Source organism: Bradyrhizobium sp. AUGA SZCCT0182 (assembly GCF_018130185.1).
Lineage (GTDB): Bacteria > Pseudomonadota > Alphaproteobacteria > Rhizobiales > Xanthobacteraceae > Bradyrhizobium.
In genome coordinates, this window is the sequence record NZ_JAFCLY010000060.1 from 1 (window position 1) to 52,256 (window position 52,256).

40 protein-coding genes are annotated in these 52,256 nt (G+C 63.9%); 14 read left to right on the forward strand and 26 right to left on the reverse strand.

Features of this window, described 5'->3' with window-relative positions; translation table 11 throughout:
* Together JQ611_RS42235 and JQ611_RS37600 are read right to left on the reverse strand one after the other, a co-directional pair.
* Positions 1–1,006: hypothetical protein (locus JQ611_RS42235; RefSeq protein WP_249133776.1), on the reverse strand; the 1,006-nt coding region annotated here is incomplete at its 3' end.
* Between the two features lie 131 nt (positions 1,007–1,137).
* Positions 1,138–2,322, reverse strand: a complete 1,185-nt coding sequence (locus JQ611_RS37600; protein ID WP_212264265.1) for a flagellin — start codon at positions 2,320–2,322, stop codon at positions 1,138–1,140.
* Between the two features lie 356 nt (positions 2,323–2,678).
* Here JQ611_RS37600 and flbT point away from each other — a divergent pair, with 356 nt between their 5' ends.
* The gene (gene flbT / locus JQ611_RS37605; protein ID WP_212264264.1) at positions 2,679–3,116 is read left to right on the forward strand and encodes a flagellar biosynthesis repressor FlbT; all 438 of its coding nucleotides are present in this window, start codon (positions 2,679–2,681) and stop codon (positions 3,114–3,116) included.
* A gap of 85 nt (positions 3,117–3,201) precedes the next feature.
* Here flbT and JQ611_RS37610 read toward each other — a convergent pair whose 3' ends face one another.
* The 5 genes from JQ611_RS37610 to JQ611_RS37630 all read right to left on the reverse strand — a co-directional run bounded on the left by JQ611_RS37610 (position 3,202) and on the right by JQ611_RS37630 (position 10,729).
* Complete coding sequence (locus JQ611_RS37610) at positions 3,202–4,695, reverse strand: flagellar biosynthesis protein FlgL (RefSeq protein ID WP_212264263.1); 1,494 nt, start codon at positions 4,693–4,695, stop codon at positions 3,202–3,204.
* A 7-nt stretch (positions 4,696–4,702) separates the two neighbouring features.
* On the reverse strand, positions 4,703–6,574 hold the full coding sequence (flgK, locus tag JQ611_RS37615; RefSeq protein ID WP_212468308.1) for a flagellar hook-associated protein FlgK: 1,872 nt from the start codon (positions 6,572–6,574) through the stop codon (positions 4,703–4,705).
* 44 nt (positions 6,575–6,618) lie between these two features.
* Positions 6,619–8,469, reverse strand: coding sequence for a flagellar hook protein FlgE (locus JQ611_RS37620; protein ID WP_212038767.1), 1,851 nt, complete (start codon positions 8,467–8,469; stop codon positions 6,619–6,621).
* A 201-nt stretch (positions 8,470–8,670) separates the two neighbouring features.
* A complete protein-coding gene (msrB, locus tag JQ611_RS37625) occupies positions 8,671–9,171 on the reverse strand; it encodes a peptide-methionine (R)-S-oxide reductase MsrB (protein ID WP_212264261.1) in 501 nt (166 codons plus the stop codon).
* Between the two features lie 64 nt (positions 9,172–9,235).
* Entirely contained in the window at positions 9,236–10,729 is a 1,494-nt protein-coding gene (locus tag JQ611_RS37630; RefSeq protein ID WP_212468309.1) for an FAD-binding oxidoreductase, read from the reverse strand.
* Between the two features lie 95 nt (positions 10,730–10,824).
* Between JQ611_RS37630 and JQ611_RS37635 the strand changes: the two genes are divergently transcribed.
* Positions 10,825–11,376: a histidine phosphatase family protein gene (locus tag JQ611_RS37635; RefSeq protein WP_212468310.1), complete on the forward strand. Its 552-nt coding sequence runs from the start codon at positions 10,825–10,827 to the stop codon at positions 11,374–11,376.
* A 96-nt stretch (positions 11,377–11,472) separates the two neighbouring features.
* Positions 11,473–11,898, forward strand: coding sequence for a universal stress protein (locus tag JQ611_RS37640; RefSeq protein WP_211998895.1), 426 nt, complete (start codon positions 11,473–11,475; stop codon positions 11,896–11,898).
* Between the two features lie 89 nt (positions 11,899–11,987).
* Here JQ611_RS37640 and JQ611_RS37645 read toward each other — a convergent pair whose 3' ends face one another.
* Positions 11,988–12,224, reverse strand: a complete 237-nt coding sequence (locus JQ611_RS37645; protein WP_212264258.1) for a DUF1127 domain-containing protein — start codon at positions 12,222–12,224, stop codon at positions 11,988–11,990.
* A 182-nt stretch (positions 12,225–12,406) separates the two neighbouring features.
* On the opposite strand from JQ611_RS37645, the gene JQ611_RS37650 reads away from it, so the two are divergent.
* Positions 12,407–13,750 carry a PLP-dependent aminotransferase family protein gene (locus JQ611_RS37650; RefSeq protein ID WP_212391659.1) on the forward strand — a complete coding sequence of 448 codons (1,344 nt, stop codon included), beginning with the start codon at positions 12,407–12,409 and terminating at the stop codon, positions 13,748–13,750.
* Positions 13,751–13,766: 16 nt separating this feature from the next.
* Here JQ611_RS37650 and JQ611_RS37655 read toward each other — a convergent pair whose 3' ends face one another.
* Both JQ611_RS37655 and JQ611_RS37660 read right to left on the reverse strand, forming a co-directional pair.
* Positions 13,767–14,354: a YdcF family protein gene (locus tag JQ611_RS37655; RefSeq protein WP_212468311.1), complete on the reverse strand. Its 588-nt coding sequence runs from the start codon at positions 14,352–14,354 to the stop codon at positions 13,767–13,769.
* Positions 14,355–14,459: 105 nt separating this feature from the next.
* Entirely contained in the window at positions 14,460–15,068 is a 609-nt protein-coding gene (locus tag JQ611_RS37660) for a hypothetical protein (RefSeq protein ID WP_212391655.1), read from the reverse strand.
* A gap of 69 nt (positions 15,069–15,137) precedes the next feature.
* On the opposite strand from JQ611_RS37660, the gene JQ611_RS37665 reads away from it, so the two are divergent.
* Positions 15,138–15,572 carry a hypothetical protein gene (locus JQ611_RS37665; protein WP_212468312.1) on the forward strand — a complete coding sequence of 145 codons (435 nt, stop codon included), beginning with the start codon at positions 15,138–15,140 and terminating at the stop codon, positions 15,570–15,572.
* 138 nt (positions 15,573–15,710) lie between these two features.
* On the opposite strand, the gene JQ611_RS37670 is transcribed toward JQ611_RS37665, so the two are convergent.
* Positions 15,711–18,113 carry an EAL domain-containing protein gene (locus JQ611_RS37670; RefSeq protein WP_212468313.1) on the reverse strand — a complete coding sequence of 801 codons (2,403 nt, stop codon included), beginning with the start codon at positions 18,111–18,113 and terminating at the stop codon, positions 15,711–15,713.
* A 1,025-nt stretch (positions 18,114–19,138) separates the two neighbouring features.
* Between JQ611_RS37670 and JQ611_RS37675 the strand changes: the two genes are divergently transcribed.
* A complete protein-coding gene (locus JQ611_RS37675; RefSeq protein WP_211998902.1) occupies positions 19,139–20,218 on the forward strand; it encodes a YbhN family protein in 1,080 nt (359 codons plus the stop codon).
* Positions 20,219–20,297: 79 nt separating this feature from the next.
* On the opposite strand, the gene JQ611_RS37680 is transcribed toward JQ611_RS37675, so the two are convergent.
* Complete coding sequence (locus JQ611_RS37680; RefSeq protein ID WP_212468314.1) at positions 20,298–21,212, reverse strand: autotransporter outer membrane beta-barrel domain-containing protein; 915 nt, start codon at positions 21,210–21,212, stop codon at positions 20,298–20,300.
* A 70-nt stretch (positions 21,213–21,282) separates the two neighbouring features.
* A complete protein-coding gene (locus tag JQ611_RS37685) occupies positions 21,283–23,190 on the reverse strand; it encodes a hypothetical protein (RefSeq protein WP_212468315.1) in 1,908 nt (635 codons plus the stop codon).
* Between the two features lie 607 nt (positions 23,191–23,797).
* Between JQ611_RS37685 and JQ611_RS37690 the strand changes: the two genes are divergently transcribed.
* Entirely contained in the window at positions 23,798–25,750 is a 1,953-nt protein-coding gene (locus JQ611_RS37690) for a hypothetical protein (RefSeq protein ID WP_212468316.1), read from the forward strand.
* A 163-nt stretch (positions 25,751–25,913) separates the two neighbouring features.
* Here JQ611_RS37690 and JQ611_RS37695 read toward each other — a convergent pair whose 3' ends face one another.
* The 3 genes from JQ611_RS37695 to JQ611_RS37705 form a co-directional block, all read right to left on the reverse strand.
* Positions 25,914–26,525, reverse strand: a complete 612-nt coding sequence (locus JQ611_RS37695; protein ID WP_212468317.1) for a DUF2147 domain-containing protein — start codon at positions 26,523–26,525, stop codon at positions 25,914–25,916.
* 181 nt (positions 26,526–26,706) lie between these two features.
* A complete protein-coding gene (urtA, locus tag JQ611_RS37700) occupies positions 26,707–27,969 on the reverse strand; it encodes an urea ABC transporter substrate-binding protein (RefSeq protein ID WP_249133779.1) in 1,263 nt (420 codons plus the stop codon).
* 134 nt (positions 27,970–28,103) lie between these two features.
* On the reverse strand, positions 28,104–29,132 hold the full coding sequence (locus JQ611_RS37705) for an NAD(P)/FAD-dependent oxidoreductase (protein ID WP_212264249.1): 1,029 nt from the start codon (positions 29,130–29,132) through the stop codon (positions 28,104–28,106).
* Between the two features lie 179 nt (positions 29,133–29,311).
* Between JQ611_RS37705 and JQ611_RS37710 the strand changes: the two genes are divergently transcribed.
* Positions 29,312–29,767 (forward strand): thioesterase family protein, encoded by a 456-nt coding sequence (locus JQ611_RS37710; protein WP_212468318.1) that lies wholly within the window; start codon positions 29,312–29,314, stop codon positions 29,765–29,767.
* Positions 29,767–30,873: a S9 family peptidase gene (locus JQ611_RS37715; protein ID WP_212468319.1), complete on the forward strand. Its 1,107-nt coding sequence runs from the start codon at positions 29,767–29,769 to the stop codon at positions 30,871–30,873. Before JQ611_RS37710 ends, JQ611_RS37715 begins: the two co-directional genes overlap by 1 nt.
* 26 nt (positions 30,874–30,899) lie before the next feature.
* Here the strand turns inward: JQ611_RS37715 and JQ611_RS37720 are convergent, their stop codons facing one another.
* Both JQ611_RS37720 and JQ611_RS37725 read right to left on the reverse strand, forming a co-directional pair.
* Positions 30,900–31,220, reverse strand: a complete 321-nt coding sequence (locus tag JQ611_RS37720; RefSeq protein ID WP_212264246.1) for a 2Fe-2S iron-sulfur cluster-binding protein — start codon at positions 31,218–31,220, stop codon at positions 30,900–30,902.
* A 142-nt stretch (positions 31,221–31,362) separates the two neighbouring features.
* Entirely contained in the window at positions 31,363–31,740 is a 378-nt protein-coding gene (locus JQ611_RS37725; protein ID WP_212468329.1) for an Hpt domain-containing protein, read from the reverse strand.
* A gap of 387 nt (positions 31,741–32,127) precedes the next feature.
* Here JQ611_RS37725 and JQ611_RS37730 point away from each other — a divergent pair, with 387 nt between their 5' ends.
* Complete coding sequence (locus tag JQ611_RS37730; protein WP_212468320.1) at positions 32,128–38,082, forward strand: negative regulator of septation ring formation; 5,955 nt, start codon at positions 32,128–32,130, stop codon at positions 38,080–38,082.
* Positions 38,083–38,312: 230 nt separating this feature from the next.
* On the opposite strand, the gene JQ611_RS37735 is transcribed toward JQ611_RS37730, so the two are convergent.
* The 3 genes from JQ611_RS37735 to JQ611_RS37745 form a co-directional block, all read right to left on the reverse strand.
* Positions 38,313–39,224: an MlaD family protein gene (locus JQ611_RS37735; protein ID WP_192737742.1), complete on the reverse strand. Its 912-nt coding sequence runs from the start codon at positions 39,222–39,224 to the stop codon at positions 38,313–38,315.
* Positions 39,225–39,339: 115 nt separating this feature from the next.
* Positions 39,340–40,110 carry an ABC transporter ATP-binding protein gene (locus tag JQ611_RS37740; protein ID WP_212264242.1) on the reverse strand — a complete coding sequence of 257 codons (771 nt, stop codon included), beginning with the start codon at positions 40,108–40,110 and terminating at the stop codon, positions 39,340–39,342.
* Positions 40,111–40,112: 2 nt separating this feature from the next.
* Entirely contained in the window at positions 40,113–41,246 is a 1,134-nt protein-coding gene (locus JQ611_RS37745) for an ABC transporter permease (RefSeq protein ID WP_212391629.1), read from the reverse strand.
* Between the two features lie 141 nt (positions 41,247–41,387).
* Between JQ611_RS37745 and dgcA the strand changes: the two genes are divergently transcribed.
* Positions 41,388–42,395, forward strand: coding sequence for an N-acetyl-D-Glu racemase DgcA (dgcA, locus tag JQ611_RS37750; RefSeq protein WP_212468321.1), 1,008 nt, complete (start codon positions 41,388–41,390; stop codon positions 42,393–42,395).
* On the opposite strand, the gene JQ611_RS37755 is transcribed toward dgcA, so the two are convergent.
* Positions 42,365–43,564: an MFS transporter gene (locus JQ611_RS37755; protein ID WP_212468322.1), complete on the reverse strand. Its 1,200-nt coding sequence runs from the start codon at positions 43,562–43,564 to the stop codon at positions 42,365–42,367. The genes dgcA and JQ611_RS37755 overlap by 31 nt on opposite strands.
* Positions 43,565–43,799: 235 nt before the next feature.
* Between JQ611_RS37755 and JQ611_RS37760 the strand changes: the two genes are divergently transcribed.
* The 3 genes from JQ611_RS37760 (at position 43,800) to JQ611_RS37770 (ending at position 47,038) form a co-directional block, all read left to right on the forward strand.
* Complete coding sequence (locus JQ611_RS37760; protein WP_312012369.1) at positions 43,800–45,020, forward strand: hypothetical protein; 1,221 nt, start codon at positions 43,800–43,802, stop codon at positions 45,018–45,020.
* Between the two features lie 5 nt (positions 45,021–45,025).
* Entirely contained in the window at positions 45,026–45,379 is a 354-nt protein-coding gene (locus JQ611_RS37765; protein ID WP_212468324.1) for an ADP-ribosylation/crystallin J1, read from the forward strand.
* Between the two features lie 114 nt (positions 45,380–45,493).
* Positions 45,494–47,038: a caspase family protein gene (locus JQ611_RS37770; protein ID WP_212468325.1), complete on the forward strand. Its 1,545-nt coding sequence runs from the start codon at positions 45,494–45,496 to the stop codon at positions 47,036–47,038.
* 70 nt (positions 47,039–47,108) lie between these two features.
* Here JQ611_RS37770 and JQ611_RS37775 read toward each other — a convergent pair whose 3' ends face one another.
* The 4 genes from JQ611_RS37775 to JQ611_RS37790 form a co-directional block, all read right to left on the reverse strand.
* Complete coding sequence (locus tag JQ611_RS37775; RefSeq protein WP_212468326.1) at positions 47,109–48,623, reverse strand: outer membrane protein; 1,515 nt, start codon at positions 48,621–48,623, stop codon at positions 47,109–47,111.
* A 226-nt stretch (positions 48,624–48,849) separates the two neighbouring features.
* Positions 48,850–49,839 (reverse strand): threonine/serine dehydratase, encoded by a 990-nt coding sequence (locus JQ611_RS37780; RefSeq protein ID WP_212264234.1) that lies wholly within the window; start codon positions 49,837–49,839, stop codon positions 48,850–48,852.
* 53 nt (positions 49,840–49,892) lie between these two features.
* Positions 49,893–50,948, reverse strand: a complete 1,056-nt coding sequence (locus tag JQ611_RS37785; RefSeq protein ID WP_212468327.1) for a glycosyltransferase family 1 protein — start codon at positions 50,946–50,948, stop codon at positions 49,893–49,895.
* Positions 50,945–51,757, reverse strand: a complete 813-nt coding sequence (locus JQ611_RS37790; protein ID WP_192737752.1) for a UDP-2,3-diacylglucosamine diphosphatase — start codon at positions 51,755–51,757, stop codon at positions 50,945–50,947. Before JQ611_RS37790 ends, JQ611_RS37785 begins: the two co-directional genes overlap by 4 nt.
* Between the last annotated feature and the right edge of the window lie 499 nt (positions 51,758–52,256).

Genomic DNA, 52,256 nt, shown 5'->3' on the forward strand with positions numbered 1-52,256 from the left:
TCAGGTTCTTGTTGAAGTCCTGGCGGATCTGCACGACCGACAGGTTCGAACCGAGTGACGACGCCTGAGTACGAAGCACGGTGCTGGCGGCGCTGAGCTTGGTGAGTGCGGCGTTCGCGGACGAATTGTCCAGGAAGTCCGTGCCCGAGGTCAGCGAAGCAAGGCCGAGGCCCGCTGCGTTGAAGGTCACGCCCTTGATGTTCAGGGTGGACTTGCCGGTTTCGTTGAAGGTCAGCTTGAGATCGTCACCGTTCAGCAGGTTGATGCCGTTGAACGACGCATCCTGAGAAGTCGTCGTGACCTGGGTGATGATGTCATTGTACTGCTTTACCAGGCTCGCGCGAATGGTCTGCGAAGCCGCGTCGGCAACCGGCGCACTGCCGGCGGCCCCAAAGGTCACGGTGCCACCGCCGGTGTTGGTGAACGTAACCGCACCGATCGTGGACGACGCCGTATCATTGGTTGTGCTGATGACGAGCTGGTTGGTGCTGTCGAGGCTGGCCGACAGATTGCTGGTCGCCAGCGCCGCATTCAAGTCAGCGAGCGACGTGGTGGCAGTGAAGGTGAAGTTGACTGCCGCATGGCCAGCGGTAGCCGCGATTTGCAGCTGGTCGGTGGCGTCGAGGACGGTGCCGTCAACGAGGTCATCCGCGGTGCCGGCGAGCGCAGTCGAGCTCACTGTCGACTTGGTCGTATAACCGGCGGGAGCCTGCAGCACCTGGTTGGCGATCGACTTCGCGGTATCGACCAGCTTCTGCAGCGAGGTGATGCCGGTGTTGGCGGCCTGCAGAACCTGCACGCCGTTGCCAATGCTGTCGAGCAGGTTGTTGATGTCGCTGGCGCGGTTGTTGAGGCCCTGCGCGGTGAAGAAGTTGGTCGGGTTGTCGAGCGCCGAGTTGACCTTGTTGCCAGTCGCAAGGCGATTCTGGGTGGTCGACAGCAGGTCGGCGGTGGACTGGAGCGAGAGCAGGTTCTGGCGAACCGAAGCCGAGAGAACGATGGACATGTTTCATACCTTTCTGGTGTGAAATGGGAGGACGGTCGTTGTCCCAATCTTTTTCGATCGGGGTTAATCAAGGGGTTTGTCAGTGGTCCGAAGCGGCGGGGTTTCCCCCGCCGCTCAAGATGTCGTCGAAATCAGCGCAGGAGCTGGAGCACGCTCTGCTGCGACTGGTTGGCGAGCGCCAGCGCGGACACCGCGATCGACTGGCGGGTCGACAGCGCCTGGCTGTTGGCCGCTTCCTCGTTGGTATCGGCCAGCGTCAGGTTGGACGAGCCGGTCTGCAGCACGTTGATCAGGTTCTTGTTGAAGTCCTGGCGGATCTGCACGACCGACAGGTTCGAACCGAGTGACGACGCCTGAGTACGAAGCGTGGTGCTGGCGGCGCTGAGCTTGACCAGTGCGGCGTTCGCGGACGAATTGTCCAGGAAGTCCGTGCCCGAGGTCAGCGAAGCAAGGCCGAGGCCCGCCGCGTTGAAGGTCACACCCTTGATGTTCAGGGTGGACTTGCCGGTCTCGTTGAAGGTCAGCTTGAGATCGTCACCGTTCAGCAGATTGATGCCGTTGAACGAGGCATCCTGAGAAGTCGTTGTGACCTGCGTGATGATGTCGTTGTACTGCTTCACCAGGCTCGAGCGAATGGTCTGCGAAGCCGTGTCGGCAACCGCCGCGACCACGGTCGTCGAAGCGGGCAGGAATGCCTTGCCCGCACCAATCGCGGTGCCACCGAGCGCGCCGACGGTGGCCGAAGCCTTATCGTTGGTCGTCGTGATCGTGATCGCGCCGGTGGTGTCGTTAACCGAAGCCTGCAGGTTGTTGGGTGCGAGAGCCGCGTTGAGTTCGGTCAGCGTGTCAACTTCGGCCCCACCGGTACCGAACGTGATGCTCGACGCCGTGCCGCCGCCGGTCGCTGCGATCGTCAGGACGTCGCCCTGCACAAGCGTTGCGCCTAGCAGGTTGGCTGCCGTTCCCCCGGCGTTCGCGCCGCTGGTGACGCTGGATTTGGTCGAATAACCGGCCGGGGCCTGCAGCACCTGGTTGGCGATCGACTTCGCGGTATCGACCAGCTTCTGCAGCGAGGTGATGCCGGTGTTGGCAGCCTGCAGAACCTGCACGCCGTTGCCAATGCTGTCGAGCAGGTTGTTGATGTCGCTGGCGCGGTTGTTGAGGCCCTGCGCGGTGAAAAAGTTGGTCGGGTTGTCGAGCGCCGAGTTGACCTTATTGCCAGTCGCAAGGCGATTCTGGGTGGTCGACAGCAGGTCGGCGGTGGACTGAAGCGAGAGCAGGTTCTGGCGAACCGAGGCAGAGAGAACGATGGACATGTTTCAGACCTTTCTGGTGTGAAAATCGAGGAACAGTCGTTGTCCCAATCTTTTTCGATCGGGTGAGGCCAAACTGGAGCGAAGCCCCCTAAAGAGAAATGAATCGAAACTGGACTCCTCCCGCGCCAAAAAAGGAACAAATTGCCTTCATTGACGCGCCTTACCTCGAAAAACCATTGATATTGCTGCACATTGGGCGACCGACGAAAAAGCAGCCGGTTGGCCTCGTTCACCAATGGTTAACTATAATGGGAAAGGATTGCGTTCGAATCGCCTGGAGGAGCGCCAGCGCGTAGCTGGCGGCACGCTTTCCCTCTTCAATGACTGCGCTTTCAAAACGGCGACGGAGAACAGGCATGGCCTTGAAGGTTGAACTCAAGCCGAACGAGCGGATCATCATCGGCGCCTGCGTGGTGACCAACACCGACCAGCGCGCGCGCCTGTTGATCGACGGCGACAGGATCCCGATCCTGCGCGAGAAAGACATCCTGACGCCCGAGACCGCCGATACGCCGGCCAAGCTGATCTATCTCTCGGTGCAACTGATGTATCTGTCGCCGGATCCGATGGCGCATCACCCGACCTATTTCAGCCTGGTGCGGGACATCCTGAGCACCATGCCGAGCGCGTGGCCTTTCATCGAAGGCATCAACAATAACATCTTGAACGGCGACCTGTACCACGCCCTGAAGGAATCAAAGAAGCTGATCGGCCACGAAGAAGAGCTGATCGCCGACGCAAGAAACCTGCGGGCAGCTAACTCCGGCAGCGAAGCCGATCGCAAGTCGGCCTGATCGGCACCGGACAATACCACAACGACAAAAGGCCTCCGCAAGGAGGCCTTTTTTGCGTGTCGGCGGAGCTATCAGCCGGCGATCATCAGAGATATTTGGTCAGCGAGGTCTGGTAGAGCATCGCTGTGGTTTGGTACGAGGCCTGCAGACTGGTCTGCAGTGCGAGAATCTTGGTCGCGACCTCGTCGTCGTTGATGCCCTCGATCGAATCCAGCATCGTCTGCGTGATCGTCTTGGTCTGGGCCTGGCGATCGGTGGCCGCCTTGATTGACGCCCCGGCGCCGGCGAAGTCGGCCTGGATGTCCTGGATCGACTGCGTCCCCGGCACGTCCGCGAGATTCTGGGCAATGCGCTGGTTCAGCGCAGCGATCTGCGCGTTGGCATTGGGATCGGTCACCGACGTCGTCACCGCGGCAAAAACCGCGACGGTCTGCAGTTGCGAGCGCAACGCCTGTTCGTCGGCGCGGGCGCCGTATTGCACCGTGATCGATTGATCGATCTGCGCGACGGCGGTACCGCGCGCGGAATCGGTGCCGGTTTCGCCCTGGTACCAACTGACAGTGTTCGCCGGCGTGCCCGCCACCAGTGTGGTCGCCGCGCCGAACGGTGTAGTGCCGACGCGCATCGGCGGTTGGTCGAAGAAATTGTCGCCAGCCGTCACCGCTGATGCCGCCACCAGCGGCCCATTGGCGAGCTTGCCGATCGAGGTATTGAGGGCGGCGTTGAGATTGGCAGCCGTCGCGGCCGGGTTGGCACCGATGGCGAAGGTGTTGGCCGGCAGCGGCGTCGCCGTCGAGGCCGTCAAAGTGATGTCCTCGGTGGTGCCATCCGGCAGATTGAAGGTGAACTTGACCGATTCGCCTTCAGCCGGGTTGGTGGCACCCAGATCAACCGACATCGCCGCCGGCGTGCCGGTCGGCTGGGTGATCGTCGCGCCCGTCAGCGTCGAGGTGATCGCATTGAGCTTGAGGCCGAACTCGGACGGCGAAGCGTCCTCGGCGATCTGCACTGATGTCACCGACGGCGCCGTCAACACGACGCGGCCAAGGCCGCTAGTGCCGACGTCAGCCTGCTTGCGCTCCAGGATCAATTGCTTGAGCCCGGCCTGGGCGCCGTTGCCGTTCATGATTACGTCGGCGGGAGTCACCGGCGGCGTGTCGGTGGCGCGGCCGGAGAACAGGTAGCGATCGCCAGACTTGGCATTGAGCATATCGACGGAATCAAGGAACCCGAGCGATGCGGTTTTCTGTCCCGCGGTCTGGCCGGTGTTGTCGATCTCGCTGACCGCACTGACCGCGGCGCCCTTTACCGACGAGCCGACGTCGACAAGCCGCTGCAGCGACAGGTTGGCGACGCTGATGCGCGTGTTCAGGTTTACCGCGGTATCGGCATAGCCGGCCAGGCCGCTGAGCTGCGAGCGCAAGCCGATAGCGAGGCTGCGGCCACTGCCCTGCCCCGCATAGGTGTTGGAGATCTTGCCGCTCGCCAACTGCTGAGTCAGCGCGTCGAGCTGGCTGCGCAGATCAAGGATGCCTGAGCCGATGTAGGATGTCCGTCCGCTGACGCCGCTAATGGTCATGACTACCTCAAATCGCCTGCATCAGGGTCTTGTACATTTCGTTCACAGTCGACATCACACGCGCATTGGCCGAATAGGAGTTTTGCAGCGACAGCAGATGCGCCATCTCCTCGTCGATGTTGACGCCCGAGGTCGACGACATCTTTTCCTGCAGCGTGTTGAGCACCACATCCTGTCCGCCGGCGAGTTGCGCCGCCGCGTCGGCGGCCGCGCCCTGCGAGCTGGTGAACTGTTGCATGTAGCTCAGCAGCGTGCCCTTGAACGGCGCGCTGGCGCTGCCGACGCCCGATGCCGGCGAATATTGAAACTTTGCCGTGGTCAGTTGCGACAGAATGAAATCGGAACGCGTGGTGTCGCCCGCGGCCGTCGAGGCGCTGTAGAGCACGAGCTTGGAGGGATCCGCGACCAACCCGTTGTTGACGGTGAGACGTCCCGCGAAGCCCGTGATCTGCGAACCCGTCGCACCGATCGCGCCGGTGTAGGGCGAGCCGCTGTCAGTGAACAGCGAGAGCTCGGCGCTGCCGTTGGTCAGGTTGATTTGCGTCGTGGTGACCGAAGCTGCGTTGACCGTGGAGTTGCCGGCGCTGTTCAGCACCGTCAGCGTGGAGCCCGAGCCGGAGAACTGCAGGTCCGATCCGCCCAGCGCCGTGTTCAGTTGAGCAACGACGGAGGCCATGCCTCCCGAAAAATCGATACCGACCACCCGGTCGTTGGGATCGACGGTCGCACTGTTCGGCAGCGGCAGCACGCTGGCGTTGTCGACGCGCATAATCGATATCTGGCGCTGCGTATTGGTCGCGGTGTCGGTGTAGGTGACATGGATGACGTTGCCGGCCTTCAGGTCGGCAACATTCAAATCAAATCCCGACTGCGGGCCTGACGTCACCGCGGTGCCCGCGGTGGTCTTGTCCGACAGCGCACTGGACAGCGATGCCGCGAACTGGTCGAGCTGGTTCTGCGCCTCGACCAGCGACTTGTCGCGCAACTCCGTATAGGCGGCGATCTTACCCGACCTGATGCCGCCCGAGGCAGTTAGATCAATCGATCCGCCATTGGTATAGGAGATGACGACCGAGCCGAGGTTGCTTTTCGACGGGTCGGTGTTCCACTGCGTGTTGGGGGTGACCGTGCCCTGCGCATTGAATGAAAGCCTGGCGGCCTGGTTGCCCACGAGCTCCACGCCGGAGGTGGTGAAGACCGTAATCTGGTTGGCGCCGTTGGTGGTGACGCGAATGTCCATCAGTTCGGACAATTGCGTGATGTACTGATCGCGCTGGTCGAGCAGTGCCGCCGTCGATGCGTCGGTCGAAGTGCCGCCGAGCGGATTGGCCGATAGTTGGTTGTTGATGGTCGCGATCTGCGACATCAGGTTGTTGGCGGTGTTGACGGAATCGCTGATGCCGTTTTCGGCTGCGCCGCGCAGCGTCTGAATGCCCTGCGTCATCGAATTGAGCTGGCTCGCCAGCACGTTCGCCGCGTTGACGACGCCGATCCGCGCCGACTGGCTGTCGGCGCTGGTCGACAGCGCCTGTACCGCCGTGGTCAGCTTGCTGAACGCATCTTCGAGCGTGCCGACCGAACCCGGGTTGCCGTAGAGGCTCTGCAGTTGCTGCAGAAAGTTGGATCGCAGCGAGGCATAGCCGGCGCCGGAGGTTTCCGTGCGTAGCTGTGCCTGGATATACTGATCCAGCTCGCGGTTGACGCCAACGCTCCGGACGTTGCTGCCAAAGGCCCCGGCATCGGTCGCGACCTGATTCAGTGTCTTGCGAACGTAGCCGGGCGTTTCCGCGTTGGCGACATTCGACGACACCAGTGACATCGCGGCCTGATTGGTGCGCAGGCCGGACATCGCAATGGAGAGTGCGTCGCTGAGACTCATGACAAACTACCGCTCTCGGAAACCGCCACGGAATACTGCGTGGACTATCGCATCACGTTCAGAAGATCCTGGACCATCGTGTTCGCCGTCGTGATCACCTTGGTGTTGGCCGAGTAGGCCTGCTGCGTCACGATCAGCTTGGTGAACTCGTCGGCGATGTCGGTGTTGGACGATTCCAGCGACGAGCCGGAAATGTTGCCACCCTTGCCGTAGAGGGCTTCACCGGATTCGTTGGTGACCTCGAACGCACCGCCATCGATACGCTTCAGGAAGTCGGCGCCGTTGAAGGTCGCCACGCTGACCTCCGCCAGATCGATGTTGCGGCCATTGGAGTAGCTGCCGACGACGCGGCCTTCGTTGCTGACCGATACGCTCTGCAGTTGACCGGCCGCGTAGCCGTCCTGCTGCAACTGGTTCACCTGAGCATTACCGTTGGTATCAGCGAATTGCGTGAGACCACCGGTGCCGAAGGCCATTGTGACATTGCCGAGGCTGGTGCCGGCGACCGTCAAGCCGGTCAATGTAATCTGGCCGACAACCGGCTGCATCTGGCCGTTGGTGCCGAACTTGAAATCGGTGCCGACGTTTTGCCAGGAGACGGTGTTGCCGGTGGCGCCGGGATTGACCTGATAGAACAAGTTCCAGGTGTCCGTTGCGCCCTGTGTGGCCGATTCCACTTTGGCCCATCTGAATTGCAAGGCGACTGGAGCGCCGTTGCCGTCGTAGGCGGTGCTGGTGCCGCCGCTGATCGACTCGTCGAGAAACGCCTTATTGTCGCTGCCGATCACGATGCCGGTACCAGCCGTGCCGCCGCCACCGCGAAGCCCCGTGACGGTGCCCGTGAAGCCGAGCGCCTGGAATGCCGATACAGCCGATGCCGACGCACCGGCCGCAAGGGTAAAGTCGTTCGTGGTACCGGTATTCAGCGTGATGGCCCCTGCAGCGGAGACGCTCGAAGCAGGCGCACCGCCCGTGAGGCCATCGATCGTGGTCAGCAGGCCTCCAACTGTCGCGGTGGCAAGGTCGATGAAAGTGGTGCCGGCTACCGGAGCAGGCGCAGCACCGGTGTAGAAGGACAGTGTGTTGGTCGTCGTGACGCCACCGGTGGTGGTCTTGAGCACGAGCGTATCGCCGTTTGCAAATCCAGCAGGAAGTGAGTTGGTGCCGGACGTGCTTGTGAGCAACGTGCCTGCCGATATCGGCTGCGGTATCGTCTCATAGTTGTTCCGCGCGTTACCCAGCACGGCCGTATTGGAATACGGGGTCGCAGGGGTCCCGAGGATTCTCGGATTTGAAATGAAGTCGGCCGGCCGCAGCAACTCCGATCCCGGCACCGAGGTGTCGTGCTTGTTGGTCAGCGGGTAGCTCGCAAGGTTGGCGCGGTAGTCGATCTTGGTTGTTGCCTGCGACGGCAGAAAGTCATTCTGGAAGCGCAGAACCTGCGGCACGCTGCCGCTCGGATTGCCCGTGGTCGGATCGATCGGCACGCCTTCCAGATAGTAGCCGGCGCCATTGACGAGGTAGCCGTTCTTGTCGAGCGAGAAGTCACCGCGCCGCGTGTAACGATTGATGCCGTCGAACACCGGGTTGTTGTCGGAGATGCTGCCGGGCTTCTGCACCGCAAAGAAGCCGTCGCCGTTGATCGCCATGTAAGTCGATACCGCCGCCGACTGCACCGACCCTGCGATGGTGTTGGTGCTGCGCGAGCCGGCGGTGACGCTGCCCGCGAGTTGCGCGGTGCTACCGGTGTCGGGAATGATATCCATGAAACTGGTGTCGATCCGCTTGAAGGCGGTCGTTTGCGAGTTCGCGATGTTGCCGGAAATGTTTTCTAGGGCGTAGGAATTCGCCCGCAGGCCCGCGACGGACGTGGTGAGAGCGCCGAAGATACCCATTACATCGTCTCCAACTTCGATCCGGGCGGCGTGCCGGTGTTTGCCAAAATTCAGGGCCGCAATCGAAGGAAGACGTCGCAAGCGTTATGCCAACATAGAAAATATATTTATATCAATATCTTAAATGAAAAACCCCGGTCCAAGGACCGGGGCACAATTGCCGGGCGGGCAACAATTGCCGGGCAGCAGAGGTGGAATCGGTCAGGTCGCCGACGCCATGGCCGGGTGAAACACCATCCCAAATCCGTCGATGCAGTAGCGCAACCCCGTCGGTTTCGGTCCATCGTTGAAGACGTGACCGAGATGGCCGCCGCAGCGCCTGCAATGCACCTCGGTGCGCAGCATGCCGTAGGTGCGGTCCTCGGTCTTGCCGAGCGCGTTGTCGAGCGGCTGGTAGAAACTCGGCCAGCCGGTGCCGCTCTCGAATTTCGTCTCCGAGGCGAACAGCGGCAGGTCGCAACCGGCACAGGCAAAGATGCCCTTGCGGTGCTCTTTCAGAAGCGGGCTCGAGCCCGGACGCTCGGTGCCGTGCTTGCGCAGGATTTCATATTGCTGCGGCGTCAGCTGCGCGCGCCACTCGGCGTCGGTCTTTTCGACCTCGAACTTCTCGGCGGCCTGCGCGGGCGATGTGCGGAGCCAGCGGAAGGCCACAAGGCCGAACAGGCCGGCCACAGATGCAAGCAGGATACGGCGGTCCATCATCGGGGTCTCCGTGCGAGGCGGAACAAGGTGGTTCGCCATCAAATACGGCGCGCGCGTGCGGAAGTTACACGGATCCGTCCCGAATTCGCTCACTTTCCTGCGAGGCGGCGACCGGCGGTATTGCACCGTCCGGGGCTTCCGACGGCGGCTGCGGGCGGACCGGCCGCGACGGTCCCGGCGGCGGACGGCGACGGAGCGGCGGCCTGGTTCCAGCCTGCCGGCTGGCCTCGGCCACACGCGCCTCGCGAATCCGCTCCTTGGCGCGCATGCCTTCCCGATAACGGGCCAGCGCGCCCGCGGCGGCTGAACTGCCCCGCCCCCACATGCCGATCAGGTGACCGGCGACCCGCCCGGTCGTGCCGCCTGCCCAGACCAGTTCGAACGGCGAAAACAGCCGCCAGCGCTCGTCGCCCCACAGAATGCTGCGCGCCACCAATTGCCCCGCCATCGCCGCGGTATTCATCCCCTGGCGGCCGAAGCCGGAGGCGACCCACAATCCTTTCCGCAACTGGCCGATCTGCGGCATGCCGTGGACGGTCACACCGACGGCGCCGCCGAAGACGTCGGATATTCCGACCTTGCCGAGCTTTGGAAAAATGGTGGAGATCCGCTGCTGGATGGTCGCGCCGAAGCGGCGCGGCCGCGCGTCCCAGGTCGTTTCCGGACTGGCCCACATCAGGCGGTCGCCTTCCACGATCCGGAAATGATCGATGCCGTCGCTGTCGCTCACAGACCCCTGAAAGGTGATGGCGTCAGTGAGCCGCTCGCCGAGCGGTTCGGTCACGGCGGCATAGCGCCAGACCGGCAGCAGCGTTTCCGACAGCCGCCGCAACGGCGCCCCGAGATGGATGTTGCCGGCCAGCACGATGTGCGATGCGCGAAGCCGCGCCGACGGCGTCACGATGCGCTTGCGAATGCCCGAAGGATCGATGCTGACCACGGGCGTGTCCTCGAAGATGCGCGCCCCTGCCCGCCTTGCGAGCGCCGCCAGGCCATGGACATATTTGCGGCCGTCGACCTGAAACGCCTTGGGGTAATAGATGCCGTGGAAATAGTGCCCGGTCTTGAGCTGATCGCGCACCCGATCGACCTGCCAGCCCTCGACTTCGGTCTCGAAATCCTCGCTCAGCGTCTGCAGCCGGCTGATCAGCGTTTCGCCGTCATCGACATTGGAGACTTCCAGTGCCCCCTCGGTCAGCGCAATGCCCTGCATCGCCTCCTCGGTCGCTACCGCGCGAATGTAATCAGCGCCCTCCTTCGACAGCGCCCAGAGCTCGCGGGCATCCTCAAGGCCGACGCGCTCGATCAACTCGCCGATCGGAAGGCTATAGCCCGGCATGACGGTGCCGAGCTGGTTGCCGGACGCGTTCCAGCCGACGTGGCGGCCCTCGAGCACGGCAACGCTGGCGCCAAGGCGCGCGGCCTCCAGTGCCACGGTCAGGCCGGCGAGGCCTGCTCCGACCACGCAGATGTCGACATCGAGGTCGAACGACAGGCGGGAGCGAAACGGCGCGTCGTCGTCCGGACCGTTGGTCGCACTTGTGAAAGTCTCTGCCATGGCGTTTTCTTACGGACCGCTGCGGCGCTTGTCACCTTGTCCTGGGCATGAGCCTGTAGATTAATTCAGGCCGAAACGAATCGAGATTGCTGCCCATGCGCCGTTTGATGCTGCTGCGTCACGCCAAGACCGAACACGACGCGCCCTCGGGGCACGACCAGGACCGCCGTCTCGACGACCGCGGCCGGCTGGACGCCGCCGCCGTCGGTGGCTGGATCGGCCGGCACCTGCCCGTTCCCGACATGGTTCTGGTCTCAACCGCGGTGCGGACGCTGCAGACCTGGGAGATCGTCCGGCAGGCGATGCAGGATGCGGCCAAGGATTTTGCCCCGCCGCAGGTCGAGTTCCTGGCCGAACTCTACGGCGCCGACCCAACGCATCTCCTGCAGATCATCCGCATGGCCGAAGCCACCGATCCGAAGCGGCTGATGGTGATCGGCCACAATCCCGGCATGCATGAACTGGCGCTGGCGCTGTCCGGCAGCGGCGATGCGGCCGCGAAAAAAGCCCTCGAGCACAATCTGCCGACCAGCGGGCTTGCGATCCTCGACTTTGCGATCAAGGACTGGAACGAGGTGGCGTTTCGCGGCGGCACACTGGTGCGCTTCACCAGCCCGAAATTGCTGAAGCAGACGTCGGACGACTAGCCCAGAGATAAAATCGCGAAAACAACCCCATGCAAAGTAGGCCGGGCGGACATCCGGTCGCCCTCATGCTAGGCTCGTTTCCGACAGGAGGCGCGGATGTTCAAATCCATTCTGGTGCCGCTCGATCTCGCCGACACCGATCTGGCGAAGCCCGCGATCGCAACAGCGGCAACGCTGTCACAGACCTGGAGCGGCACGGTGCGGCTGCTCAACGTCATGCCGATGACGCCGGTGATGCTGGCGGAATATGTGCCGGCCGATTTCGACGCCCAGCAGCGCCAGACCTCGGAAGAGGCGCTCGCGATCGTGGCGCAGGAATCCGGCATCGAGGCGTCGCGCATTTCCGCCGTGGTGCGGCAAGGCGGTATCTATCACGAGATCCTGGAAGAGGCTGCGGCGATCAAGGCCGATTTGATCGTGATGACGTCGCACCGGCCGGCGATGCGGACCTATTTTCTCGGCTCCAATGCCGGCCACGTGGTGCGCTACGCCAAATGCTCGGTGCTGGTGGTCCGGCATTGATGCAGCGATAGCGATACGCAGTCACAATGCAGCCCGGCCGATCGACCGGGCCGCAATTCTGTGTTGGTCCAGATCAAGGCACGCAGCCTTTACCGGAGCCGCCCGAGATCCGGGTCTGCGAGACCCCAAACCGCCTGCTCGATGTGGCTGCGGGTTATTCCGATATCGCGGAGTTCACGATCGTCCAGCTGGCGCAGCGCTTTGACCGCCGCCCGGCGATCCAGATACGCGGCGATTACATGCGCCCAGATCCCGAATCGGCGGAGAAATCCGCTCGATGCGAAGGGAATGGCAGGCTGGGCTGCAGCTTGGGACATCATGGTCATTGGTCTTCTCCAGTTGGCTTTCACGCGGCAAGGCGATGCCGCCGACGCAATCGCTGGGAATCAGCGGCAGCGCCTTTAGGTCTGATTGTTTGCACTCTCCTCAGTGCAATCTCAGGCTTGATAGGTTCAAAATGATCCGGTACATTCCTCGGTGCAAGTAAAACATTGCTCTCGGTGCAATTATGTCAAAGTTCGAATATCTCAGGCTTGCCGATGCCGTTGCCTCCGAGATCGCCAATGGCGGGCTCAAACCGGGCGATCGCCTGCCGCCGCAGCGCAGTTTCGCCTATGAGCGCAAGATCGCGGTCTCCACCGCGAGCCGCGTCTACACGGAATTGTTACGGCGAGGCCTCGTGGTCGGCGAAGTCGGACGCGGCACGTTCATTTCCGGACAGGCGCCCCGCGCGATCACCACGCTGACCGAACCACGCGGCGCCCGCATCGATCTGGAAGTCAATTATCCGCTGCTGCCGACACAATCGGCCCTGATCGCGAAAAGCCTTGAGGGACTGGAGCGGCCGGAAGCCCTCGAAATCGCGTTGCGGCAAGGCACCAGCGCCGGCACGCAAGCGGCAAGAAACATCGCGGCGGACTTCCTCTCCCAAAACGGCTGGTCGGCGCGCGCGGAGCAGATCGTCTTCACCGCCAACGGCCGGCAATGCATCGCCGCCGCCTTGGCCGCGATCGTACCGGCCGGCGGCCGTTGCGGCGTGGAGGCCCTGACCTATCCTTTCATCAAGGGCATCGCCGCCCGGATCGGCGTGACACTGGTGCCGCTGACGATGGACGAGCACGGCGTGCGTCCCGACGCCGTGCAAAAGGCGCACCGAGAAGCGCATCTGTCGGCGCTGTACATCCAGCCGACGGTTCAGAATCCATTGGGCATGACCATGCCGGCCTCGCGCCGCACCGAGTTGCTGCGCGTCGTCGAGAAACTCGATCTCACCATCATCGAAGATGCGGTCTATGGATTCCTCGACGACGAGGCACCGCTGGCGGCATTGGCACCCGATCGCTGCGTCGTGCTCGACAGCCTTTCCAAGAAGGTCGCACCGGGTCTGGCGCTCGGCTTCATCGTGCCGCCGCCACGTTTGCGCGAGAGTATCATGGCATCGGTTCGTTCCGGCGGATGGACGGCCTCGGGATACGCCTTCGCGGCCGGGCAACGCATGATGGCCGACGGCACCGCGTCCGAACTCGTCAGATTAAAGCGCATCGATGCGCAGCGGCGTCAGCACATTGCCGCCGAACGGCTGGCCGGCTTCGAGTTGCAGGCCAACCCGAAATCCTACCATCTGTGGCTGACGCTGCCGCATCACTGGCGGTCGCAGACCTTCGTCGCCGCCGCAGCCCGCCGGGACATCGCGTTGACGCCCTCGTCGACCTTTGCGGTGAGCCCCGGACATGCGCCGAACGCAATAAGGCTGGCGCTGGCCGCACCGCCCGTCGACCAGCTCGATGCGGCGCTGCGCACGCTGGCGGGAATGCTGCGCGCGAGCGAAGAAGATTTCGAATCGACCGAATAGACCGGTCACCCGCACCTCACGGCCACTCGGCGATGAAGCCATTCGCCTTGTACGGCTCGATCTTGTCCCATTCACAGAGCATGCGCCGCCTGAATTCGGGATCGGTGTGCCAGAGCGACCGCGGTGTCGCAAAGCTGTCGACCGTGACCAGCATTTTCTCCACTTCCGGCCAGTGCCGGTGCAGCGTCATCGGATAGCGGCGCGCGGTCCAGGTATTGCCGAGGCAAATCACGCTGCGAACATGCGCAAGCCCCAGCGCGGCATCGATCACCGGGAGCGAGAAGATCACATTCTCGCCGGTGTTCATCGCGCGATCTTCCCGCAGGATCCGCCCGGGCGGGATGCCGCGCGCGATCATCGCATCGGCAATGATTTCGCATTCCGAACGCTCCGCCCCCGGCGTGGTGCCCCCGCTGACGATCGAGCAGCGAAAGTACCCGTCGCGCCACAGCCTGAAAGCCTCATCGACGCGCTCCCTGACATCGACGCGGGTGCCGAACACGAACAAGAGATCAGCCGGCTTCAGCGGCGTGCGGATCAAATGCTGCGCATTGATGGCGGCAATCTCGGCCTCGGTCGGCAATCGCGTGCTTCGATCCGTCACTTCGTGCTCGCAGCAATGCTCATCCAACCGCGGGGAACGCATTGGCACGTTGCCGCATGCGGCGCGCCTCGCAAAGTCACATTTGATTGCGCTTGATTGCGGAAACTACGGCAGCAATGCTTGCGGCAAATGATCGAAGTCGTAAGCGCGCGGCCGGTTACGCTTGATGAAGCCGCCGATCTGCCAGCTGAACAGCGCGACGAAGCCAACCAGAAACAACGCGCCGTACCATTCACCGGTCGCGAACGCGCGCACCAGAAGTCCGGTCATCGCGATGCCGAGCAACGTCACCATCGCAAGGGCCGCGGCGTAGGTGATCCGTCCGATACCGGCGATCAACGCGGCCTTGCTGCCCGCGTTCGCCATACGCCGATGCAACTCGGTGATGAAGGCACGATAGTCGCGATCCTGCGGCACCATCAGCGAGACGGTTTGCCAGGTGGTCGAGAGAATGGTGATGCGTCCACCATCCCTGCCCTGAAGGTCGGCGCGGAAACGGCGGGACTGCATCGACGACGGCTTGTAACTGAGGCGGATCGCCGCGATGTCGGCGTAACCCCAGACACCGGACTTGCCCGAGATATGCCAGGACAAGCCGGCATCGGTCAGCTTGAATTCATGCGCCGATCCGATCAGCGACGCCTTGTAGACATAGCGGGTTTCGGGCGCGCTATCGCCCGATGTCTCCGTCCTGTCCGGTAGTGAGGTTGGCAATTCAAAAATCCCGGTAGCGGCCGAGCGCGCAGCTTGCGCGGTCAGCCGGCTTTACCTTACAAGCAGGCCATGGCCGATACGACCTATTTTCCGCGACGCCTGATTCTGGCCGGCGCGATGATATCCGGGGTGCTGCTGGCGCTTGCCGTTCACATGCTCGGCGCACGCTACGGCCTCGATCTCGGCGGCCTGTGGCGATCCGATACCCGTGAATTCATGCCCGCGGGCGCGGCCATTGCGTGGTGGCTGATTGCGAGCGTCGGGTTTTACGGCGGCTATTTCACCGCCAATCTGATGCACAGTGCGGTGTCCGGCCAAATCCCGCAGCGGATGCGCCAGTTCCTGATCGCGGTCGGCGTGCTGATCCTGGCCGGCGCCGGCCAGGCAGCCTCCGCGCCGAGCCCGATCCCGACGATTTCGGGCGTGCTTTCGGGTCTTGCGGCGTTATGCCTCGGCGCCGTGATGGCATTCTGCGGCGCGCATTTCGCGCTGCGTAAAGCGTAACTTCAAACCCGATTCTTTTTGACGCGTTTTCTACCGCAGATAAGTCTACGCAATCTGCGTAAACTTGATTGCTACGCGAACCGGTATCCACCCCCGGATCAAGTCCGAGGGCATGCTTCGCTCGAAAACGCTCTGCGATTACGCGACGATGCGCGCGCGCGGCTTCGACAGCATCGCGGCCACCTCGGCGGCGGGACGCGGCTTGCTGAACAGATAGCCCTGGGCCTGCGTGCATCCTTCGCGGCGCAGCAGATCGAACTGGGCCTCCGTCTCGACACCCTCCGCCGTGGTGACGATCCCGAGACTCTTGCCCAATCCGGTCACGGCGCGGACGATGGCCATGGAATCGTCGCGTGTGGCCAGTTCCGTGACGAACGAGCGGTCGATCTTGATCTTGTCGAACGGGAAGCTGCGCAGATAGCTCAGCGACGAATAGCCCGTTCCGAAGTCGTCGAGCGAGATCCTGACGCCAAACCCGCGAAGCTCGTGCAGAACCGCCAGTGTCGCCTCGCTGTTCTGCAACAGCACCGATTCCGTGATCTCCAGTTCGAGGCGATGCGCCGGAAGACCGGCGGCCTGCAACGCCGACTTCACGGACAAGATCAGGTTCGGATTCTTGAACTGCACCGGCGAAAGATTGACGGCGACGGTGATATCCTCGGACCAGCCTGCGGCGTCCACGCAGGCCTGCCGAAGCACCCAATCGCCGAGCGGAATGATCAGGCCGGTTTCCTCCGCCAGCGGAATGAAATTAGCCGGCGCGATCATCCCGCGGAGCGAATGATTCCAGCGTACAAGGGCCTCGAACGCGCCGACGCTGTCGCTGGCGACGTCGCGGATCGGTTGATAATAGACCTCGAACTCGTCGCGTTGCAGCGCCGCCCGCAGATCCAGTTCCAGAATGCGCCGCGCCTGGGCGCGGGCATCCATTCCGCTCTCGAAGAAGCGATAGGTGCCGCGGCCGTCCGCCTTGGCGCGATAGAGCGCGAGATCGGCCTTCTTCAGCAGTTCGTCGGGGTTCTTGCCGTCCTCGGGCGCCAGCGAGATGCCGATGCTGACGCCGACGACGAGCTGGTGGCCCCCGATATCGTAGGGCTCCCCGATCTTCTCGACGATGTGGCTGGCAAGCAAGGCCACCGCCGACGGATCGCAGTCGCTGCAGAACTGCACGACCGCGAATTCGTCGCCGCCAAGTCTAGCCACCGTGTCGTGCTCGGTGACGCATTCGCCGAGCCGGCGGGCAACTTCCTTCAGCAGGGCGTCGCCGACCGGATGGCCGAGCGAGTCGTTGATTTCCTTGAAATGATCGAGATCGAGGCAGAACACCGCGAGCTGATCGCTGCGCTTGGCGAGGCGCAGCGCCTTCTCGAGCTGCTCGCGGAACAGCGTCCGGTTCGGCAGATTGGTGAGCGCGTCGTGGCGCGCCATATGCGTGATCTGCTCCTGGGCCGCCTGCCATTCGGTGATGTCCTCGAAGGTCGCAACCCAACCACCGCCCTCTTTGGGCTGATCGACGACGCGGATTGAACGTCCGTTTCGGCTGACGACCCGGTTCAGGCTCTCGCCGGCTTTCGCCGCGGTCACCACAATGTTGAAGAATTCTTCGGGATCGCCGTCCCATTTTCCGATCGATTTCTGATCCCGCAGAACGTCGACCAGCAAACGGCCCTGCAGCGGCATGTTGGTCCGATCCATCATCTCGCTGTAGCGCAGGTTGAACAGCATGATGCGGCCGTCCGCATCGAACATGCAAAGTCCCTGCGACATGTTTGTGATGGCCGAGTCGAGCAGGACCTTCTGCTGGTGCAGTTCGCTGCTTGAGCGGCGATCGAGCAACGCCGCTACGAACGATATGCCGAGAATGGCGAACGCGGCCACGGCGGTCAGAAAGGAAAGCGCGCCCGGCGAGATCGTCAATTCGTCGGTGACGAGGGTCGGATCGGCAACGAGCGTCACGGCGCCCATCGCCGTGAAATGGTGGGAAACGATCGCGACCGTCAGCAGGCCCGTGGCGGCCAAGGTGTGTTTGCGGTCATCCCGGTGCGCGGCGACAACGAGCGCCAGGCCTGCGAACATGCTCCCGAGCATAACGGATGCCAGCACGATGCCGGGCGACCAGACGATGCGCGCCGGAAGCTCGAGCGCCATCATGCCGGTGTAGTGCATCGCTGCGACGCCAGCGCCGACAATCGCGCCGCCCATCGCGAGCGTCGACCGGCGGTCGTTGAGCAGGGCAACGCTGAGGCCGACCGCGGCGATCGAGACGGCAAAGATCAGCGACAGCAGGGTGACCGGAATATTGTATCCGGCCCCCGCCCCGGGATCGTAGGCCAGCATCGCCACGAAATGGGTGGCCCAGATTCCGCAGCCGCCGACCGCAGCATCAAGGCCGACCCAGATCGCGCGGGTTCGTCCCTGCGACGCCCTGGCGCGATGAAACAGGCTGATCGCTACCGCGCTGGCGAGCCAGCAAATGATGCCGGCGAGAACAACCAGCCGCAAATCATGCTCGGTGACCAGGCAATTCAGAACTTGATACATCACAGACCCCTGCTACCGGTCTGTAATGACGACGCTAATGGTGCATTTGGGGTAACCGACGCGGTTTCGTCTGGTTCGATGGTGAATAAATGCTTGGCGTCCTCGCGTGCCGGTTGCGGGTTCCCGCCGGTACCCGGTGATTCCCGTTATCGACCGAGCGCGGCCTCAAACGGCCACCCGTGAAGTGATTCCCAAGCAGTGAGTACCCGCACCGGCAGTGGCACGCCGGCCAGAATCGCAGCCCCTGACGCAAGAACGCGCGCGATTTTCACGCGCGGCGTTTTGCCTCAATGGACCGGACAAATCAGCTGCAGACCAACCGTGGGCTCGGCCAGCACCGTGGTCGCGCGGCAGCTTCCACACCCGGGCGATCAGGCAGCCATAGCGAGATCTCGTCAGGCGCAGCGGCGTAGGGCGACATTGCTCAGCGTTGCATCCAGCACGGCCGCGACCTCGCCTTACGACTTCCTCGGCCTTCTGGATGATGCCGTCGATCGACGGGCAATTGACCGCCGTGCCCATCGGCCCCCCCGCAGCGGAAGCACCTTTCCGGGCATGCGCCTGTTTCGTCGAGATGACACAAAAAGCCCCGTTTAAGCTGCTTTTCGGCCGCGTTCTCGGCGGCGACGCTTTCACGAGTTGTCTCTCAGCGTAATACTAGATGTCCGCAATTCGGGATGAACAAGCCGTTCATGGTCGTGATGCCTCCCAATAACCGTCCCTCGGCTTGGGAATGCGAAACCGCGGCCCCTCCTCAAGCCGATCTACGCGGGGCGGGCCCCGGTAACAGCGGAACGGCGCTTACAAGAGAGCGTTGGGAATACGCCTGGCCGCGACTCACAATCGTTAACGCGGCCGCATATGTAGGACGTATGACAGGGTTGCCGAACGAACGCAGAAGCTAGGCTTGTCAAGGGCTGCACAACGGTTCGATTTTGGCTTATGTGTCTTCGCGCACGGTGCGTCTGACCGTCCCTGTCGCCGCTTTTGACAGGTTTTCTTTTGCCATCCCGCCGGGAGGATGAATGCATCGGCTGCTGACCACGCTTGGGCGTGGCTTCAAGGAGAAGATCGGCTGGAAACGGCTAGGGATCGTTGCGAGTCTCCTCATCATCATCCTTGCGGTCACCCATCTGGTTAACACCCTGAAGGGGGTCGACACTGCGATCATTCTGACCGCCCTGACGGAGATCGCGCCGCATCGGATCGCGCTGGCCGCGCTGTGCGTGGTAGGCGCGTTCTTCACGCTGACCTTCTATGATTTCTTTGCGCTGCGAACCATCGGCAAGACGCACGTGCCCTATCGCATCGCCGCGCTGTCGAGTTTCACCAGCTACACCATCGGCCACAACATCGGCGCCACCGTCTTTACCGGCGGCGCGATCCGTTTCCGGATCTATTCCGACTACGGCCTGACCGCGATCGATGTCGCCAAGATCTGCTTCCTCTCGGGCCTGACCTTCTGGCTCGGCAATCTGTTCGTGCTCGGCATCGGCATGGCCTGGCATCCCGAAGCGGCGACGGCCATGGATCTGCTGCCGCCATCGGTGAACCGGCTGATCGCGCTCGGCTGCCTCGCCGGCATCGCGGCCTATTTCCTCTGGCTGGTGATGGGCGAGAACCGCCGCGAACTCGGCCAGAACGGCTGGAAAGTAGTGCTGCCCTCGGCGCGGCTGACGCTGCTGCAGGTCATGATCGGCGTCGTCGATCTCGGGTTCTGCGCGCTGGCGATGTATCTGTTGATGCCGACGCAGCCCCATATCGATTTCGTTTCGCTGGCGGTGGTCTTCATCCTCGCAACACTGCTTGGCTTCGCCAGCCACGCGCCAGGCAGCATCGGCGTGTTCGACGCCGCGATGCTGGTGGCGCTGCCGCAGTTCGGCAAGGAGCAATTGCTGGCGACGCTGGTGGTGTTCCGGATCCTGTATTTCCTGATTCCCTTCGGCATCTCGATCTGGATCATGGGAACGCGCGAGCTCTGGCTCAGCGTCTTAAAACCCTGGTACGAGCGCCGCCGGAACGAGGAGGCCAGCCGCCAGATGACCGAACAGCCCCGCACGGCGGAGGTCCCGGTCAGGCAGCCGCTCAAGCGAGCGAAACGGTAACAGATATCCGGGATTCCCGAACATTCGGCTGTACGGCTGCGGCCGAAGCACTCCGAAGCCGGAAACGGGCTGACGATCATCACCAGGTATAGCGGAGGCGTCCCGTGGCCGTGTAGGTCTGCGAGCGATCGCCGAACTCGCCGTCGAACTTGGCGAGGAAGGAGACCCCGTTGGCAAGCCGCCACTCCGCACCTGTTGACGTCAGTGCGAGATCGCGCGAGGGCCTCGCGCCGTAAACGGTGAACGGGGCCGCCCCGAGACCCAGCGTGGTGAAGTTGGCCGCCGCCGCGGGATTGCTGATCGCATCATGCGCATAGGCGAACCGGCCGAACAGGTTGAGCTGGCTGCCATTGTCGATTGCCATCGTCTTGTCGAGGCGCACGCCAAGCTCGCCGCGAAAGGCGGTCGCAATGCGACTGGCGAAGTTGAGCGCGAACTGGTTGGAGCCCGTGACCGCGGTCTCGCCGTAGCCAGGCGTGCTGAAGCTCTGGCCCTGCGCGGCGCCATAGGGCGTCCAGACGATGTTGGCGTAAGCCACAGGCAGGCGATAGCCGGCCTCGATGCGGCCGCCAAAGGCCCGGGCGTTGTAGTCGGCCTTGAGCTGGTCGAGGCCCGCCACCGTCACGGTCCGGTTGGTCGAGGTCCAGTAGTTGGCGTAAGTCAGCGCGCCCGACAGGTAGGCCTGTCCGGCGTTGTACTTGCCATAGAGCCCGGCGAGGAAGGTATCGCTGTTGCCGCCGCCGGTGACGCCGTTGCCGGTCAGCGACCAGTTGATGTTGCCGCCGGCCAGCGAGAGGCCGATCAGCGCATTGGGCGAGATGCGATAGTCCGCACCGGCTGCGACGCCGCCGGCGCGCGTGTAGATATCGTTGCTGCCGACCACCGCCTCGCCGCGCGTCTGGTTGGCGCCGCCGAACGCCGCGCCCCAGATGTCCCAGCGCGGCGCATAGGCCGCGGGCGGCGCCTTGGTGTAGGCGGCAAAGGCCGAGCGCACCGATGATGGCAGCGCCGAGGACGGCCGCCCTGAGGAAGGCTCTTGCGCGAACCCGATAGCGCCATCGGCCCTAACGCGATTGGTCGAGAACGGGTCGGTCAGCAGCGACAGATAACCGGTGCCGAGCTGGAACGCGCCCTGCGCCGGTCGAGGTAAGGCCGACGTTGCTGGTGATCGTAGTGGTGCCCGTGGTGGCGATAGTACCGATCACATCGCCGCTGGCATTGCCGACCGTACCGCCGGTGAGCGAGACGATCACGTTGCCGCCGCCCTGCATCTCAGCGGCTACGGCGTAGCCCGTGCCGTTGAGCGCGCCGCCGGTCTGGCTGATGTCGATGGTGCCGGTGCCGGTTTGTTGAGCGAATATACCGATCGTTCCGGAGGCAATGGTCCCGGCGGTGTGATTGATGTCGATCAGTCCGCTGCCGTTGCCGGTCGAAAAGATAGCGTAGAACCCGCCCGTCACGTCGTGGCCGACATTGACTGAGTTGGTGCCGTTCACCGCACTGGTGAGGATACCCGCCAGACTCGTGCCGGTGACCGCGCCGCCGGTGGTGACCGTCACCGTGCCACTGCCACTGCCGTTGCTGAAAGCCACTATCCCGTAGTCGGCGCCGGAGACGGTGCTCCCGGTCGCGACGAGCACGTTGCCGCCGGTCGATTGCGCGTGGATTCCCCTGGCAGCGCCACCGACGATCGCTCCGGAGCTCGTGACATTGATGTTGCCGGCGCCGCTTGCCGTTGCCTCGACGCCGCGGATTAGGCCGCTGATGGCGCCAGATCCATTGACGTTGATCGTGCCCGTCGTCGACGTCGCGCTGATGCCGCTACCGCCGGTCGAGGTGAGGTTAACATCGCTGGTGATCGTGGTCGTTCCTGTCGTGGCCGAGGTATTGACGACATTGCCGCTGACATTGCCGACCGTGCCGCCGGTAAGCGAGACGATCACGTTGCCGCTGCCTGTCATCAACGCGAGTACCGCCCTGTTCGTGGCGTTGAGCGCACCGCCGGTCTGGCTGATGTCGATGGCGCCGCTGCCGGTTTGTGATGCAGCGATCCCCTCCGTTCCGGCGGTGATGGTCCCGGCAGTATGATTGATGTCGACCAGCCCGCTGCCGTTCCCGAATGTCCGGATAGCTACGCTGCCGGCGGTCACGTCGTGTCCGGCATCGATCGTGGTGGCGCCGTCAACCGCGACGGTGCTGATACCGACTCCGGAGGTGCCGGTGATGGCACCGCCGGTGGTGACCGTCATCGTGCCGGTGCCGCTGGTGTTTGCGATGATGGCGTCGAAGCCGGAGACGGTGCTCCCGGTGGCAACGAGCACATTGCCTCCGCCCGAGCCGGCCAAGATGCCGATGCCGTTGGGAACGTTGCCGCCGGAGATAGCTCCGGCGCTGGTGATATCGACGGTGGCGACACCGTCTGCCGCTGCGTAGATGCCGCCGAAGCCGCCGGAGATGGTGCCGGTTCCAGTAACGGTGATGGTGCCGGTGCTGCCCCCCGTCGTGTCGATCGAAAGGCCGTAATTGCTGACCGAGCTGAAGACGCCGTTGTTAATGACCGTGACGCCGCCGGCGCCGATGTTCGTAAACGCCATGGCATTGCCGCCGCCGGCGGTGGTGGTTGAGACCGTCCCGGTGCCGATATAGCCGACCAGCGCGCCATTGCCATTAAGCTCCAGAGCATTGACGTTCTGATTGGTCGTGACGGTGCCGCTGTTGATGACGCCGATGGAGTTGGACCCGGCGTTGGTGAGCGAGAGCTGGAGGCCATAGCCGTCGACTGTCGCGGCGATGGTGGAGGTGATGTTGGTGAAGTTGTTGAATTCCTGAACCCGGTCGCTGGACGGGTTCGTGGCGCCATTGGTGTTCGTGTTGTTGGTGGTGGTTGTATTGGCGAGGCAATCCACGACGCCCGTGAAGAGCGTCGTGCACGCCGCGCTCGCGTCGGTGACCGACATCGACAGCGCCGCCACGCTGACCAGCGCCGTCCCCCCCAGCAGCGATGCCAGCCGCCGGGTTCGCGCGCCACCTAGCGCCAGTATGCTCATTCCCATTCCCAGTCCCGATTCCGGCCGAATCGTACGATCCCGCCACCGGACACCGTTCCGGGCAGATCACTGTTAGAGAGATGCCCAGTGGCCGCAATGGCCGGAACTCCCAAGCGCCGGGCGCGGCTGCACAATCACGGGGACCTGTGGCAGGGGTGACACAATTGCCGGGCGTGCCCTGCGCTGAATGAGAAGGTGTCACAAAATCCGCGCCAATGACGCGTCACGGCGGCCTTCGTGAGCTGCGGAAAAAGTGGGCGATGCCCCTGCCCTCACCGCGCCGGGGCGAGCGCTGCATCGCGCGACGCGGCGGCGCCGTCGATGACGAAGCTCGTGCCGGGCAAGGTCTGGAACGCAGCCGGGAAGCGGCGGCAACCGGTCAAGATCCGCCCGGTCCTGGAAATGGTTCAACTGACGGCGCCCGCCCGATGCCACATGCCGGTAACAGCGACGTTATCTGCGTCATATGGTCTTTTGAGCTAGCGCTGCCTCATTCTCTTATTTCTGCCTTACCGCTAACGTCAAACGCGCCATGGCCGGAATTCTACCTCGATCGATAGTATCAGGCGCGCTGCTCGCCGGCGCGCTGGCGGTGCTATCGCCTCCCCCTGCGGAAGCGCAAATCGCCCAAGGCGCCATGCAGATTTCCTGGGAGGTCCGCAACCGTTTCCGCCTGTTCCGCGAGGAACGGGATTTTCAGCTGCACACCGAAAGCGGCCGCGGCCGCAGCATTCTGGCGGCGGAACAGGTGCTGGGATTGCAAAGCGACGGCCGTGGCTGGGCGCGCAACACCGTGAACCGGCTTTGCATCGATCTGGCCGGCCGCGTCAGCGAGCCCTGCACCCGCGACAACGTCAAGGAAAGCTACCTGACGCCGGTCGATCATCCCATCACCGTCCGCCTGACGGGACAGGTGCCGGTCGGCGCCACCTGCGCCTGGTCGTTCGACGACGGCGACGGACCGCAAGGATCCACTTTCGACTGCGCCGAGCCGGTCAATTACAGGGTCCGCTATGGCCGCACCACCGTTGCCAGCGTCGATGTCTCCGCCGGCTCGGACGGCGGCCAGCGCGTCGCCACCGAGATCTCGGTGCGCGACATCTTCATCGCCGGCCTCGGCGACAGCATCGCCTCCGGCGAGGGAAATCCGGACCGGCCTATCGCGCTGTCAGATGAAGGCTTCTGCTTCCGCTCCTATCTGGGGTCAGCCGCCTCACAATATTACCGTCCAAGCCGCGCGGGCTATAAGGGCGGACGGGCCTGTGAAGCCCCGGATACGATGGCCGTCTGGCAGCGGCAGAGCGCGCTCTGGCTCAATGCAGCCTGCCACCGCTCGCTCTACAGCTACCAGACGCGGACCGCATTGGCGCTCGCCGTCCAACATCCGCATATCGCGGTGACGTATCTGCCGCTGGCCTGCACCGGCGCCACCATCGCCGACGGCCTGTTCGGCTCGCAGCGCGCCCGTGACTGCCCGCCGTCGAAATCGGGCAGCTGCCGCGGCACGGTCAACGCGCAGCTCACTGAATTGCGCGAGGCCGTTACGGCGGCCAAAAGCCGCCAGCCCGACCGCAAGCTCGATCTGGTGCTGCTGTCTGTCGGCGCCAACGACATTTATTTTTCGGGGCTCGTCGCCGACGTGATCGTGGACACGGCGACGGAGCGCGCGCTGTTCCGGCGCAGCGGCGTGCTGGCATCGGTCGAGGAGGCACGCGGCGCGTTGATGCGCGAGCTGCCGCAAGGATTTGCAAAACTGCGCGAGGCGCTGAAGCCGCTGGTCGGCGACATGTCGCGCGTGGTCTACACCTCCTACGCCAACCCGACGCTGGCCAACAACGGCGCGCCCTGTCCCGGCGGGCGGGCGGGCTTCGACATTCACCCCTCGTTCAACGCCGAGCCGCAGCGGCTCGCCGCCGTCTCGAACTTTGTCGAGGGCGAATTCCTGCCGCAGCTCAAGGCGCTCGCGCTGTGCCAATCCGGCATCCTGTGCCGCAACCCGCGCGCCGACCGCATGACCTTTGTCGATGCGCATCAGGCGACGTTTGCGAACCACGGTTTCTGCGCGCGTGCGGAGAGCGATCCCGAATTCGATCGCCAATGTTTCTCGGCCCGCGGCGAGAGCTTCGATCCCGACATCGTCACCGCCGCCGGCCAGCCAATGCTGTGCGGCCGCAGCGCCGGCGAATATCGCGCCTATCTGCCGCGCGCGCGCTGGATCCGCGACGCCAATGACAGCTACTTCGCGGCAATGACCTATCCGCTGGGCTTGCCGTCGTCGCAGCAGCCTGCCGACATCCACGACGCGACCTGGGGGGTTCTGTCGGCGGTGTATGGCGGCGCCGTGCATCCCACCGCCGAAGGCCACGCCGCGATGGCGGACGCGGCGCTGCCGGCCGCAGCCGCCGTGCTGCAACTGGATGCCGCCGTGCCTGAAGTGATTTCGCAGCCGGTATCGCCGATCCCGGCATTGCCGGGGACGCGTTAGCGTTCGATGACTTTTCTTCGGATCGTCATCCCGCTCTATCATTTTGGTTGAGCGTGATCTCCGCGCAAACGTTTCGCGTTTGTCGCAAGGGACAACCGGTGCCGCCCATCGGGTCGTGGCCCGAGGGCATGCTTTGCCGGATCATCTCCTCCAGCAGTTTTGCTCAACGCGCGGGGGCAGGTGCTCCAGGTGCAGGCGCGGGCGCCGTCGTCTTCTTTGCGACAGGCGCTTTCGGAGCTGGCTGCTTCATCGCCGCCGCCTGTGCCGGCAGATATTTCGCGATGATGGCCGGATCGAGCGAAGCGATCGAGGAGTCCGGCAGCCGGGTCCAGATCTCATCCTTGCCCAATAGCGAGAAGCCGAGATAGCCACGCATGGTCAAAGTCTGTCCGTCGGGGCTGACCGTCATCTTGGCTTTGTAGATCTTGCCATCGCGCGGATCGAGCACATTGCCATTCTCGTATTTCAGTCCGTCTCGCTTCATGTCGCGGATGAAGGAGAGCCCGAGCCACGGCTGATCTTTTCGATCGTCGGTGCATTTTGAGCAGACCGGATTGGGAGCATCGCCCGGCTCAGGAAAAAGCTTGGCAAACGCGCCTTCATAGATGCCGTCGCGATCGACCACCAGAAACCATCCGACCGGCTTGCCCTTCTCGACCTTTTGCCACAGCCCGGCGGCCGACGGCTCCGCCGTTTGCGCAGCAAGTTCGCAAACGAACGCAAGCCCCATCACGATCGGCAATATCAGTCGAACCACAGAAAGCGCACTTCGCATCGTCATCACCTGACTAATTCACAAAATGAATGGCCGCAGACTAAGGCCATTTCGCGGACGGTTCCAGTGCCTGGACGGACGAACGCGAGACCGCGGCGAACGAGCCGCGGCCATTCGGTCATATTTTCGTTGGAATCATCACCGGCAAGAGCCAGGAACCGGCTCGATACGCAAACCGGCTTCAATGGCTGCCTCCGCATTTGTTGGTCTTGGTATTGTAGTTGCCGCACTTCTTGCCAACCCAGTCGCCGATCAGGTCCCTGGAGCCCTCGAGTTCGTTCGACCATGCATCGCCGGCCACCAGGCCCGGTGCCTTCCACACCACGTCGAACTGACCATTGATTTTGACTTCACCAATGAACACCGGCTTGGTGATGTGATGGTTCGGAAGCATCTTCGCGATACCACCGGTCAGATTTGGAGTTTCGATGCCCGGCAGCGCGTCGATCACCTTGTCGGCGTCGGTCGACTTCACCTTCTCGACCGCCTTGATCCACATTTCGAAACCGATGACGTGCGCTTCCATCGGATCGTTGGTCACGCGCTTCGGATTCCTGGTGTAGGCCTGCCAGGCCTTGATGAACTTCTCGTTGGCCGGATCCTTGATCGACTGGAAGTAGTTCCAGGCGGCCAGATAGCCGAGCAGCGGCCTGGTGTCGATGCCGGCGAGTTCGCCTTCACCGACCGAGAACGCGACAACCGGAATGTCGGTCGCCTTGATGCCCTGGTTGCCGAGTTCCTTGTAGAAGGGAACATTGGCGTCGCCGTTGATGGTGGAGACAACAGCCGTCTTCTTGCCGGCCGAGCCGAATTTCTTGATATCGGCCACGATCGTCCGCCAGTTCGAATGACCGAACGGCGTGTAGTTGATCATGATGTCTTCCTGCGCGACGCCTTTCGACTTCAGATAGGCTTCGAGGATCCTGTTGGTGGTGCGCGGATAGACGTAGTCGGTGCCGGCCAGCACCCAGCGCTTCACCTTCTCGTGCTTCATCAGGTAGTCGACCGCAGGGATCGCCTGCTGATTCGGCGCCGCCCCGGTGTAGAACACGTTGCGCTCGCTCTCTTCACCCTCGTATTGCACGGGGTAGAACAGGATCGAGTTCAGCTCCTTGAACACCGGGAGCACGGATTTGCGCGACACCGAGGTCCAGCAGCCGAATACGACGGCGACCTTGTCCTTGGTGATCAGCTCGCGGGCCTTTTCCGCAAACAGCGGCCAGTTCGACGCCGGATCGACCACGACCGCCTCGAGCTTCCTGCCGAGCACGCCGCCCTTCTTGTTCTGCTCGTCGATCAGGAACAGGACGGTGTCCTTCAGCGTGGTTTCGCTGATGGCCATGGTGCCGGAAAGCGAATGCAGGACGCCGACCTTGATGGTGTCGTCCGAACTCTCGCCACCAACGGCGCTACCCGCCGCCGGCAGCAGGACGCACAACAACAAGGTGACCGCGCACCGCCTCACTCGGTTCGACCAACGTTTCACGGTGCTCTCCGAATGGGACAGCTCAGGGGCGCTGCTGTAAATGAACGTCAGTCGAACTCTTAGTCAAACACTTTCGTCGGATGCGCCGGCTGTCAGTTGACGCCGAGCTTCTTCTGCAGGCTCGATGACGAGGTCGTGTACTGGAAGACGAGGCGCTTGTCCGGGTAGACGTAACGGTGCGCCTTCTGCGCCATCAGCGCGCCCTCGTGGAATCCGCTCAGGATCAGCTTCAGCTTGCCCGGATAGGTGTTGATGTCGCCGATCGCAAAAATGCCCGATACATTGGTCTCGAAGGCGGCGGTTTCGACCGGCACCAGGTTGTTCTCGAGCGCAACGCCCCAGTTCGCAACCGGTCCGAGCTTCATGGTCAGCCCGAAGAACGGCAGCATCGTATCGCACTCGACTTTCGAGACCGCGTTGTCGTTGCCTTTCATCATGGCGCCCGAGAGCTTGCCGCCCTCGCCTTCAAGCGAGGTGACCTGACCGATCCTCAGGTCCATTTTTCCGGAAGCCACCAGTGCGCGCATCTGCTCGACGCTGTGCGGAGCGGCGCGGAAATCATCGCGCCGGTGCAACAGCGTCACGCGCTTGGCAATGGGGTGGAGATTGAGCGTCCAGTCGAGTGCGGAATCGCCGCCGCCGACAATCAGGATATTCTTGTCGCGGAACTGCTCCATCTTGCGCACCGCGTAGAACACCGAGGTGCCCTCATAGGCCTCGATGCCCGGCACCGGCGGGCGCTTGGGCTGGAACGAGCCGCCGCCCGCGGAGATCACGACCACCTTGCATTCGAACACCTGGCCGGCGTCGGTGGTGACGCGAAAGAGCGGATCGCCGATCTTCTCGATCGTCTCCACCATTTCGTTGAGGTGAAAGGTCGGATTGAACGGCTTGATCTGCTCCAGCAGCGCGTCGGTGAGGCCCTGGCCGGTGACAAAAGGAATGCCGGGAATGTCGTAGATCGGCTTTTCCGGATAGAGCTCGGCGCACTGGCCGCCGATCTTGTCGAGGATGTCGACCAGATGCGTCTTCATATCAAGGAGGCCCAGTTCGAACACGGCGAACAGTCCGCAAGGACCTGCACCAATAATCAGCACATCGGTTTTGATCGCTTCGCTCATCTCAGCTTCTTTTCGGTTGGACCGCGCCGATGGCCTGGGCGGCGCTTCTGGGGCAGCGTCTGTCTAGCCAACGCCGGTGGAACAGGAAAGCCATAATATGGCAGGTGGCCTTCGCCTCAACCCCTTGCCGGAGCAGGGTAACTGGGCTGTAACAACGTGAAACGTTCGGAGACCGCCCCGTGAACGCCCCTGCCCGCCTCGATTCAACGCCGCGCCTGGAGGATTTCCCCTACCGGCTGACCGACAATGTGCGTTTCGCCGACCTCGACCCCAACCAGCACGTCAACAACGCGGTCTATGCGACCTATTTCGAAACCGGCCGCGTCACGCTGATGAAGGATCGCAATTACGGGCTGATGCCGCACGGCGTCACCTGGATCATGGTCCGGCTCGACATGCATTTCCGCGCCGAGTTGCGCTGGCCCGGCACCATCGAGATGGGACTAGGGGTGGTGAAATTCGGCCGCACCTCCGTGACCTTCGACCAGGTGGTATTTGCCGAAGGCACATGCATTGCCTCGGCACAATCGGTATCGGTGCTGCTCGACGAAGCCACCCGCAAGCCGACACCGCTGACCGAGGAGATCATCGGAAACTTCCAGCGCTGGCTGCGGCGCGGAATGGACGGACGATAATGCGCGTCGCGCTGCTGGCGGTGTTGATCGTCTCCGCGACGATGCAGCCCGCCGCGGCCGATGGATTTTATCGCGAGGATTTGCGCATTCCGATGGCGGCTGCGGAAACGGCGGGCCTTGAGGCAATGCTGGTGCGGCCATCGGGCAGCGGACGCTTTCCGCTGGCGCTGATCAGCCACGGCGCACCGCGCGATCACACCGCGCGAGCCACCATGTCGCCATATGGAATGTACCGGCAGGCGATCGAATTCGCGCGGCGCGGTTTCGCAGCGCTGGTCGTGATGCGGCGAGGCTATGGCGACTCCGGCGGCCGATATGCCGAGAGCAACGGTCGCTGCGCCAATCGTGATTATTTGCGATCGGCCCGGGCGTCTGCCGAAGATTTGGCCGCCGCGATCCGGGCCATGCAGGACCGCACCGACGTGTCCACCAGCGGCATGATCGCGGTCGGCTCCTCGGCGGGCGGCTTTGCCAGCATCGCGCTCGCCGCCACTGCGCCGCCCGGCCTCGTCGCCGCAATCAGCTTCGCCGGCGGTCGCGGTTCACGTGCCGATGACGATGTCTGCGACGAGGCGGCACTGGTCCGGGCATTTGCGGCTCTGGGCCGGACGTCGCGAATTCCGATGCTGTGGATCTATGCGGAGAACGACAAGTTCTTTCGCCCCGACCTCGCCCACCGGATGCACGCGGCATTCACCGGCGCCGGCGGCCGCGCCGAATTGATCGACGCCCCTGCGTTCCGCGACGACGGGCACACGCTCTTCTCAAGGGGCATTGCGCTATGGACCCCGATGGTCGATCGCTTCCTGCACCAGCAGAATCTGGGAACGCGGGAACTGGCCGCAGCACCGCTTCCGGCAGCGCTTTCGCCGCCGCCCCGGTTGGGTGAAAAAGGCCGTTCAGCCTTTGCAGATTATTTGTCCGCGAGCCCTCACAAGGCATTTGCGGTGTCCCCGACCGGCAGCTTTGGCTACCGCGCCGGGCAGCGGTCGGCCGTCGTGGCGCGGGAGGCGGCCCTTGCCGCATGCGCAAAGGCTGCCGCCGACTGCGCGGCTTATGCGGTCGATGAGGAACTGGTCGAAAAGGAGCGCGCCGGAGCGCGCTGAACCATCCAGCAGAGCTGGACCAGGCTCTATGCCTGCCGTTCCGGCGTCGAGACCACGAGGCCGTCGAGTTCGTCGGAGACCTTGATCTGGCACGACAGGCGCGAATTCGGCCGTACGTCGAAGCCGAAATCCAGCATGTCCTCTTCCATCGGCGTGGGCGAGCCGACCTTCTCGCGCCAGGCGTCGTCGACATAGACGTGGCAGGTCGCGCAGGCGCAGGCCCCGCCGCATTCGGCTTCGATGCCCGGAATGGCGTTGCGGATCGCGGCTTCCATCACGGTCGCGCCGTTTTCGACTTCAATGGTTCGAGTTTCGCCGGAATGGTCGACAAAGTGGATTTTGGCCATGATCGCTCGTGCTGCCGGTATACGGTAGGAGGGTCCCCGGCAGTCCTATAACGGGTCGATCCGCACAGCGCTAGCGGTCGGGACGAAAACCTAAGGGGCTAATTTGGCGGGGGTTTGTCGGGCGTCAGACCGCAGGTCCGCGTCAGGACCGGCGCAGAGTCGCCTCGATCGCCGCCCGCGCCCGCGCAATGGCCTCGCCGAGTTCGGCAACAAGCCGGGACGGATCGGCGCCATCAGCAAGAACCGCCTCCAGCCGGGCGGCGGTTTCCGCCACATCGAAGGCGCCGATCGCGCGAGCCGAGCCCTTCAGCGTATGGGCCAGCGCATCGGCATCTGCCGGCACGGTGGCAAGCATGGCCATCAGCTTGGCCGACTGGGCCGCGAACATCGCCAGCACCTCCTGTTCGAGGCCGGCGTCGTCAAGCGTCATCCGCTTAAGGTGTTCGAAATCGATCGGACCGTCATCGGGAGCGAGCGGCGGCGATGGCATCCATTGTATCCGTTCAAGGTGCAGCGGCATGGCCTGACCCACATCTCCCCGCCGGACCGATCCAGGCAGGGCCGTTTTGGCCACCCAATCACGAAACTGGTTAATGGAACGTTCACCGGAATTGCCGCAACTTCGCCTACTTTTCGCCGAGGAGTTGCCGTAAAGGACAGTCTCCCACGGGAATTTCGAGTATCCGTAAGGCCTTAAGCCACAAAGCTGTTAACGATGATTAAGAATGTCTTAATCGCGGCCATTTCATTCGCATCACTCAACCAATAGGATGTTTGCGGATGTAGCGGACAAGCCGCCGACGGGGCGCGGCTGCGGTCCGTGTGGGGGCAAAGATCCGGTTTGGGCTTGCGGGGGCGTTTGCAAGACCAGCTGGACGCGTAAAAAAGTAAGAGGGCTCGACTGAACATGGCGAACAATCCCAAGAAGGTCAAAGATCCCACCGAAGTCGCGCTTTCCGCCATTCAGGAAGCGCTGAACATCAGTGACACCACTGTCGATCCCAATCGCAATTCGATCGGCAACAACGACCTTTCGCCATCAAGCATTTCGTCCGCGCCCCCGCCCTACTCCGAAACCCCGTTCGATACGCGCGTTGATACGCGTTCTGGCGGCGACCGCCAGGTCTTCGATCCGATCGAAGAGCCGCGCGCCCCGCGCCGCGCCGCCAACGATGACCGCGAAACCATCGGACAGATTCTGCAGGCAATCCAGAAGGGCCGCCCTGCCCGCGGCGTCTATACGCTTGCCACCGTGTTCGCCGGCGTCTGGATCGTCGGCTGCGCGCTGCTGACCGCCGCGTTCCTGCCTTCGCTGCAGGCCGCAATGGGACAGAGCGGCGGCGTGCTGGTGCTGGGCGGCCTCGCCGCGCTGTTCTTTGCGCCGGTGCTGCTGTTCTATTTCCTCGCGAGCCTTGCCTGGCGCGGCCAGGAAATGCGGATGATCGCGCAATCGATGGCGCAGGTCGCGATCCGCTTCTCCGAGCCCGAAGGTGCCGCCTCCGACTCGATGGTGACGGTCGGCCAGGCGATCCGCCGCGAAGTAGCTGCCATGGGCGACGGCGTCGAACGCGCGATCGCGCGCGCCGGCGAACTGGAAACGCTGGTGGCCAACGAAGTCGCGGCGCTGGAGCGTGCCTATTCCGACAACGAAGTGCGCATCCGCGCGCTGCTGCAGGACATCGCCCATCAGCGCGACAACCTGGTCGGCCAGGCCGAGCAGGTTCGCAGCGCCATTTCCGGCGTGCAGATCGACCTGCGCCACGACATCGCGCTGATCTCGGACGCGATCGCCTCGCGCGTCGACGAAGTCGCGAAAAGCATCACCGGCGCGCTGGAAGAACGCGGCGCCCACATCACCACCGCCTTGAGCCATGCCGGCGACAACATGATCCTCGCGCTCGGTGAGCGCGGCGGCGACCTGCTCGACCGCCTCGAGGAAGCCAGCGCCGAGACCACGCGCGCCGTGCTCGACGCCTCGGAACGGCTGACCACCAGCCTCAACTTCAAGACCGGCCACGTCCATGACGAGTTCGTCGATCTGGCCGATCGCGTCCACGAGATGCTGAACGAGCGCATCGACCGCATCACCGGCGAGTTCGAGCAGCGTTCCTCGACCATCGTCGACGGCATTTCCGACCGCACCGAACAGGTCCACGACTCCCTGAAGAATTCCAGCGACTCGCTGCTGCTCGAGCTCGAACTGCGCAGCGGCGATCTCGTCAGCAAGATCGACGAGGCCGGCAACCGCCTGGCGACCCGCATCATGACCTCCGGCGACAAGGCTAGCGACGCGCTCGACGTGACCGTGAACTCGCTGGTCGCCAAGGTCGTCAGCCAGACCGAGACCGCGCATGACAGCCTCTCGCTGCAGATGAGCGCGTTCGACGAACTGGTGCAGAACCAGGGCAGCGAACTGGTCGAGAAATTCGCCCGCGACTCAGGCACGCTCGGCGCCCTGATCACCCGTCACATCTCCGAATTCGACCGCACCGTCAAAACCTTCGGCGGCGAGATCGTCGAACGCATGGGCCAGCGGACGCAGGACATCGCCGACAGCCTGAAGAACTATGTCGATACCTTCGACACCCGCCTGATCTCCAACAGCGGCGAGATCACCGCCTCGCTCGATCAGCGCCTGCTGCAGTTCGAAACCACGCTGAGCACGCGCGTCAACCATCTCGACAACTCGCTCGACACCAAGATCAGGTCGTTCGACGAGACCGTCGACGGCCGCCTGAAAGCGCTGGAGCAGACCTTCGACACCCGCGCCAGGTCCGTCACGGAGACGATCGATGATCGCCTCGGCACACTGGCGAGTTCGCTGACCGACGGTGCCGCGCAGGCGATCCACTCGATCGACTCGCGTCTCACCGAACTCACCTCGTCGCTGACCGGAGGCACCACGCAGGCCATCCAGTCGATCGACTCCCGCCTTACCAACCTGACGACGTCGCTGACGGTTGGCGCCGCGCAAGCCGTCGAAGCTATCGACCAGCGCCTCACCAACGTCACCACGTCGCTGACCGTTGGCGCTGCGCAAGCGGTCGAAGCCATCGACCAGCGCCTCACCAACGTCACCACGTCGCTGACGGTTGGCACCGCCCAAGCGGTCGAAGCCATCGACCAGCGCCTCTCCAACGTCACCACGTCGCTGACGGTTGGCACCGCACAGGCAGTCGAAGCCGTCGACCAGCGCATCACCAGCGTGACCCAGACCATCGACGGCCGCAGCGCCTATCTGACCGACACGATCGCGGCGCGGTTCCAGGATATCCACCAGGGTATCGAAACCCGGGTCGGCGCCATCGCCACCGACATCGACATGCGCGTCGCCCAGTTCGAGGATTTGCTCGGCTCGCGCGTCGAAGCCGTGGCCGGCCGTATCGAAAGCAGCGGCCGTCAGGCCAGCGACGACCTCATGGCCCGCGCCGAACTGCTGTCCTCGGGCATCAGGTCGCACGTCGAGGACGCCGAGCGCTCGCTCACCAACCTCGTGGTCAACACCTCTGAAACCATCCAGACCGGCGCGCGCACCGCGCAGCAGGCGCTGCTCACGGTTTCGTCCGATGTCGGCGCCCAGCTGAGGCTGACATCGGCCGAGGTCGAAAACTCCCTCACCGCCGTCGGCACCGGTGCCGCGAACTCGATCCTCACCAGCGCCCGCGAGGCCCAGACCTCGCTGGTCTCGGCTTCCAGCGAAGCTGCGTCCCAGATCAAATTGCTGGCCGACGACGTCGAGCGCACGCTCTCGGCCGCCGGCAACGCCACCGCTGCGTCGGTGCTCTCCGGCGCCCGCGAGGCCCAGACCACGCTGGTTACGGCGTCCGCGGACGCGGCAAGCCAGGTCAAGTCGCTCGCCGCAGACGTCGAACGTGCCCTGTCGGCCGCCGGATCCGCCACGGCCGAAGCCGTCACGACCGGCGCCCGCGAAGCCCAGAGCACCTTGATCGCGGCCTCCACGGAGGCCACCAACCAGGTCAAGTCGCTGGCCGCCGACGTCCAGCGCTCACTGTCGATCGCCGGCACCGCCACCGCCGAATCGATTACCGCCGGCGCCCGCGAGGCGCAGAGCACGCTGGTCAACGCGTCCACGGATGCGGCGAACCAGGTCAAGTCGCTCGCCGCCGACGTCCAGCGCTCGCTGTCGATCGCCGGCACCGCCACCGCCGAATCGATTACTGCCGGTGCCCGCGACGCCCAGAACACCCTCATCAACGCGTCCGCTGATGCAGCCAGCCACGTCAAGTCGCTCGCTGCCGACGTCGAACGCTCGCTCTCGGCCGCCGGTACCGCCACAGCCGAGGCCATCACGTCGGGTGCACGCGAAGCCCAGAACACCCTCGTCACCGTTTCCACGGATGCAACCAGCCAGGTCAAGTCGCTCACGGCCGATGTCGAGCGTTCGCTGTCTGCCGCGGGTACGGCCACTGCCGAAGCCATCACGTCGGGTGCGCGCGAAGCCCAGAACACCCTCCTCACGGCATCGACTGACGTCGCGACCAAGGTCGCGTCGCTGGCCGCCGACATGCAACGTTCGCTCTCGATGGCAGGTAATGCCACCGCCGAGTCGATCACATCAGGCGCCCGTGAAGCGCAGAGCGCGCTTTCCACCGCGTCGACGGAAGCCGCCGACCACGTCAAGTCGCTGGCCATCGATGTCGAACGTACGCTGAGCGCGGTCGGCGCCGGCACCGCCGCCGCGATCCTCGGCACCGCGCGCGAAGCGCAGAGCTCGTTCGCCGCGACCTCGGCCGACGCCGCAAGCCAGATCAAGGCGATCGCCAGCGACATCGAGCGTTCGCTCGCTGCGGTCACCGCCGCCACCACCGACAACATCCAGACCACGGCGCAGACTGCGCAGAACGCGATCCAGGCCAGCGCGCAGAATGCACAGAGTGCGCTCGTCGCCGCCTCGAACGAAGTCAGCTCCAAGGTCAAGACGACCTCGGCCGATATCGAACGCTCGGTGCTGTCAGCCAGCAGCAATTTCGGCTCGACGATGACCGGCAAGACCGACGAAATCGTCACCTATGTCCAGCAGCAGACCGATCGTCTGGCGCAGATCGTGGACAGCCGCCGTGGCTCGCTGGTCGAAGCGCTCAGCGCCAAGACCACCCAGCTCACGACCGAGCTCGACCGCGTCACCGCCGACTCGCTGAAGTCGATCGAGACCAGGGGCCAGGCGTTCTCGCAATCGATGGCGACCCATGGCTCGGAAGTCGCCCGCACGATCACCTCCGCCGGCGATATGGCAACCGGCGCGGTGGCCAAGTCGCTGAAGGATCTCGAGCAGTCGTCGCGTTCGGCCATCGACCAGTCGCGTCAGGTTTCGATCGCGGCCGTCACCGAAATGCAGGAGACCAGCAAGATCCTGCGCACCGACACCGTCGCGCTGTTCGAGCGGCTGCGTGAAGGCAACATCCTGCTGCAGGAAGTGCTGACCGGCGCCCACGACAACCTCAACTCGCTGGAGCGCGCTTTGGTGACCCGCGTGGCCGACTTCGTGTCCGCCATGAACGACGTCACCTCGCGCAACGGCGTTGCGACCCAGACGCTGGAAGACCAGCTCACCACCTTCAACACCAAGACCTCGAAGGCGCTGGAGGATCTCGGCTCGCTGTCGAGCGAGTTCGAAACCCACGGCAAGGCGCTGGTCGATGCCGCCACGGCGGTCGAACAGGCCAACCGCACCACCACGACGTCTGTCGCCGAACGCAAATCGCAACTTGAATCGCTGGTGACCACCATCGATTTGCGCACCACCGACCTCGATCAGCGGCTGTCGCGCTTCACCGGCTTGCTGGATGAATCGCTTGCCGCCGCCGAGGAACGCGCCCGCGACATCGCCCGCGTGGTGGCGGAAACCGCCGGTGCCGGTTCTGCCGCGATCAGCCGGCAGTTCGAAGCGGTTCGTGTCGCAGCCGAAAACGAGCGGCACCAGACCATCGACGCCATGAACGAACTGTACCAGCAGAGCAACGCCGAAACGGACGCGATGTTCAAGCAGTCGACCGAGAAGTTCGGCGCCATGGTGGTGGCCATGAAGCAGATGGCATCCGAGATGCATCACGAGCTCGAGGCGACCCGCAACGAACTGCGCCGCGGCGTGCTCGAAATGCCGCAGGAGGCCGCCGACAACACCGCGCAGATGCGCAAGGTGATCGTCGACCAGATCGAGGCGCTGGCCGAACTCAACCGGATCGTCGCCCATCACGGCCGCGGCCTCGACGTCATGACGACGAGCCGCGCCAGCGTGCAACGCCAGGAAGAACCGGTGATGGCAGCAGCCGCTAGCGGCGGCCGCAACGACGTGCGCATGCGCGACACCGGCAGCGCATCGAACCTGCCGCCGCCGGATCTCGGCATGCCGGCGACGCGCCGCACCGAAGCCCCGCCGGTCAGCCCGGCGAGCAGTCAGGACGGTGGACGCGACGGATGGCTGTCCGACCTGCTCAGCCGCACCGACGCCGGTGGTCCGAGCGGACGCGAGGCTCCCCGCCCGCGCGCGCCGCAAGGCGGCCCGGCCAATCCGCTGGAATCGCTGTCGCTCGACATCGGCCGGCTGATGGATCGCAATCTCGCGGCCGAGATGTGGGATCGCTATCAGCGCGGCGAGAGCAAGGCCTTCACCAAGCGGCTCTACACGCCCGCCGGCCAGAAGGCGTTCGATGAGGTCGCCCGCAAGTACCGCGCCGACCGTGCCTTCAAGCAGACGGTCGACCGCTACATCGCCGAGTTCGAACGCTTGCTCGACGAAGTTGCGCGGGAGGATCGCGGTCCGCAGGCGCTGCGCGGCCACCTGACCTCGGAGACCGGCCTCGTCTACACCCTGCTCGCGCATGCGGCGGGACGGCTGGGGTAACGGACGAATAGCGAACTGCGAGTAGCGAATGGAAACGGAGGCCTCACGGCCTCCGTTTTGTTTTGCGTCATTGCGAGGAGCAAAGCGACGAAGCAATCCATTCTTCAACGCCGCGAGATGGATTGCTTCGCGGAGCCTGTCATCAGGCGCGTATTCGCGCGAGCCGGTGGCTCGCAATGACGGCTTTCGCGGCGATCTCTCGTCGCGACTCCCCGTTCCGTATTCGCGCCCTACTGCCGCTTCTGCCCGCTCGGTGCTGCCGCCGCGGCAGGCGGTCTGGGCGCGGCGGGCCTGGCCGGCGGCGGTGCTGCCGCGGGCTCTGCCGGCGCGGCGTTGTTGCCGCCGCCGAAAATCACCCGGCTCGGATTGCGGTCGAAATTGTTCACGGCACGGCTGATGTCGGCGAGCGTCCGGCGGCCATCGGAAATCAGCGCGCCCGTGCGCTTGTCGAGATCGTCAGCCAGTTCGCGGATCGACTTCACCATCAGGTTCAACTCGCCGCCGTTGGCACCGCCCGCGATGGTGTTGAGGCCGAGCATGAGATTGTCGGCCTTGAGCATGACGCCGTCGACCTTGAGCATGACGTTGTCGATCTTCTCGGAGTTGCGCGCGAGCGCTCCGGTAAAGGTCTCGAGGTTCCGCAGCGAGTTCTTCACTGACTCCTGGTTGTCGGCAACGATCCGGTTGACGTTTTGCAACGTGGCGCGGATCGACTCCGTGACGTCCTGCAACGCGGCCGGATCGGCGGTCAAAACCGGAACGCCGTCCTCGTCCAGCGGCACGGGAGGCGCGCCCTCCTCGCCGCCCTTGAGCGAGATCGCAGCCACGCCGGTCAGCCCCTGGAATTCGAGACCGACCAGGGTATCTTTGCGGATCGGGGCGTTGTTCTCGACCATCGCCAGTGCGACGACGCGACGCGGGTTGTCCAGCTTCACGCGGACAACTTCGCCTACCCGGATACCGTTAAAATTGACACTGCCGCCATTGCGCAAGCCGGTCGCCGGGCCTTCGAAAATCACCCGCAGCGGGCTGCGCGCCTTGGTGGTGTGCAGACTCTGGAACCAGAGCACAAAGCCGAACGCCGCCGCGATCACCGCCAGGGTGAAGGCACCGATCAGGACGTAATTCGCCCGCGTTTCCATAACTCGAATTACTCCGGTACTAGACGCTCGGTTCTGATCAGAACCAGGCGCCCGACTTTATCCTTTTGACGCGTTTTCTTCACGCGAACCGGTACCCGCTTCGCTCGAAAACGCTCTAGCCCATCACAGCGCGGGCGCGCTTGCCGTGAAAATATTGCTGCAGCCATGGATGCTGCGAGGCCTGCATGTCGGCAATTGATCCTGCTGCAATGATCTTACCGTTCCCTAAAACGGCGATACGGTCGCAAGCCGTGTAAAGGCTGTCGAGGTCGTGGGTTACCATGAAAACGGTCAGCCCCAAAGTACGCTGCAGGGTGCGGACCAGTTCGTCGAAATCGCCGGCGCCGATCGGGTCGAGGCCCGAGGTCGGCTCGTCCAGGAACACCAGTTCCGGATCGAGCGCGAGCGCGCGCGCCAGCGCCACGCGCTTGATCATGCCGCCGGAAAGCTCGGACGGAAACCTGTCCGCGACTTCGGGCTTGAGGCCCACCATGCCGAGCTTGGCCACCATGACCTCGTCGAGCAGGCGCTGCGAGAGGTTGAGATATTCGCGCACCGGGAACTGGATGTTCTGCCGCACGGTAAGCGAGGAAAACAGCGCGCCTTGCTGGAACAGCACGCCCCAGCGCCGTTCGACGCCGCGCCGCTCGGCCGTAGAGGCCTTGTCGAGATCGACGCCGAACACTTCGATGCGGCCGGCGACCTTGGGCACGAGGCCGATGATGGTGCGCGTCAGCACGGATTTGCCCGCGCCCGACGGGCCGACAAAGCCCAGGATCTCGCCGCGCTTCACGTCGAGATTGAGCCCGTCGAGAATCCGCGTCTTGCCGAACTGCACGGTGATGTCGCGGACCCGGATGATGGCGTCGGAAATCTCGCCCACCATGGTCACATTCCGATCGATGCGAAGAAGATGGCGAACACGCCATCCATGACGATGACCAGGAAAATTCCCTTCACCACCGACGACGTGGTGTGTTGTCCGAGCGATTCGGCGCTGCCCTGCACCGCAAGCCCCTCGACACAGGCCACGATGCCGATCACCGCGGCCATGACCGGCGCCTTGATGAGCCCGACGATGAAATGATTGATCGAGATGGCGTCGCGCAGCCGCAGCAGGAAGGCTTCCGGTTCGACGCCGCCATAGAGATACGCCACGAGGCCGCCGCCATAGAGCGCGGCCATCGCGCCGAGGAAAGCCAAAATCGGCAACGCCATTACCAGCGCCAGCATGCGCGGCAGGATCAGGACCTCGATCGGATCGAAACCCATGGTGCGCAGCGCGTCGATCTCCTCGCGCATTTTCATCGAGCCGAGTTCGGCGGTGTAGGCCGAGCCCGAACGGCCTGCCACCATGATCGCCACCAGCAGCACTCCGATCTCGCGCAGCACCAGCACGCCGAGCATGTCGACCACGAAAATATCGGCACCGAACTGACGGAAGTGGAAAATGCCCTGTTGCGCGATGATGCAACCGATCAGGAACGTGATCAGCACCACGATCGGCACCGCGCGCCAGCACACCTGCTCCAGATGATGCACGGTGGAGGTCAGGCGGAAACCGCGGGGACGAATCAGGACATGGCCGGCCGCTGCCAGCACCGCGCCGAGCATCTCGATCAATCCAACCAGGGTGCCGCCGACGCCGGCCACGCTGCGCCCGATCTGCTCCAGCATGCCCGTGATCGTCACCGAACGGGCCTGGACGACAGGCTCGGCTTTGACCCGGCGCACCTCGTCGACGAGACTTGAATAATTCGCCGACAGGCCGGCGATCTTGGCCTCGATGCCACCCTCGGTCAGGCTACGGCGCAGCCGTTCGATCAGCCAAGCGCCGAACGTATCGAGTTTCGACACCTGCGAGACGTCGATGAAGATGTTCGGGCGGCTGCCGCGAAGCTTCTCGGCGTCGGCCACCATTTTCTCGAGCACCGGGGCAAAGCGGGCCGTCCACGAACCGGCAGCGCACAGCGCAAGCCCGTTGCCCTGGGCTATCCGCTCCAGTGTCGGGTCTGCGCTCACGATGCCCGCCCCCTGGCCCGCCCGCTAATGATGCAAAAGGTATGGTCCGGCACGCCGCATTGCCTTGTAGAATCTGTCCCTAACCAGCCATAGTTGGTTGCGGCGAGCAAGCGCGCGGTTCAGAAATTGCCAGATTTTAAAATGACTTCCAGCCGATCCCAAGAATTTGCCCGACAGCTTGTTGCCCGCATTGAACGCTGGCCGATCGCCGGCTCGTTCACCATCAGCCGAGGAGCCAAGACGGAAGCGGTTACCGTCGTGGCCGAAGTCAGCCATGGCGGCCATACCGGGCGCGGCGAGTGCGTTCCCTATCCCCGCTATGGCGAAACGGCGGAAGCGACCCTGGCTGCCCTTCAGGCGATGCAGGAACCGCTGTCCAGGGGATTGGACCGAACGGCCCTGCAGGCTGCGATGCCAGCAGGCGCCGCCCGTAACGCGCTGGATTGCGCGCTGCTGGACCTCGAGGCCAAAAGCAGGGGCCAGCGGGTCTGGACCCTGCTCGGCCGGCCGGCGCCGCGAGCCTGCACCACCGCCTTCACGATTTCGCTGGGAACGCCGCAGGCGATGGCGGCAGCGACCGCCAAGGCCGCGCGCCGCCCGCTGCTCAAGATCAAGCTCGGCGGCGACGGCGACGAGAGGCGGATCGCTGCCGTCCGCAAGGCTGCCCCCGAATCCGAATTGATCGTGGACGCCAACGAGGCCTGGACCTCGGACAACCTCGAACGGAACCTGCACGCCTGCGCGGAACTCGGCGTGACGCTGGTCGAGCAACCGCTTGCCGCCGCCAATGACGCCGCGCTGGCGCGCATCAAGCGGCCGATCGTGGTGTGCGCCGACGAAAGCGTGCATGACCGCGCCTCGCTCAACGGCCTTCGCGAACGCTATGACGCCGTCAACATCAAGCTCGACAAGACAGGCGGATTGACAGAAGCGCTTGATATGGCGGATGCCGCGCACGCACTCGGCTTCGAAATCATGATCGGCTGCATGGTTGCCACCTCGCTCGCGATGGCCCCCGCAATGCTGCTGGCGCAGCACGCGCGCTTCGTCGACCTCGACGGCCCGCTATTGCTGGCGCACGACCGAGTCGATGGACTGCGCTACGAAGGCAGTCTGGTCTATCCACCGGAAGCCGCGCTCTGGGGCTGACGCGCGAGGCGGTGCCGCGCCAGCCACATCACGATCGCAGCCAGCAGCGCCATCGCCGCCATCACGTAATAGACCCGCTGCCCGTAGCCCGCATAGACCAATCCCGACACCACCGACGCCGTGCCGCTGACGATGCCGCCGCAGGCCGCAAGATAGCCCTGCCCGCGCGCCATCACATGGCCGGGCACGTGACGCACCAGCAGACCCATCATGCCGACCTGCGTCAGTCCATAGGTCAGGCCATGCGCGAGCTGCACCAGGGACAACACCACGACCGAGGGCTCCTGCGCGGTGATCAGCCAGCGCGCCACCGCGCTGAGCGCGCCGATCACCACCAGCAGCGCAGGTGCCAGCGTGAAACGCGGCGAGAGCGCGAACACCACGATCTCGGCGAGCACGCCCAGCACCCACAGGCCGGCGATGGTCAGCCCGTCCAGGCCGGACGCCTGCCAGGTGATGGAAGCAAAGGCGTAATAGGCGGCGTGGCTGCCCTGGATAAGGGCGGCCGCGACAATGATGGCGAGGAAACCGGGATCTCGCAGCAAGGCGCTCGCGCCAAGCACCGCGGTCGCTGGCGGTTTTGGCCGGTCCAGCGGCTGCAGCCCCAGGCTCGCGACCGCGCCGAGCGCCGCCATCGCCGCAATGACCCAGATCAGCTGGCTAGCCGCAATGAAGTCGACCAGCAGACCGCAGATCAACGCGCCCACCACGAAGGCCGCCGAGCCCCACAGCCTTAGCGGTCCGTAATTCAGGCCATAGCGCGCCACCCCACCCAGCGCGTAGGCGTCCGTCAGCGGCACCATCGGCGTCCACAGGCAGCAGGTCACGGCATAAGCGAGCAACACTGCGAGCGGCAGATATTGCGTGCCGATCACCGCAAAGCCGAGCGCGGTGGCGGTCGCGGTGACGATCAGGACCGCGCGCAGCGAATAGCGCCTCCCGGCGGCACCCGTCACGAACGGCAGCACGGTAAAGCGCGTCACCGCAGGAACCGCGGAAATGATTCCGATCCAGGAGGCATCGATGCCAACCGACTTCAGCCACAGCGTGAAAAACGGCAGATGGGTGCCCATCGTCCCGAACGTCGCGCCGTAGAACAGCGCCAGCCGCGCCGCGAATCGCTTCGATGCGCCTTGAGATGCGATGGGGATTTGTGATTCGCTTGGCATCAATTCAATTGCGATTCGCCCGATATCGTGTTGTTTCGTTATCGCAACGCGCGGTGATTTGCGCGAAGAGTTTAGCATGGCCGACGAAGCATTCGCCCTTTCGCCGATCTCAGCACGCGCCGCGCTGCCGGGCGAGGAAGACTATGCTGCAATCAGCGAAGCCTTCATGGAGACTTCGCGGGGCCGCTGGTTTCTCGGCGAGTACGCCAAGCGCAACCGCAACGCCGACACCAGCATGGTGCTCGATGCGGTGGCGCGGATCGAGCAAAGCCTTGCCGCGCAGAAGGAAGAGAGCCTCGCGATCCAGCGGGAGGCTGCGAACGCACAGCGCGAAGCTGCCAACGCACAGCGAGCGGCGGCGGACGCCGTCGCAGACAATAGCCTCGCCGAGGCCAAATTAGTTGAGGCCTTGATTGCGATTCGCGGGGCGTTGGAGGCGGCGCAGACCTCGGCGATGGGGGCGATCGACGGACTGGCGCTGGACGAGAAGCTGGCGCCGGTGCGCAAGGGCGCGCGGGTGATTCGGGAGATCGCCTGGCGCTTGCGGGAAATCGGCAATGACAGCCGAATCTGCGACCTGATCGATTCGCAGGTTCAGGTCATCGAGAAGGGCGCCGAGCAAATCTCCTCCGACGAGGCCAAGGCCGCATTGGAGGCCGCGTTCGCTTCGCTTGCCGGACGGATCGCAGAATTCAGCGATGAAGAGACGCCCGCCCCGGTTGCCGAGGCGGCGGTTGCCGAGAGGCCAGTTGCTGAGGCGCTAGTTGCTGAGGCGTATGTCGCCGCGCCCGCCCCGGTGGCGCAGGATGAGTCCCCGGCGGTCGCCGAGGTCATCGAGGAAGCACCCGCATCGGAAGCCCAGGCTGCAACCAGTTCCGTTTCGACCCTCGCCTTAGCTCCGGCCGCCGAAGCCGTCGTCGCTGAAGTTATGGTCGCCGAAGCTGTGGTCGCCGAAGCCGTGGTCTCCCAGGCCGAGGCCGCGCTGGAGGAAGTCGAAACCGCCGAGACGGCCGGGATTGAACTCACCGCCGAAGCTGCCGACGCTCATGACGAGGCGGTCCTCGACATGATCGCGATGGAGATGGGCGCGCCCGATCCCATCGACGACGATGAGTTCGTCGAACCGGAGATCGAACAAGCCCACGTCGCAATGCCGATGGTTGAGGAAACCCGGCTTGCTGACCCGATTGTTGAGGAGGCTCAGATTGTCGAGCCGCTTCCGGCCCCGCCCGAAATCGTCGCTGCATTGCCCGAGCCAATGATGTCCGCACCGGTCGCGCCACCGGTTCAACCACCGCCTCAGCCCGCCGCAGCCATGCCGGAACCGGCGCTGGAAGTCTCGCTCGGCTCGTCGATCATCGCAAGCGGCATCGTACGCAGACCTGTCGCGGCCAACGATCCGCTGGCCCCGATCCGGCGCATGAGCCAGGCCGAGAAGATCGCGTTCTTTTCGTAGGTCACATGTCCGGCAACGATGAGACACTGACCCTTTGGCGACCAGTCGGCCCGCGAGAGCTCGAACTGGTCCGGCAGACCGGCATGCGGGCCTTCCCTCCGCGGCTACCTGAACAGCCAATTTTCTACCCTGTCCTCACTGAGGAATACGCGGTGAAAATTGCGCGCGACTGGAACGTTCCAGCGAGCGGTTCCGGATTTGTGACGCGCTTCAAGGTGAGGCGAAGCTTCATCGATCGCTACGATATCAAGGACGCTGGTGGACAAGCTCACCTGGAATACGGGATTCCGGCCGAGGATCTGAACGACTTCAACGCCGCGATCGTCGGTACGATCGAGGTTGTTCGCAGCTTCCCCTGAAATCTGGTTCACGTTGCGTAACGGAACTAAGTGACCAAGGTCACGTACAGCACCCCCACCTCAATCTAGCCTGTCCGCCGGACATCTCGCCTTGAGATTGGATGGAGGACACCCATGCCAGGGTTCAAATCATTGGCGCTTTGCGCCGGTTTGCTGGGCAGCCTGCTGAGCTTGGCGCACACCAGCACCGCTTTTGCAGAGGCGGTGAACGCTGCCATCAGCGACGGCGTTCGATCGCTGCCGGCCGAGCAGCGGGTCGCCCTCGTGATCGGCAACGCGAACTACCAGATCGCGCCGCGGCTCGCCAATCCGAGCAACGATGCGCGATCGGTAGCGCAACTCCTCAACACGGCGGGCTTTGAAGTCACCGCGGCGACCGATCTGACGCGCAGCGACATGATCAAGGCGGTGGAGGATTTTGTTGACCGGGTTTCCAATCGCGGACCCAATGCCGTCGCCATGATCTATTATGCCGGGCACGGCGTGCAGCTTGAGGGCGAAAATTACCTGCTGCCGATCGACGCGAAAATTTCCAAGCTGTCGGATCTCGACAGCAATTCGCTGCGCCTGGTCGACCTGATGGGAACGCTGGAAACCATCACGAGCCGGACGCGGATCGTCGTGCTCGACGCCTGCCGCAACAATCCCTTTCCCGACGTCGACGATTCCGGGCGCGGCCTTGCGATGGTCGATGCGCCGGCCGGCTCGATCGTCGGATATTCGACGGCGCCGGGCATGGTAGCCCATGATGGCGATGGCAATCACAGCCCCTATACGTCCGCCTTCCTGAACATCGCGCGGCAGCCCAATCTGCCGATCGAGCAATTGTTCAAGCGCGTTCGTCTCGAAGTGAATAACGCCACCGGCGGCCGGCAGACGCCATGGGAAAGCTCGTCGCTGACCAACGACTTCTATTTCTTCGGCGACACGGCGGTTGCGGCAACCCGCGCGCCCGATCGCGGCCCGGTGGTTCAGATGGCGTCGAACCTGCCTTCGCGTTCGGTGCGTCAGGCCTATGATTACGTCCTGTCGGAAGGTTCGCCCGAACATTATGAGGAATTCATTCAGCTGTATCCGTCCGACCCGCTGTCCGATCGCGTCCGCGTGCTGCTCGGCAACTGGCGGCAGTCATATGCGTGGCACAAGGCGGTGCTCGCGAACACATCTGGCGGCTACAGGTCGTTCCGCGACCGCTTCCCCGATAGTCCGTATGCGCGCACAGCATTGAGGCTGCAAGCGCAGCCGAGACACGTTCCGCTGATGCAGTTCAACCGCCTGTCGAAGCATGCCGGCCACCATGGACATGGCTTTTCGCACGGCCATCGGGCGCCATCCCTGGCCTCATCGGCAAAGGGCATGAATGCATCCGCCTCGATGAACGGCCACAGGCCGGGCAAGTTCACGAACACTTCCTCAGGGATGAACGCCCACGCCCATGCCAATCACATGCAGGGCAAAAGCCGATTCCACGATCGCGGACCGCGCAGGATGGGCGGCGGCATGCACAGCCACAGCCACTCCAGCCATCGCTTCGCCGCGAACCATTCGCGTAGCTCGTTTGCTCACTCGCGGCATTCGTTCGGTGGTGGCCGCTCATTCGGTGGCGGCGGTTCGTTTGGCGGTGGCCGCTCGTTTGGCGGCGGCGGATTCAGGCGCTGATAGGGCAATGATGCAACAAGGCCCCGGTCGATGCCGGGGCCTTTTCGTATGAGTTTTTCCGCGGCGCCGATCAGTAGCGCGCGGCGACCACGGTCGGCATCGGGCTGAAGTGATAGTTCACGCCGATTTTGACGAGGTGCAGATCCTGGGTCAGCTTGCTGCCCTGGAAGGCCGCGCCGCCGGTACCGACAAGCACGCCCGGGATGTTGAAATTCACGGTGCCGGTGGCCGTGACCTGTTGCGCGAACATCTTGATGTAGTCGTATTCCGCCTTGATCGACCAGTTGTTGCCGAGCGCGTATTCACCACCGGCGCCAACCACCACGCCGGTATGCACGGCCTTCGCGGATACATTAGCCCCGATATTGCCCGGACCCGGGACGGCAACCGTGGCGAAACTGAAATTGTGCTTCTCCTGCGCGATCGCAAGGCCACCCTTGCCGTAGAACATCAGGCGATCGCCGACGACGAAGCCGGCACGCGCGGTTGCGAGCGCGAGCCAGTCGATCTTGCTGTCATAGTTGAGGGTCTGGGTGACACCAGGAGCGGCAAGCGCAATCGCCTGGCTTCCCTTGATGTCTGTCCCCAGGATCTCGCCTTCGACGCCGAACACGAAGCGCCCGGCCTGGGCATTGACGCCGACGGTGCCGCCGGCCAGCCAACCCGTCATGTCATACTGCGGCAGGTTGGTCATAGCGACGGCCTGCCCGAGGTCCGGCCATTGCTTGCGGCCGAAACCATAGCCCGCCTGCGCACCGATATAGGCGCCCGACCAGTTGGTGCCCGGCGCGGCAGGCACCGGCGCATAGGACGGGTCCTTTGCAACGCCGCCGAAGCGATGATTGACGCCGACCTTGACGACATGAATGGCTTCTTCGATCTGAGCATCGACCCTGAACGGAGTGGTGACGCCGCCGCCCTGTGTCGCGGTGCCCCTCAGCGTTGGCGTCGTCGTGTCCAGATGGATGTAGTTGTACTCGCCCTTGACCGACCAATTGCCGCCCAGCGCGTATTCGGCGCCGAAGCCGACCATCGGCGCATAACGAAGCTCGTTGCCGCTGGCCGCACCCGATCCGGTGGCGCCAAAACCAGTCGCGGAAGCATCGACCGAATGACGCTCGTGCGCCACGGTGATGCCACCCTTGGCAAAAACGAACCAGCGATCGGCCGCAAGGCCGGCCCGGCCTGCAATGGTGACGAGACCGTCGATCTTCGATCTGGCGGTTTGGGAACTGGTGATGCCAAGCGCCGCGCTGCCGACGCTGACAAACTGCGAACCACTGATGTCGGCCCATGAACCGTCGAGTTCGAGGCCGAACACGAAGCTTGAAATCTGCTTGTTGATGCCGACCTGACCGCCGGCGAGGAAACCGCGGGCGACGAAATCGGCGTTGCGCGCATCCCAATCCTTCATGCCGCCGCCGTAACCGGCGTGCACACCGAGATAGACGCCGGACCAGTCATAAGCCGCAGCCACGATCGGCGCGGCCTTCACCGGCATATCGGCCGCCAGGGCGGTTGCAAACGGGATCATCGCGCCGAGCGCCGTCGCCGAGATCCACAGACCGCACTTCCGGATATTCATTCCAAGCTCCACAACGTTCGTTCAGCTGTTCCTTAGCGGGAACAACGTACCTACATTTGGGGAACTCGCATGTACCTGCGGTGCAACACTACCACAGCAATGGGTTGGACTCCGGCCGGCCACCAGTTGGACTAAGGCGCAAGCGCTCGGGAATCACGGGATTAGGCAGTTCTCGCTGTCAGGTCGGGCTGAACCCTCGCGACCTGCGGCGTCCGGTCGCACCCGTCTACGCGACCAGCTTGGCGAACAGGTCGGCGTCAACATTGCCGCCGGAGAGAACGATGACGACGTTCTTGCCGCGCACATCGATCCGGCCGGCCAGCAACGCGGCGAGGCCGACGGCGCCGCCGGGTTCGACCACCAGCTTCAGTTCCCGGTAGGCATAGGCCACCGCCGCCCCGACTTCCGCGTCGGAGGCAACCACGCCCTGGGCCAGCAGCTTGCTGTTGATCGAGAACGTCATCACGCCGGGGATCGCGGCCATCAGCGCGTCGCAGATGGTGCGATCGGCCGCATGATGGGCTTCGCGATGGCCGGCGCGCAGCGAGAGACCGTGATCGTCATAGCCCTCGGGTTCGGCGACGATGAGCGTCGATTGCGGAAAGCGCGCCTTGATGGCCGTCGCAACGCCCGCAATCAGTCCGCCGCCGGAAGCCGGCGCCACCACGATATCGGGCGTCAGGCCGAGCGCGGCCATATCCTCTGATATCTCGCGGCCCGCAGTGCCCTGCCCGGCGATCACGAAAGGATCGTCATAGGGGCGCACCAGCGTGGCGCCGCGCTTGCGCGCGATATCTTGAGAGATCGCCTCGCGATCTTCCTTGTCGCGGTCATAGAGCACGACTTCGGCGCCATAGCCCTTGGTGCGCTCGCGCTTGGTCAGCGGCGAGTCCTTGGGCATCACGATGGTTGCCTGCATGTTGAGGATCTGCGCCGCCGCCGCCACGCCCTGGGCGTGGTTGCCGGACGAGAACGCGACCACACCGCCGCCGCGTTCGGCCTGCGGGATCGAGGCGAGCTTGTTGAAGGCGCCTCGGAACTTGAAAGAACCGGTCCGCTGCAGCATTTCCGGCTTGAGAAAGACCTTGGTTCCGACGCGCTCGTTGAGAACCGGGAACGACAACAGCGGCGTTCGCACCGCAAAGGGCGCAACCACCCGCGCCGCCGCATCGATATCTGCGGCACCAATCGGTGCCATCGAGGCTTGATCCGTCATGACGACTTTGTATCGCGTCCGTGGACAGGCCGGCAAGACGCAATCCGGTGAAGTCAGGCGGCGAAATGCGGGTCTTCCACAAACTCGACCACCTCGCCTTCGGGGCCTGGGGCACGGACATTGAGGGCATGGTCGACAAAAACCCGCGCCGAGGCCTGCCAGGTGTGGGCGGCGGCGAACTCCACACAGGCCTGCGGCGAGATCTGCAGCGCGTCGAGGCAGGCGGCGCGCAAATCGTCGCTGAGGACGCCGACCGGCGCCGCACCGATCACATCGCGGGGACCGGTGACAGGAAAAGCGGCAACCGGCACGCCGCTGGCAAGCGCTTCCAGCAGCACCAGGCCGAAGGTGTCGGTCTTGCTGGGGAACACGAAGATGTCGGCGGCCGCATAGATCTCCGCCAGTTCCTCGCCATGCCGGGCGCCCAGGAATACCGCGTCCGGATATTTCCGCTCCAGCGCCACACGGGCCGGGCCATCGCCGACAATAAGCTTGGTGCCGGGCAGATCGAGATCGAGGAACGCCTCGAGATTCTTTTCGACCGCGACGCGGCCGACACTGAGGAACACCGGCTGCGGCAGACAGAGGTCGGCGGTGCGCGGATGAAACAGCGACGTGTCGACGCCGCGCGACCACAGCACCACATTGCGAAATCCGCGCTGGCGCAATTCAGCTGCAAGCGCCGGCGTCGCCGCCATCACCGCCTGGGTCGGCCGGTGAAACCAGCGCAGCGCGCGCCAGACCCATTTTTCCGGGATCGGCGAGCGCGCCGAGACGTATTCCGGAAAGCGCGTGTGGAAGCTGGTGGTGAACGGCAGTCCGTGCTTGCGGCAATAGCGGCGAACCAGAAGGCCGATCGGGCCTTCGGTCGCGATGTGTATGCTGTCGGGCTTGGCCGCTTCGATCAACGCCGCGATCTTCGCCGGGTAAGGCAGCGCGAGCTGCAAATCCGGATAGCTCGGCATCGCAAAGGTGCGAAACGATTGCGGCGTCAGGAAGCTGACGTCGACGCCGAAGCCTTTGGCGGCTTCCGCCATCATGGTCAGCGTCCGTACCACCCCGTTGACCTGGGGATGCCACGCATCGGTCGCGACCAGGATATGTGTCATGCCGCGCGCGCCGCGACGCGGGGAACCGGCGCCAGCCGGCGCTGCGGATCGGCCCAGGTGATGATTTCGAACCGGCCGTCCTCGTGTTCGACCAGCGCGGTGCAGCTTTCGACCCAGTCGCCGCAGTTCATGTAGCGGATGCCGTGCTCGTCGCGGATGGTGGCGTAGTGGATATGGCCGCAGATCACGCCATCGGCGCCGTGACGCCGCGCTTCGCCGGCCAGGGTCTTTTCGAATGCGCCGATATAATTCACCGCGTTCTTGACCTTCAGCTTCGCCCATTGCGACAGCGACCAATAGGGCACGCCGAACATGCGCCGGAAGAAGTTGACCAGGCGATTCATCTGAATGGCGAAATCATAGGCCTTGTCGCCGAGATGGGCGAGCCAGCGCGCGTTCTGCACCACCAGATCGAAGATGTCGCCGTGGATGACGAGATAGCGCTTGCCGTCGGCGCCCTCATGAATGGTGTTTTCCACCACATCGATGCCGCCGAAATGGGTGCCGTAATAGTTGCGCAGGAACTCGTCGTGATTGCCGGGCACGTAAACGACCTTGGCGCCCTTGCGCGCCTTGCGCAGCATTTTCTGCACGAAGTCGTTATGCGATTGCGGCCAGTACCAGTTGGACTTCAGGGCCCAGCCGTCGACGATATCGCCGACCAGATAGATGGTGTCGGCGTCGTGGCTTTTGAGGAAGTCCAGCAACCGGTCGGCTTGCGAGCCGCGGGCTCCGAGATGGACGTCGGAGATAAACAAAGTGCGAAAGCGCCGCTCCGGGCTCTCTTCACTCGAGGAGTCACTACCCATGCCGTGCACCTAACAGATCCCTGTGACAGGGCGATGACAACCGACGCGACTGATAGCCCCACGCGAATCGATGACGCGCCCCTGCAAAAGCGGATAGCAGCGCGATGCGACAGTGAAACGACGGCAGGTCACGTGGATTTACGGAGTTCGCCCGCGCTGCGCACATCGGATCGCTAACTGGTTCGTCGTCCCGGCGAAGGCCGGGACCCATACGCCGCGGCGCTTGTTTTGAAAAACGATGTTCGACGACTTTCTTTCAATCGCTGACTTCGGTGGCTATGGGTCCCGGCCTTCGCCGGGACGACGTGGATACAGCTTCGCGATCTCGCGACGCATTGCGCCCGAGCTTTGCCAGAAACTCCTTGCCCTCCAAAAATGAGGGCGCAGGGAAGACCGGGTGCGCGCTGCACCCGCGGTCTCGTGTGCGGTTTGCACAAAACAAAGTGCACACGAGCATACAGGGCAGCGGAGAACACCCGGCCTTCCCTGCGCAATGGCT

Coding starts and splice junctions, on each gene's coding strand:
- flgK (WP_212468308.1), bottom strand. CDS start 6,574: ATGAGTCTCAGCGACGCACTCTCCATTGCGATGTCCGGCCTGCGCACC.
- JQ611_RS37735 (WP_192737742.1), bottom strand. CDS start 39,224: ATGGAAACGCGGGCGAATTACGTCCTGATCGGTGCCTTCACCCTGGCG.
- JQ611_RS37755 (WP_212468322.1), bottom strand. CDS start 43,564: ATGCCAAGCGAATCACAAATCCCCATCGCATCTCAAGGCGCATCGAAG.
- JQ611_RS37790 (WP_192737752.1), bottom strand. CDS start 51,757: ATGGGTAGTGACTCCTCGAGTGAAGAGAGCCCGGAGCGGCGCTTTCGC.
- JQ611_RS37665 (WP_212468312.1), top strand. CDS start 15,138: ATGGCCGATACGACCTATTTTCCGCGACGCCTGATTCTGGCCGGCGCG.
- JQ611_RS37775 (WP_212468326.1), bottom strand. CDS start 48,623: ATGAATATCCGGAAGTGCGGTCTGTGGATCTCGGCGACGGCGCTCGGC.
- JQ611_RS37730 (WP_212468320.1), top strand. CDS start 32,128: ATGGCGAACAATCCCAAGAAGGTCAAAGATCCCACCGAAGTCGCGCTT.
- JQ611_RS37690 (WP_212468316.1), top strand. CDS start 23,798: ATGGCCGGAATTCTACCTCGATCGATAGTATCAGGCGCGCTGCTCGCC.
- JQ611_RS37635 (WP_212468310.1), top strand. CDS start 10,825: ATGCGCCGTTTGATGCTGCTGCGTCACGCCAAGACCGAACACGACGCG.
- flbT (WP_212264264.1), top strand. CDS start 2,679: ATGGCCTTGAAGGTTGAACTCAAGCCGAACGAGCGGATCATCATCGGC.
- JQ611_RS37760 (WP_312012369.1), top strand. CDS start 43,800: ATGGTGCTCGATGCGGTGGCGCGGATCGAGCAAAGCCTTGCCGCGCAG.
- JQ611_RS37620 (WP_212038767.1), bottom strand. CDS start 8,469: ATGGGTATCTTCGGCGCTCTCACCACGTCCGTCGCGGGCCTGCGGGCG.
- JQ611_RS37675 (WP_211998902.1), top strand. CDS start 19,139: ATGCATCGGCTGCTGACCACGCTTGGGCGTGGCTTCAAGGAGAAGATC.
- JQ611_RS37705 (WP_212264249.1), bottom strand. CDS start 29,132: ATGAGCGAAGCGATCAAAACCGATGTGCTGATTATTGGTGCAGGTCCT.
- JQ611_RS37720 (WP_212264246.1), bottom strand. CDS start 31,220: ATGGCCAAAATCCACTTTGTCGACCATTCCGGCGAAACTCGAACCATT.
- JQ611_RS37630 (WP_212468309.1), bottom strand. CDS start 10,729: ATGGCAGAGACTTTCACAAGTGCGACCAACGGTCCGGACGACGACGCG.
- JQ611_RS37650 (WP_212391659.1), top strand. CDS start 12,407: ATGTCAAAGTTCGAATATCTCAGGCTTGCCGATGCCGTTGCCTCCGAG.
- dgcA (WP_212468321.1), top strand. CDS start 41,388: ATGACTTCCAGCCGATCCCAAGAATTTGCCCGACAGCTTGTTGCCCGC.
- JQ611_RS37780 (WP_212264234.1), bottom strand. CDS start 49,839: ATGACGGATCAAGCCTCGATGGCACCGATTGGTGCCGCAGATATCGAT.
- JQ611_RS37640 (WP_211998895.1), top strand. CDS start 11,473: ATGTTCAAATCCATTCTGGTGCCGCTCGATCTCGCCGACACCGATCTG.
- JQ611_RS37770 (WP_212468325.1), top strand. CDS start 45,494: ATGCCAGGGTTCAAATCATTGGCGCTTTGCGCCGGTTTGCTGGGCAGC.
- JQ611_RS37785 (WP_212468327.1), bottom strand. CDS start 50,948: ATGACACATATCCTGGTCGCGACCGATGCGTGGCATCCCCAGGTCAAC.
- JQ611_RS37695 (WP_212468317.1), bottom strand. CDS start 26,525: ATGCGAAGTGCGCTTTCTGTGGTTCGACTGATATTGCCGATCGTGATG.
- JQ611_RS37765 (WP_212468324.1), top strand. CDS start 45,026: ATGTCCGGCAACGATGAGACACTGACCCTTTGGCGACCAGTCGGCCCG.
- JQ611_RS37610 (WP_212264263.1), bottom strand. CDS start 4,695: ATGACCATTAGCGGCGTCAGCGGACGGACATCCTACATCGGCTCAGGC.
- JQ611_RS37740 (WP_212264242.1), bottom strand. CDS start 40,110: ATGGTGGGCGAGATTTCCGACGCCATCATCCGGGTCCGCGACATCACC.
- JQ611_RS37600 (WP_212264265.1), bottom strand. CDS start 2,322: ATGTCCATCGTTCTCTCTGCCTCGGTTCGCCAGAACCTGCTCTCGCTT.
- JQ611_RS37725 (WP_212468329.1), bottom strand. CDS start 31,740: ATGCCGCTGCACCTTGAACGGATACAATGGATGCCATCGCCGCCGCTC.
- msrB (WP_212264261.1), bottom strand. CDS start 9,171: ATGATGGACCGCCGTATCCTGCTTGCATCTGTGGCCGGCCTGTTCGGC.
- JQ611_RS37670 (WP_212468313.1), bottom strand. CDS start 18,113: ATGTATCAAGTTCTGAATTGCCTGGTCACCGAGCATGATTTGCGGCTG.
- JQ611_RS37715 (WP_212468319.1), top strand. CDS start 29,767: ATGCGCGTCGCGCTGCTGGCGGTGTTGATCGTCTCCGCGACGATGCAG.
- JQ611_RS37645 (WP_212264258.1), bottom strand. CDS start 12,224: ATGACCATGATGTCCCAAGCTGCAGCCCAGCCTGCCATTCCCTTCGCA.